The organism is Frateuria terrea (genome assembly GCF_900115705.1).
Lineage (GTDB): Bacteria > Pseudomonadota > Gammaproteobacteria > Xanthomonadales > Rhodanobacteraceae > Frateuria_A > Frateuria_A terrea.
This window is the reverse complement of sequence record NZ_FOXL01000003.1, coordinates 562,190-618,647: the sequence shown is the minus strand read 5'-3', so window position 1 is coordinate 618,647 and position 56,458 is coordinate 562,190. Positions and strand designations below refer to the sequence as shown.

At 69.5% G+C, this 56,458-nt stretch carries 47 protein-coding genes (2 of these 47 cut by a window edge); 26 read left to right on the top strand and 21 right to left on the bottom strand.

The annotated features are described in order from the left end of the window. Together dut and coaBC are read right to left on the bottom strand one after the other, a co-directional pair. Nucleotides 1–296 carry the 5' portion of a dUTP diphosphatase gene (gene dut / locus BMZ38_RS06605; RefSeq protein WP_091335575.1) on the bottom strand. The gene continues 160 nt to the left of window position 1, outside the view, so 296 of the gene's 456 nt are visible here — the first part of the coding sequence; it begins with the start codon at nucleotides 294–296; the stop codon falls past the left edge of the window. Further along, nucleotides 293–1,498 (bottom strand): bifunctional phosphopantothenoylcysteine decarboxylase/phosphopantothenate--cysteine ligase CoaBC, encoded by a 1,206-nt coding sequence (gene coaBC, locus BMZ38_RS06600; protein ID WP_091335572.1) that lies wholly within the window; start codon nucleotides 1,496–1,498, stop codon nucleotides 293–295. Before coaBC ends, dut begins: the two co-directional genes overlap by 4 nt. A 97-nt stretch (nucleotides 1,499–1,595) precedes the next feature. Here coaBC and radC point away from each other — a divergent pair, with 97 nt between their 5' ends. The 4 genes from radC (at nucleotide 1,596) to BMZ38_RS06580 (ending at nucleotide 5,888) form a co-directional block, all read left to right on the top strand. Beyond that, a complete protein-coding gene (gene radC / locus BMZ38_RS06595) occupies nucleotides 1,596–2,267 on the top strand; it encodes a RadC family protein (RefSeq protein WP_091335569.1) in 672 nt (223 codons plus the stop codon). Between the two features lie 486 nt (nucleotides 2,268–2,753). Continuing rightward, nucleotides 2,754–4,442, top strand: coding sequence for an arginine--tRNA ligase (argS, locus tag BMZ38_RS06590; RefSeq protein ID WP_091335565.1), 1,689 nt, complete (start codon nucleotides 2,754–2,756; stop codon nucleotides 4,440–4,442). Beyond that, complete coding sequence (locus BMZ38_RS06585) at nucleotides 4,442–5,134, top strand: SPOR domain-containing protein (RefSeq protein WP_091335562.1); 693 nt, start codon at nucleotides 4,442–4,444, stop codon at nucleotides 5,132–5,134. The genes argS and BMZ38_RS06585 overlap by 1 nt, the downstream gene beginning before the upstream one ends. Before the next feature lies 1 nt (nucleotide 5,135). Beyond that, complete coding sequence (locus BMZ38_RS06580; protein WP_091335559.1) at nucleotides 5,136–5,888, top strand: SDR family NAD(P)-dependent oxidoreductase; 753 nt, start codon at nucleotides 5,136–5,138, stop codon at nucleotides 5,886–5,888. A gap of 35 nt (nucleotides 5,889–5,923) precedes the next feature. Here BMZ38_RS06580 and BMZ38_RS06575 read toward each other — a convergent pair whose 3' ends face one another. Both BMZ38_RS06575 and speA read right to left on the bottom strand, forming a co-directional pair. Beyond that, entirely contained in the window at nucleotides 5,924–6,709 is a 786-nt protein-coding gene (locus tag BMZ38_RS06575; protein ID WP_091335556.1) for a 3-hydroxybutyrate dehydrogenase, read from the bottom strand. Between the two features lie 128 nt (nucleotides 6,710–6,837). Then, the gene (gene speA / locus BMZ38_RS06570; protein ID WP_091335553.1) at nucleotides 6,838–8,718 is read right to left on the bottom strand and encodes a biosynthetic arginine decarboxylase; all 1,881 of its coding nucleotides are present in this window, start codon (nucleotides 8,716–8,718) and stop codon (nucleotides 6,838–6,840) included. A 260-nt stretch (nucleotides 8,719–8,978) separates the two neighbouring features. Between speA and speE the strand changes: the two genes are divergently transcribed. Beyond that, on the top strand, nucleotides 8,979–9,830 hold the full coding sequence (speE, locus tag BMZ38_RS06565; RefSeq protein ID WP_091335550.1) for a polyamine aminopropyltransferase: 852 nt from the start codon (nucleotides 8,979–8,981) through the stop codon (nucleotides 9,828–9,830). Between the two features lie 39 nt (nucleotides 9,831–9,869). Here the strand turns inward: speE and BMZ38_RS06560 are convergent, their stop codons facing one another. After that, nucleotides 9,870–10,070, bottom strand: a complete 201-nt coding sequence (locus tag BMZ38_RS06560) for an antitermination protein NusB (RefSeq protein ID WP_091335547.1) — start codon at nucleotides 10,068–10,070, stop codon at nucleotides 9,870–9,872. Nucleotides 10,071–10,232: 162 nt separating this feature from the next. On the opposite strand from BMZ38_RS06560, the gene BMZ38_RS06555 reads away from it, so the two are divergent. The 5 genes from BMZ38_RS06555 (at nucleotide 10,233) to BMZ38_RS06535 (ending at nucleotide 14,984) form a co-directional block, all read left to right on the top strand. Then, a complete protein-coding gene (locus BMZ38_RS06555) occupies nucleotides 10,233–11,264 on the top strand; it encodes a hypothetical protein (protein WP_091335543.1) in 1,032 nt (343 codons plus the stop codon). A 91-nt stretch (nucleotides 11,265–11,355) separates the two neighbouring features. Beyond that, on the top strand, nucleotides 11,356–11,985 hold the full coding sequence (locus BMZ38_RS06550) for a ParA family protein (RefSeq protein WP_091335539.1): 630 nt from the start codon (nucleotides 11,356–11,358) through the stop codon (nucleotides 11,983–11,985). 14 nt (nucleotides 11,986–11,999) lie between these two features. Continuing rightward, nucleotides 12,000–12,473: a SixA phosphatase family protein gene (locus tag BMZ38_RS06545; protein WP_091335533.1), complete on the top strand. Its 474-nt coding sequence runs from the start codon at nucleotides 12,000–12,002 to the stop codon at nucleotides 12,471–12,473. Next, nucleotides 12,473–13,027, top strand: a complete 555-nt coding sequence (locus BMZ38_RS06540; RefSeq protein WP_091335525.1) for a YceI family protein — start codon at nucleotides 12,473–12,475, stop codon at nucleotides 13,025–13,027. Before BMZ38_RS06545 ends, BMZ38_RS06540 begins: the two co-directional genes overlap by 1 nt. Before the next feature lie 67 nt (nucleotides 13,028–13,094). Then, nucleotides 13,095–14,984 (top strand): phospholipase D-like domain-containing protein, encoded by a 1,890-nt coding sequence (locus BMZ38_RS06535; RefSeq protein WP_091335691.1) that lies wholly within the window; start codon nucleotides 13,095–13,097, stop codon nucleotides 14,982–14,984. Between the two features lie 147 nt (nucleotides 14,985–15,131). Here BMZ38_RS06535 and BMZ38_RS06530 read toward each other — a convergent pair whose 3' ends face one another. After that, nucleotides 15,132–15,641 (bottom strand): energy transducer TonB family protein, encoded by a 510-nt coding sequence (locus tag BMZ38_RS06530; protein WP_091335521.1) that lies wholly within the window; start codon nucleotides 15,639–15,641, stop codon nucleotides 15,132–15,134. Between the two features lie 14 nt (nucleotides 15,642–15,655). Next, entirely contained in the window at nucleotides 15,656–16,939 is a 1,284-nt protein-coding gene (locus BMZ38_RS06525; RefSeq protein WP_091335517.1) for an acetyl-CoA C-acetyltransferase, read from the bottom strand. 128 nt (nucleotides 16,940–17,067) lie between these two features. Here BMZ38_RS06525 and BMZ38_RS06520 point away from each other — a divergent pair, with 128 nt between their 5' ends. Beyond that, nucleotides 17,068–18,192, top strand: coding sequence for a hypothetical protein (locus BMZ38_RS06520; protein ID WP_091335512.1), 1,125 nt, complete (start codon nucleotides 17,068–17,070; stop codon nucleotides 18,190–18,192). Between the two features lie 115 nt (nucleotides 18,193–18,307). Further along, nucleotides 18,308–20,833, top strand: a complete 2,526-nt coding sequence (locus tag BMZ38_RS06515) for a sensor domain-containing protein (RefSeq protein ID WP_091335509.1) — start codon at nucleotides 18,308–18,310, stop codon at nucleotides 20,831–20,833. A gap of 6 nt (nucleotides 20,834–20,839) precedes the next feature. Here BMZ38_RS06515 and BMZ38_RS06510 read toward each other — a convergent pair whose 3' ends face one another. The 3 genes from BMZ38_RS06510 to BMZ38_RS06500 all read right to left on the bottom strand — a co-directional run bounded on the left by BMZ38_RS06510 (nucleotide 20,840) and on the right by BMZ38_RS06500 (nucleotide 24,019). Next, nucleotides 20,840–21,313 carry a GNAT family N-acetyltransferase gene (locus BMZ38_RS06510; RefSeq protein ID WP_091335506.1) on the bottom strand — a complete coding sequence of 158 codons (474 nt, stop codon included), beginning with the start codon at nucleotides 21,311–21,313 and terminating at the stop codon, nucleotides 20,840–20,842. 252 nt (nucleotides 21,314–21,565) lie between these two features. Beyond that, nucleotides 21,566–23,029 (bottom strand): nitrogen regulation protein NR(I), encoded by a 1,464-nt coding sequence (gene ntrC / locus BMZ38_RS06505; protein WP_091335502.1) that lies wholly within the window; start codon nucleotides 23,027–23,029, stop codon nucleotides 21,566–21,568. Continuing rightward, nucleotides 23,030–24,019: a two-component system sensor histidine kinase NtrB gene (locus tag BMZ38_RS06500; protein ID WP_091335500.1), complete on the bottom strand. Its 990-nt coding sequence runs from the start codon at nucleotides 24,017–24,019 to the stop codon at nucleotides 23,030–23,032. 129 nt (nucleotides 24,020–24,148) lie between these two features. On the opposite strand from BMZ38_RS06500, the gene BMZ38_RS06495 reads away from it, so the two are divergent. After that, nucleotides 24,149–25,660 carry a DUF2235 domain-containing protein gene (locus BMZ38_RS06495; protein WP_091335497.1) on the top strand — a complete coding sequence of 504 codons (1,512 nt, stop codon included), beginning with the start codon at nucleotides 24,149–24,151 and terminating at the stop codon, nucleotides 25,658–25,660. A gap of 6 nt (nucleotides 25,661–25,666) precedes the next feature. Here BMZ38_RS06495 and BMZ38_RS06490 read toward each other — a convergent pair whose 3' ends face one another. Continuing rightward, on the bottom strand, nucleotides 25,667–27,871 hold the full coding sequence (locus BMZ38_RS06490) for a carbohydrate binding family 9 domain-containing protein (RefSeq protein WP_175483692.1): 2,205 nt from the start codon (nucleotides 27,869–27,871) through the stop codon (nucleotides 25,667–25,669). Between the two features lie 136 nt (nucleotides 27,872–28,007). Between BMZ38_RS06490 and BMZ38_RS06485 the strand changes: the two genes are divergently transcribed. Together BMZ38_RS06485 and BMZ38_RS06480 are read left to right on the top strand one after the other, a co-directional pair. Next, nucleotides 28,008–29,045, top strand: coding sequence for a sensor histidine kinase (locus tag BMZ38_RS06485; protein WP_175483691.1), 1,038 nt, complete (start codon nucleotides 28,008–28,010; stop codon nucleotides 29,043–29,045). Continuing rightward, nucleotides 29,042–29,815 (top strand): LytR/AlgR family response regulator transcription factor, encoded by a 774-nt coding sequence (locus BMZ38_RS06480; protein WP_091335490.1) that lies wholly within the window; start codon nucleotides 29,042–29,044, stop codon nucleotides 29,813–29,815. The genes BMZ38_RS06485 and BMZ38_RS06480 overlap by 4 nt, the downstream gene beginning before the upstream one ends. Nucleotides 29,816–29,872: 57 nt before the next feature. Here the strand turns inward: BMZ38_RS06480 and BMZ38_RS06475 are convergent, their stop codons facing one another. From BMZ38_RS06475 to glnA, 3 genes are all read right to left on the bottom strand, one after another. Next, entirely contained in the window at nucleotides 29,873–32,263 is a 2,391-nt protein-coding gene (locus BMZ38_RS06475) for a GH92 family glycosyl hydrolase (protein ID WP_091335487.1), read from the bottom strand. Nucleotides 32,264–32,401: 138 nt separating this feature from the next. Further along, nucleotides 32,402–35,554, bottom strand: coding sequence for a TonB-dependent receptor (locus BMZ38_RS06470; RefSeq protein WP_091335483.1), 3,153 nt, complete (start codon nucleotides 35,552–35,554; stop codon nucleotides 32,402–32,404). A gap of 614 nt (nucleotides 35,555–36,168) precedes the next feature. Continuing rightward, on the bottom strand, nucleotides 36,169–37,578 hold the full coding sequence (gene glnA, locus BMZ38_RS06465; protein ID WP_091335480.1) for a type I glutamate--ammonia ligase: 1,410 nt from the start codon (nucleotides 37,576–37,578) through the stop codon (nucleotides 36,169–36,171). Between the two features lie 261 nt (nucleotides 37,579–37,839). On the opposite strand from glnA, the gene BMZ38_RS06460 reads away from it, so the two are divergent. Continuing rightward, nucleotides 37,840–38,637 (top strand): undecaprenyl-diphosphate phosphatase, encoded by a 798-nt coding sequence (locus BMZ38_RS06460; protein ID WP_217638729.1) that lies wholly within the window; start codon nucleotides 37,840–37,842, stop codon nucleotides 38,635–38,637. A gap of 16 nt (nucleotides 38,638–38,653) precedes the next feature. Here the strand turns inward: BMZ38_RS06460 and BMZ38_RS06455 are convergent, their stop codons facing one another. Further along, on the bottom strand, nucleotides 38,654–39,418 hold the full coding sequence (locus tag BMZ38_RS06455) for an energy transducer TonB (RefSeq protein ID WP_091335475.1): 765 nt from the start codon (nucleotides 39,416–39,418) through the stop codon (nucleotides 38,654–38,656). 80 nt (nucleotides 39,419–39,498) lie between these two features. Further along, entirely contained in the window at nucleotides 39,499–40,464 is a 966-nt protein-coding gene (locus BMZ38_RS06450) for a LysR family transcriptional regulator (protein ID WP_091335472.1), read from the bottom strand. A gap of 148 nt (nucleotides 40,465–40,612) precedes the next feature. On the opposite strand from BMZ38_RS06450, the gene BMZ38_RS06445 reads away from it, so the two are divergent. The 4 genes from BMZ38_RS06445 (at nucleotide 40,613) to BMZ38_RS06430 (ending at nucleotide 47,691) form a co-directional block, all read left to right on the top strand. Next, nucleotides 40,613–41,803: an efflux RND transporter periplasmic adaptor subunit gene (locus tag BMZ38_RS06445; RefSeq protein ID WP_139202392.1), complete on the top strand. Its 1,191-nt coding sequence runs from the start codon at nucleotides 40,613–40,615 to the stop codon at nucleotides 41,801–41,803. Between the two features lie 131 nt (nucleotides 41,804–41,934). Next, nucleotides 41,935–45,123, top strand: coding sequence for an efflux RND transporter permease subunit (locus BMZ38_RS06440; RefSeq protein WP_091335471.1), 3,189 nt, complete (start codon nucleotides 41,935–41,937; stop codon nucleotides 45,121–45,123). A gap of 73 nt (nucleotides 45,124–45,196) precedes the next feature. Beyond that, the gene (locus BMZ38_RS06435; RefSeq protein ID WP_245747200.1) at nucleotides 45,197–46,612 is read left to right on the top strand and encodes an efflux transporter outer membrane subunit; all 1,416 of its coding nucleotides are present in this window, start codon (nucleotides 45,197–45,199) and stop codon (nucleotides 46,610–46,612) included. A 44-nt stretch (nucleotides 46,613–46,656) separates the two neighbouring features. Beyond that, on the top strand, nucleotides 46,657–47,691 hold the full coding sequence (locus BMZ38_RS06430) for an NADP-dependent oxidoreductase (protein ID WP_091335465.1): 1,035 nt from the start codon (nucleotides 46,657–46,659) through the stop codon (nucleotides 47,689–47,691). Between the two features lie 10 nt (nucleotides 47,692–47,701). Here the strand turns inward: BMZ38_RS06430 and BMZ38_RS06425 are convergent, their stop codons facing one another. After that, nucleotides 47,702–48,208, bottom strand: a complete 507-nt coding sequence (locus BMZ38_RS06425; RefSeq protein ID WP_091335463.1) for a nuclear transport factor 2 family protein — start codon at nucleotides 48,206–48,208, stop codon at nucleotides 47,702–47,704. Nucleotides 48,209–48,475: 267 nt separating this feature from the next. On the opposite strand from BMZ38_RS06425, the gene BMZ38_RS06420 reads away from it, so the two are divergent. From BMZ38_RS06420 to BMZ38_RS06395, 6 genes are all read left to right on the top strand, one after another. Beyond that, nucleotides 48,476–49,375 (top strand): TolB family protein, encoded by a 900-nt coding sequence (locus BMZ38_RS06420; protein ID WP_091335460.1) that lies wholly within the window; start codon nucleotides 48,476–48,478, stop codon nucleotides 49,373–49,375. A 65-nt stretch (nucleotides 49,376–49,440) separates the two neighbouring features. Continuing rightward, nucleotides 49,441–50,553, top strand: a complete 1,113-nt coding sequence (locus BMZ38_RS06415) for a sensor histidine kinase (RefSeq protein ID WP_091335458.1) — start codon at nucleotides 49,441–49,443, stop codon at nucleotides 50,551–50,553. Further along, nucleotides 50,550–51,296, top strand: coding sequence for a LytR/AlgR family response regulator transcription factor (locus tag BMZ38_RS06410; protein WP_091335454.1), 747 nt, complete (start codon nucleotides 50,550–50,552; stop codon nucleotides 51,294–51,296). Before BMZ38_RS06415 ends, BMZ38_RS06410 begins: the two co-directional genes overlap by 4 nt. A 271-nt stretch (nucleotides 51,297–51,567) precedes the next feature. Beyond that, a complete protein-coding gene (locus BMZ38_RS06405; RefSeq protein WP_091335451.1) occupies nucleotides 51,568–52,560 on the top strand; it encodes a TolB-like translocation protein in 993 nt (330 codons plus the stop codon). A 14-nt stretch (nucleotides 52,561–52,574) separates the two neighbouring features. Then, on the top strand, nucleotides 52,575–53,360 hold the full coding sequence (locus BMZ38_RS06400) for a hypothetical protein (RefSeq protein WP_091335448.1): 786 nt from the start codon (nucleotides 52,575–52,577) through the stop codon (nucleotides 53,358–53,360). Beyond that, on the top strand, nucleotides 53,360–54,268 hold the full coding sequence (locus BMZ38_RS06395) for a TolB-like translocation protein (protein ID WP_091335446.1): 909 nt from the start codon (nucleotides 53,360–53,362) through the stop codon (nucleotides 54,266–54,268). Before BMZ38_RS06400 ends, BMZ38_RS06395 begins: the two co-directional genes overlap by 1 nt. Nucleotides 54,269–54,275: 7 nt before the next feature. Here BMZ38_RS06395 and BMZ38_RS06390 read toward each other — a convergent pair whose 3' ends face one another. The 4 genes in view from BMZ38_RS06390 to BMZ38_RS06375 are tightly spaced (at most 23 nt apart) and all read right to left on the bottom strand, a layout consistent with a single transcriptional unit that may run on beyond the window. Next, nucleotides 54,276–55,418: an AI-2E family transporter gene (locus tag BMZ38_RS06390; protein ID WP_091335443.1), complete on the bottom strand. Its 1,143-nt coding sequence runs from the start codon at nucleotides 55,416–55,418 to the stop codon at nucleotides 54,276–54,278. After that, on the bottom strand, nucleotides 55,415–55,711 hold the full coding sequence (locus BMZ38_RS06385; protein WP_091335440.1) for a hypothetical protein: 297 nt from the start codon (nucleotides 55,709–55,711) through the stop codon (nucleotides 55,415–55,417). Before BMZ38_RS06385 ends, BMZ38_RS06390 begins: the two co-directional genes overlap by 4 nt. After that, entirely contained in the window at nucleotides 55,708–56,157 is a 450-nt protein-coding gene (locus BMZ38_RS06380; protein WP_091335438.1) for a hypothetical protein, read from the bottom strand. Before BMZ38_RS06380 ends, BMZ38_RS06385 begins: the two co-directional genes overlap by 4 nt. Nucleotides 56,158–56,180: 23 nt before the next feature. Next, nucleotides 56,181–56,458, bottom strand: the 3' portion of a protein-coding gene (locus BMZ38_RS06375; RefSeq protein ID WP_425431862.1) for an ElaB/YgaM/YqjD family protein. The gene runs 181 nt beyond the window's last position; the window shows 278 of its 459 coding nt (coding positions 182–459); the start codon falls outside the window, past its right edge; it ends in the stop codon at nucleotides 56,181–56,183.

The window sequence follows — 56,458 nt, the reverse complement described above, 5'->3', positions numbered from 1 at the left end:
GAAATCATCAGCGGGCCCTGGTAATCGGCATCGATCACTCCGACGAGGTTGCCCATGACCAGCCCGTGCTTATGGCCCAGCCCGGAGCGCGGCACGATCAAGGCGCACCAGCCGGGATCGCCGATGTGGATGGCGATGCCACTGGGCACCAGCACACTCTCGCCGGGCGCCAGGGTGAGCGGCGCCTCGATCGCCGCACGCAGGTCCATGCCGGCGCTGCCGGCGGTGGCCGCTTCGGGCAGCGGAATGGAATCACCCAGGCGCGGATCGAGGACCTTGAGTTCGACGTCGATCATGAACGTGCCATCCGGTAGCGCTCAGCCACGCGCGCGATCAAGCGCGCCGCCAGCGCGCGCTTGGAGGCGCGCGGCAGCTCCTCGCCGCCGCCAGGCCAATACAGGCTCAGCGCATTGTCGTCGGCCTCGAAGCCGAGTCCCTCGCCGACACGGTTGGCAGCGATCATGTCCAGACCCTTGCGGGCGAGCTTGTCCTGCGCGTAGGCGGCCACGTCATGGGTCTCGGCGGCGAAGCCGACCAGGAACGCATGCGGCGACGCAGCAGCCAGGTCCTTCAGAATGTCCGGATTCTCCGCGAGGTCCAGCACCAGCGGCGCGCCGTCGCGCTTCTTGAGTTTGCGCGAGGCGACTTGGGCGGGGCGGTAGTCGCCCACTGCGGCGGCGCCGATGTAGATATCCGCCGACGCAGCCGCCCCCAGCACCGCCTCGCGCATCTGCGCGGCGCTGCGCACGTCCAGGCGCCGGGCGATACCGGCAGGGGATGGCAGGCTGACCGGGCCGGCGACCAGTGTCACCTGCGCGCCGGCCGAGGCGGCCGCCTCGGCCACGGCAAAACCCATGCGCCCGGAACTGCGGTTGCCGATGAAGCGCACCGGGTCGATGTCCTCGTAGGTGGGGCCTGCACTCACCAGCACGCGCAGCCCGGCCAGGGCACCATCGCCGAAGGAGCCGGCCAGCGCATCGCGCAGTTCGTGTGGCTCGAGCATGCGCCCGGAACCGACATCGCCGCAGGCCTGCTCGCCGGCAGCCGGGCCCAGCACGGTTACGCCGCGCGAGCGCAACGTAGCCAGGTTCGCCTGCACCGCGGGATGCGCCCACATCTGCTGGTTCATCGCCGGCGCCACATACAGCGGCGCGGCGCTGGCCAGACACAGGGTAGTCAGCAGATCGTCGGCGTGGCCCTGCGCAAGGCGGGCCAGGATGTCGGCGCTGGCCGGGGCGATGAGCACGCGCTCGGCCCACCGCGCCAGTTCGATGTGGCCCATCGCCGCCTCGGCACCCTCGTCCCACAGCGACACGCGCACCGGCTGGCCCGACAGCGCCTGGAACGTGGTCGCGCCGACGAAGTGCGTCGCGCCTTCGGTCATCGCCACACGCACCTCGGCCCCCTGCTCGCGCAGCCGGCGCACCAGTTCGCAGGACTTGTAGGCGGCGATACCCGCCGAGACGCCGAGCAGGATGCGACGTTGGGCAAGACTCATGTAGGACGGGCCTGACAACCGGGCGAAGCGCTAGCTTACCGGAATCGCCATGGCCCACTGCTGCCTCCGGTCGCACTCCCGCAGGCAGGATGGCCGGATGAGCATCCGTGAATGGCCCAGCGGTGAACGTCCCCGCGAGAAGCTGCTGCACCGCGGCAGCGCCACCCTGTCCGACGCCGAACTGCTGGCCGTGCTGCTGGGCAACGGCATGCCTGGCAAGGATGCCATCGCGTTGGGTCGCGAGCTGCTGCAGGAGGCCGGTGGCCTGGGTGCCCTGCTCGGCCGCGCGGACGGCCCCGCCCCCAAGCCCGGCCTGGGGCCGGCCAAGCGCGCGCGCATCGTCGCCGCGCTGGAGCTGGCCCGGCGCAGCCTGGCCGAGCAGCTGCAGGCCATGCCCAGCCTCGGCAGCCCGCGCGACAGTGGCGAATATCTCAGCGCCCGCCTGCGCCATCTGCCCTACGAGGTATTCGGCTGCCTCTACCTGGACAACCGCCACCGCGTGCTGGCCTTCGAGGAATTGTTCCGCGGCACCGTGGACGGCGCCAGCGTGCACCCGCGCGAGGTCGTGCGGGCGTGCCTTAAGCACAACGCCTGCGCGGTGATCCTGGCCCACAACCACCCCAGCGGCGTCGCCGAGCCCAGCGCTGCCGACCGCGCGATCACCCGCGAGCTGCGCGAGGCATTGCAGCTGGTCGGCGTGCGCGTGCTCGACCACCTGGTCATCGGCCACGGCGCGCCCGTGTCGATGGCCGAGCGCGGGCTGCTGTAGCGGCCGATTGCGCGAAGAAGAGGCGGCGCGCCGGGGATGGCGCGCCACCAGGGGAGCGCACCCGTCGGGGAGAAGCGGGCACCGGGCAAGCGTGCCACTGGCCTGTGGCAAGACCATGACAGCCTTGGGGCTTGACAGGCGGGAAAACTACCGCCGTGACTTATGCACAAGTCGGCCGAGCCGCGTTTGCGGGGCGGCAGTTGGCGGGGCGCGTAAAGCATCACTTGCAACCGTTTGTTTTAGAAAGCTTGTTTTCTTTACAAGCGGGTTTCCAGGTGCCGCTCCGCCGAACCCCGGTGCCACCTCGCAGCTTTCCCCACAGACTTATCCACAGGGATGTCCTCATCACGGCCATGGGCGGGGGCCGCTGCCATGCAGGCCCCGATGCGGAGCCAAAGCCTACGCTCTCTCCCCCTGCGCAGCGGAAGGATCGGTGGCGCGGCTCTGCTAGGATTGTCGGTTCCCGTCGAAGAACGATCCCACCCCGTGAAACAAGCGTTGCGCGACCTGCTGCTGCAGGCCATCCGGACCCTGCAGGATGCCGCCGCCCTGCCCGCCGACCTCGCCCTTCCCGCCTTCGTCGTGGAGCGCGCGCGCAGCCGCGAGCACGGCGACTTCGCCACCAACGCCGCCATGCTGCTGGCCAAGCCGGCCAGGGCAAAGCCGCGCGAGCTGGCCGAGAAACTGGTCGCCGCGCTGCCGGCGAGTCCGCTGCTGGAAAAAGTCGAGATCGCAGGTCCAGGCTTCATCAACTTTTTCCTGGGCGCGGGCGCCTATCACAGCGAGGTGCGGCGCATCTTCGCCGAGGGCGACGCCTACGGTCGGAGCACTACCGGCGCCGGCACTACCGCGGGCGTGGAGTTCGTTTCGGCCAACCCGACCGGTCCGTTGCACGTGGGCCACGGCCGCGCGGCGGCGATCGGCGACTGCCTGGCGCGTCTGCTCGAAGCCACCGGCTGGAACGTCAGGCGCGAGTTCTACTACAACGACGCCGGCGTGCAGATCCACAACCTGGCGATCTCCGTGCAGGCCCGCGCCCGCGGGCTGGCCCCGGGTGACCAGGGCTGGCCGGAGGACGGCTATCGCGGCGACTACATCGCCGACGTCGCGCGCGCCTACCTGGCGGGCGAGTCGGTAGTGGCCGATGGCCAGACCGTCACCGCCGCGAAGGATCCGGACGACCTGGAGGCGATCCGCCACTTCGCGGTCGCCAGCCTGCGCCGCGAGCAGGACCTGGACCTCAAGGCCTTCGGCGTCGGCTTCGACACCTATTTTCTGGAGTCGTCCCTGTACACCGACGGCAAGGTCGAGGAGACCGTGCGCGAGCTGATCGCCCACGGCCACACCTACGAGGAGGGCGGCGCGCTGTGGTTGCGCACCACCGACTACGGTGACGACAAGGACCGCGTGATGCGCAAGTCCGACGGCACCTACACCTATTTCGTGCCGGACGTGGCCTACCACCGCTCCAAGTGGCAGCGCGGCTACGTCCGCGCGATCACCGAGCTGGGCTCGGACCACCACGGCTCGCTGGCGCGCGTGAAGGCCGGCCTGCAGGCGCTCGACTGCGGCATTCCCAAGGGCTGGCCCGAGTACGTGCTGCATCAGATGGTCACCGTGATGCGCGGCGGCGAGGAGGTGAAGATTTCCAAGCGCGCCGGCAGCTACGTCACGCTGCGCGACCTCATCGACGAGGCCGGCCGCGACGCCACGCGCTACTTCCTGATCTCGCGCAAGGCCGATTCGCAGCTCGTGTTCGACATCGACCTGGCCCGTTCGCAGAGCAACGACAATCCGGTCTACTACATTCAGTACGCCCACGCGCGGGTCTGCTCGGTGTTGCGGCAGGCGGGCGAGAAGGGCTTGACCGTCGACCTCGAGCAGGGCCTGGCCGAGCTCGCCCGGTTGGACAACGAGCACGAGCAGATCCTGCTCACCGAACTGTCCAGATATCCCGAGATCGTCGACGCCGCCGCCGCCAACCTCGAGCCGCACCTGCTCGCCGGCTGGCTGCGGGAACTGGCCAATGCGTTCCACACCTACTACAACTCGTACCAGTTCCTGGTCGACGAAGCGGGCTTGCGCAATGCGCGCCTCGCGCTGGTGGTGGCGACCCGCCAGGTGTTGAGGAACGGTCTGGACCTGCTGGGCCTGAGCGCCCCGGAGAGCATGTAATGGCAGCACGCAAGTCCAAGGGCCGGCAGGCCGTACGCAACCGCAAGGGCGGTTTCCCGGGTTGGGGCTGGGCGGTGATCGGCATTGCCGTCGGCGTGGTGGCGATGATCGTGCTGACCCGCCATTCGATGCTGCCGATGGCACCCTCCGGCCCGCAGCCCAACCCGCAGGCGACCGTCCAGGGCGGCGGCGACAAGGGTCTCGCGCCCGCCGAGAGCGCGCCGAAGAAGCCGCAGTACGACTTCTACTCGGTGCTCTCGGAGAAGGAAGTGCGCATCCCCGACGAGCAGATCAGCGCGCAGGCGCGTGCCGAGCAGCAGCAGAAGCAGCAGGCCGCGCAGCAGGCGCAGGCCACGGCAGCACGGCAGCCACCGGCCGCCAATCCCAACGCCCCCGCGGCAGTCACCGAGAACATCCAGGCCGCGCCCGCCACTGCGGTGCCGTCGCCGGCCGCCGGCAGCGGCTACCTGCTGCAGGTCGGCGCTTTCCCCAACGCCGCCGATGCCGAGGCACTGAAGGCCAAGCTCGCGCTGCAGGGATTCGTCGCCAACGTGCAGACGGTGCAGGTCGGCAGCCAGACCTTCCACCGCGTGCGTCTGGGGCCGTATCGCTCCGCCACCGAGCTCGAGTCGGTGCAGAACCGCCTGGCCGGTGCCGGCTACAAGGCAATCGCGTTGAAGGAAGGCCGCTGAGATGAGCGGCAAGGTCGCCTGGATCACCGGTGCCACCGCCGGCTTCGGCGCTGCCACGGTCGAGCGTTTCGTCGCCGGTGGCTGGTGCGTGGTCGCCAGCGGCCGGCGTGCCGACCGGCTGCAGCAACTGGTCGACCGGCACGGCGCCGAGCGCGTGCATGCGCTCGCCTTCGACGTCCGCGACGAGGCGGCGATGCGCTCGGCGCAGGCCAGCCTGCCGGCCGAATTTGCCGCCATCGACCTGCTGGTCAACAACGCCGGCCTGGCGTTGGGCACCGCTCCGGCGCAGCAGGCCGACCTCTCGCAGTGGAAGCAGATGATCGACACCAACGTCACCGCGCTGGTGACGTTGACTCGCCTGCTGCTGCCCACGCTGATCGAGCGCCGCGGTGCGATCGTCAACGTCAGCTCCACCGCCAGCACCTACCCTTATCCCGGCGGCAACGTCTACGGCGGCACCAAGGCCTTCGTCTCGCAGTTTTCGCTGGGCCTGCGCTCGGACCTGCACGGCACCGGCGTGCGCGTCACCTCGGTCGAACCGGGCATGGCCGAGACCGAGTTCACCCTGGTGCGCACGGGTGGTGACCAGGCGGCATCGGACAGGCTCTATGCGGGCGCGCATCCGATCACCGCCGGCGACATCGCCCAAACGCTGTGGTGGATCGCCAACCTGCCGGCGCACCTCAACGTCAACCGCATCGAGCTGATGCCGACCAGCCAGTCGTTCGCCGGGTTCCAGGTGCACCGCGAGTGACCTGCCGGGCGGGCCGGGCCCGCCCGCGAAACCCGTTACTGCATGTGCCATCCGTGGCTGACCACCAAGCTCTGGCCGGTCAGCGCGGCGCTGGGGAGGGTCGCCAGGAACAACGCTGCCTGCGCCACGTCCTCCAGCGTAGTGAACACGCCATCGACGGTGTGCTTGAGCATCACGTTGCGGATCACCTCATCCTCGCTGATCCCCAGCTCCTTGGCCTGCTCGGGGATCTGCTTCTCCACCAGCGGCGTGCGCACGAAGCCCGGGCAGATCACATGCGAGCGTACGTGGTGCGGCGCGCCCTCCTTGGCCAGCGTGCGTGCGAGGCCAAGCAGGCCGTGCTTGGCGGTGACGTAGGGCGCCTTCAGCACCGAGGCCTCGTGCGAATGCACCGAGCCCATGTAGATCACGATGCCGCCGCGGTCGCCCTCGTACATGTACCGGAGCGCCGCGCGGGTAGTGAGAAAGGCGCCATCCAGGTGGATCGCCAGCATCTTCTTCCAGTCTGCGAAGGCGAAGCTTTCGATCGGGTTGACGATCTGCACGCCGGCGTTGGAAACCAGGATGTCCAGATGGCCGAACGCCTGCACCACCGCCTCAGTGCCGGCGTCGACCGCGTGCTCGTCGGTGACATCCATCGTCACGCCCATCGCGCGGCCGCCGGCCGCATTGATGGCGGCGGCCGTGGCATCCGCTGCCTGCGGGTTGATGTCGGCGATCGCCACGGCGGCGCCTTCGCGCGCGTAGCGTTCGGCGATCGCCCTGCCGATGCCGCTGGCCGCGCCGGTGATGAGGGCGACCTTGCCGTCGAGACTGGCCATGGCTTTTGCTCCGCAGAGGGGGCCTTTGATTGTAGGCCGCGCACCCGCGGGCGCCATCGGACCTAGGTGCAGGGCGCCGGTATGCGCAGGAGCGCCCATGGGCGCTCCCGCATCGGGGATGGCCGGGCTCAGTCGGCCAGGTAGGTGTAGGCCGTGAGTCCGGCGTCGAGATCGCGGTAGAGCGCTTCCGCCGGCTCGCCGGTGATCCCCGCTGCCGCGATGCGCTCGCGGTAGCTGCGCCGCAACGCTGCGACGTCGTAGCCGACGTAGTCGAGCATCACGTCGGTCGTGTCGCCGCGGCGTACATGGTCGAACAGGTAGCCTTCGCCATCGGCGCGCACGTTCACCGCGTCGGTATCGCCGAACAGGTTGTGGATGTCGCCCAGCGTTTCCTGGTAGGCCCCGACCATGAACAGCCCCAGGCAATAGTCCTGGCCCGGCTTGAGGCGGTGCAACGGCAGGCTGACGTCGACGCCCTCGGCATCGACGTAGTGATCGATGCGCCCGTCCGAGTCGCAGGTGAGGTCGACGATCACGCCCCGCCTGGTCGGTTCCTCGTCCAGTCGCGTGACCGGCACGATCGGGAAGATCTGGTCGATCGCCCAGATGTCCGGTACCGATTCGAATACCGAGAAATTGAGGAAGTACTTGTCCACCAGCTTCTCGTCCAGCTCGTCGAGCAACACACGGTGCGCGCGGTCGGCGGGCGACAGCCGCGCGCGCACCGCATTGGCGACCAGGTAGAACAGCTCGTCCAGCCGCGCGCGGTCGGCCAGGCTCAGCTGGCCCAGGGCATACAGCGACTGGCCCTCGGCCAGGTGGTGCTGGGCCTCGTGGTAGAGCTCCAGCGGCGGGCGTTCGCCCAGCGCGGCATGCACCTCGCGCAGGTGGCGCAGCACCGTCGGCTCGTCCGCGCGCGGCGGTGGCAACGCGCCGGCGGGCACTTCCTCGACCTCGGTGACGTCGGACACCAGCACGGCGTGATGTGCGGTCATCGCGCGGCCGGCCTCGGTGAGGATGTGCGGAGCAGCCAGGCCTTCGGCAGCCACCGCCTCGGCCAGCGACTGCACGATGGTCGCAGCGTACTGCTCCATCGAGTAGTTGATCGAATTGTGGCTGCGCGAGCGCGAGCCCTCATAGTCCACGCCCAGGCCACCGCCGACGTCGACGATCTCCAGAGGCACGCCCAGGCGCGAGAGTTCGACGAAATAGCGCGTGGCCTCGCGCATGCCGTTGGCGATGTCGCGCACGTTGGAGATCTGCGAGCCCATGTGGAAATGCTGCAGCTTCAGCGTGTGCTTCAGTCCCGCCTTGTCCAGCGCGGCCACCAGCTCGAGCACCTGCGCCGGCGACAGTCCGAACTTGCCCTTGTCGCCGCCGGTGTTCTGCCACTTGCCAGCACCGATGGAGGCCAGGCGCACGCGCACGCCGAGCAGCGGCTCGACATCCAGCACCTGGGCCTCGGCGATCACGTGCGCCAGTTCGGACAGCTTCTCGATCACGATGAACACGCGTAGGCCGAGCTTGCGGCCGATCAGCGCCAGACGGATGTACTCGCGGTCCTTGTAGCCGTTGCAGATCACGATCGAGCCGGCGCGCGCCAGCGCCAGCACGGCCATCAGCTCGGGCTTGGAGCCGGCCTCCAGGCCGAAGCCCCGGCTGCCGGCGGCGACCAGTTCCTGCACCACACCGCGTTGCTGGTTGACCTTGATCGGAAAGATCGCGGTGTAGCCGCCGGCGTAGCCGGTCTCCCCGATCGCGTGGGCGAACGCGCCCTGCATGCGCTTGAGACGATCGGCCAGGATGTCGGGAAAGCGCACCAGCAGCGGCAGCCGCAGCCCCTGCGCCTTCGCCTGCTCGACGATCTGCGGCAGCGACAGCGACGGGCCCTGCGCGCCGCGGGGGCGCATCACGATACCGCCTCGGGCATCGATGTCGACGTAACCGTCGCTCCAGTAGGGCACGGCATAGAGCAGGCGGGCGTCGTCGACGGTCCAGGACGTGGACATGGCAAGGGTCTCCTTCAAGGCAAACGGATCCATGCACGTCGCAGCGGCGAGCCTTGACGCCAAGCTCGAATGAGCGAAAGCCCGCCGGCCGGAAGCCTCGCACGCCGCGGGGCCGGATGGGCTCATGGGCGGCCGGTGGCCTGTCCCGGCGCGCATTGTAGCGGCGAGCGGCGGCAACAGGGGGTCAACGCGCACATTGCCTGCGCACGGTTGCCGCTACAATGCCGGCCCTTTCACGTCTCTCCATGCAGGACAGCACCATGTCGCAACTCAGCTGGTTCACCGAGGCCCACCAGACCTCCGGCTCTTCCATCGGCTTCCGGGTGGAAAAACTGCTGCATGCGGAGAAGACCCCGTTCCAGACCATCGAGATCTACCAGACCACCGACTGGGGCAACCTGATGGTGATCGACGGCTGCGTGATGCTGACCAGCCGCGACAACTTCCTCTACCACGAGATGATGACCCACCCGGCGCTGTTCACCCATGCGCGCGCCAAGCGCGTGGTGATCATCGGCGGCGGCGACTGCGGCACGCTGCGCGAGGTGCTCAAGCACGAGGAAGTCGAGCACGCCGCGCAGGTGGAGATCGACGAGCGCGTGACGCGCCTGGCCGAGCAGTATTTCCCCGAACTGTGCGAATCCAACGGCGACCCGCGCGCGGAGCTGCTGTTCATCGACGGCATCAAGTACATGGCCGAGGCGGAGCCGGACTCGCTCGACCTGATCATCGTCGACTCCACCGACCCGGTCGGTCCGGCCGAAGGCCTGTTCAACGCCGCCTTTTACGCCAGCTGCCACAAGGCCCTGCGCCATGGCGGCATCCTGGTGCAGCAGAGCGAATCGCCGCTGGCGCACATCGAGCTGATCAAATCGATGCGCTCGGCCATGCGCACCTCGGGCTTCGCCGCGGTCAAGACGCTGACCTTCCCGCAGCCGTGCTACCCGACGGGCTGGTGGAGCTGCACGATGGCGCGCAAGGGCGCGGACCTGTCCGGCTTCCGCGAGCGCGGAGCGATCAGCAAGGGCTTCCCGACCCGCTACTACAACGCCGACACGCATCGCGCCGCGCTGGCCCAGCCGGAATTCATGCGCGAAGCGCTGGGCGAGTAAGCGTCTCCGCCAGGGAGCGTTCCGTGTTGCACGGAACGCTCAGAACATCTTCTGTCGCACCTTCGGCAGCAGCACCACGATCAACGTGGCGATCGGCCCGAGCACCAGCGACAACAGGAACCACAGCGCGCCGCTGCGGTTCTTGCCCTGCGCCAGGCCGGCGTTGATCAGCGCCAACGTGCCCCAGCCAACGAACCACGGCGCGGCCTGGGCATCGGCCAAACTGGAAAACTGATTCACGGCATTTCTCCGGTCGTTCGCGGGTGCGCGCAGGCGCGCGTCGGGGAAGCGGCCATGCTAACCATCACCGCCAGTGTGCGCGCATGGCGCCGGTCGGCGGATCAGGCTGGCTTAATCCATGCCCGCTATGCTGCCCGCTTCGATTCGCCCAAGGAGAACGCGATGCCGGGACTGCGTCAACTCGCCCTTGCGCTGGTGTACGCGCTGGCTCTCTGCACGGCGCCGCTACCTGCATGGGCAAGCAAGGCCAAGCCCACTGCGCAGCAGGCGCGCACCGCTGCGCTGATCGCGTTCCAGCGCGACCTGGTCAGCGTGCTGGCACCGCGGGCGGACGCTTTGCCGTTGCTGGGCGCCGCGCTGCTGGCGCGCCCGCTGCCGAAGCAGCCGAAGGCGAACGACTTCCACAGCCTGATCGAACGCGCCGTGGCTGCGCCGGGCCATGGTCCGGCACAGCGCTGGGTGCAGCTGGCCGACTGCGACGCCAAGGCCGATGCCTGCCCCAATCCGGCAGCGCTGCAGGCGCTGGTCGCGGAGGCGCCGGACAACGCCGCCGTGTGGTTGCTCAAGCTCGGCCGGGACGTGCACGACGACAAACACGATGCCGCCCGCGCCGACCTGGCCCGTGCCGCCCAGGCCAAGTTCTACGACGACTACACGGGCACCACCCTGCAGGCCCTGGCCACCAGCATTGGGGTGCTGCCACCGCCTGAGCCCACGCTCGACCCGCGAGGCGGCGCCGGTGCGGCCGGCGTGCAGGCGATGATCGTGTTCGGCATCGCCGGCGCGCAACCGCAGTTGGGTCTGCGCGCCACCGCGCAGCTGTGCCAGACGGCCGGCGACGACCAGGCGCTCGCCGCCGATTGCCGCCAGCTCGGCAAGACGCTCGAGTGGGGTTCAAGCCCGCTGGCCCGCTCGCTGGGGCTGCACCTGCGCGAAGTGCTCGCCAGCGAGCCCGATGAGCAGACCGAACACGAGCGGCGCGACCTGGTCTGGCAGTTGCAGCAGTTCACCCGGCTGGCCGCCCGTGCGCAGACCGACAAGGCCCAGGCCCAGCACCTGCTGGCGCTGGCCCGCCGTGGCGGTACCGAAATGAGCCTGATGCTTGCCGCCCTGCGCGACGCCGGCGTGCCGACCACGGCGCCGGCCGACTGGGAGCCAAACCAGACGGAGAATGCCGGGCACACCGGCTCGTAACGAGCTTCCGGCTGGGCGGAGCGGACCCATACTCGCGGTTCCCCTGCCCACCAGCTACGCTTGCCCCCACCTTTGGCGAACAGGCGATCCGATGCTGACGGTGCTGGTGGCATGCAGCAAAGGCGGGTGCGGCAAGAGCACGCTGGTCACCCAGCTGGCATCGCACTGGGCGCAGGAAGGCAAGCGCACGGCGATCGTCGACACCGACCGCCAGGGCTCCAGCTACCACTGGGCCATGCTGCGGCCCGAAGGCACACCCGGCGTGCTCGGACTGGAAGGCCGGCGCGGCCTGCAGAAGCTGCCGCCGGATACCGAGCGGCTGCTGATCGACACGCCCGCGGGCAGCAGCGAGCGCGAACTGGAGCCGCTGCTCGAAGCGGCCAGCGCGGTATTGGTCCCGGTCCTGCCCTCCTCGTTCGACCTGCATGCCACGCTGGGTTTTCTCGACCAGCTTGCGCTGGTACCGCGGATCAGGCGCGGCAAGCTGCCGGTGGCGCTGGTCGGCAACCGCCTCAAGCCCTGGACCCATGCCAGCCAGGACGCGCTGGCGCAACTGGCCGAGGCCTCGGCCTTCCCGGTAGTCGCCGAACTGCGCGACAGCCAGGCCTACGTGCTGCTCACCGCACTGGGCAAGGGCATCTTCGACTACCACTCCGAACAGGTGCGCAGCCAGCAACAGGATTGGCTGCCGCTGCTGCGCTGGCTCAAGCGCCAGCATTGAATGCGAGGAACGCCATGCAGGAACTGATCTTGTTGCGACACGCCGAGGCGCTGCCCGCGGCCACCGGCGGCGACGACCGCAGCCGCACGCTGAGCCCGCGCGGCGAACAGGAGGCACTGGCCGCCGGCCGCTGGCTGGCCTCCCACGGTGCGCGCCCCGACCGCGTGCTGTGCTCGCCCGCCGAGCGCGCCCGCCACACCGCCGACCTGGCGATGCGCGCGATGACGCCGGACGCCTCGATCGGTTTGTCCGAGGACGTGTACGAGGCGACGCCGGGCGAGCTGCTGGCGCTGCTCGACCAGCATGCCGATGCCCGCTGCGTGCTGCTGGTCGGGCACAATCCGGGCATCGAGCGGCTGGTGGCGCTGTTGGTCGAAGGCCGCTCGGACGAATTCCGCGGCATGCCGCCGGCGGGGCTGGCGGTGCTGCACCTGCACGACGCGCTGGAGCCGGGCAACGCGCGGCTGGATGCGTTCTGGTCGCCCTGATGCGAACGGCCACCGCGGTCGCGCTGCTGGGCCTGGCGCTCGCCACCCACGCGGCACCGGCCCGCATGTGGCACATTCAGAGCCCGCCTTCGCACGCCGACTTCGGCATCCGCCTGCTGTGGCTGCACACGGTCCACGGCCGCTTCGAGCGCATCGTCGGGACGGTTCGGCCGCAGGTCGACGAGCAAGTCGTGGTGGATGCCCGCGTGGCGGTGGACAGCCTGGCCATGGACTCGCAGCGCCTGCGCCGCTGGGTACTCGATGAGGAGTTCTTCGATGCGGCGCATTACCCGGCCCTGCATTTCGTTTCCGCGCCGGTGGCGCGTGGCGCGCTCGAGGAAGGTGGCCCGCTGGATGGCCAGCTCACCTTGCGCGGGGTCACCCGCCCGGTGCGCTTCGAACTGCTGCCCGCCCGCTGCACCGCCGACGCCTGCTTGATCGAGGCTCACGGCGAACTGCGTCGCAGCGAATTCGGCATGGGCGGCCACCACGCCCTGCTGTCCGACCACGTGGAGCTTGCACTTTCCATCGCGATCGCCCGCGCGCCCGACTGAACCGCCTGGCTACGCCGGCGCGGGCGCCTTGCTTCGATGCTCGGGCAACGCCCGTATCATGCGTGGCATGTCTTTGCGTCGCCTCGCCCTGTTCGCCCTGCTCGCCGCTGCCGCACTGCTCGATGGGTGCACGCTGTCGCGCGCGCAGATCCGCCGTGCCGACGCCATGGTCGCCGCCACCACGCCGGCGGCTTCTTCCTGCGATCGTGCCGACCACTGCGCGCAACCTTCGCCGCTGCTCGATGCCGCGCGACAGGCGCTGGCCGCGTCGACACCGACCCACCCGCAACACCGGGTGGCGCTGCTGGATGAGAGCGAGCCGGCGCTGGTGGCGCGGCTCAGCCTGATCCGCGCGGCACGACGCACGATCGACGTGCAGACCTACATCTGGGACCAGGACGACGTCGGCCAACTGGTGCTGGACGAACTGGTGAAGGCCGCGCGCCGCGGCGTGCAGGTGCGTATCCTCGCCGACCAGCTGTTTTCCTTCGGCAATGTGGCTGTGCTCGATCGCCTCGCGCGCGCCAGCCCCAACCTGAAGGTGCGCCTGTACAACCCGACCTTCCACGAGGCGAGCACGTCGCCGCTGGAATGGGCCGCCGGCATCGCCTGCTGTTTTTTCCGCTTCAACCAGCGCATGCACAACAAGGTGCTGGTGGTCGACGGCACGGCCGGCATCACCGGCGGGCGCAACTACCAGGATCGCTACTTCGACTGGGACGACGACTTCGACTACGTCGACCGCGACGTGCTGGTCGGCGGTCCGGCCGCGCAGTCGATGGGCAGGAGCTTCGCGCTGTTCTGGCGGCACAGGCGCTCGGTGCCGCTGACCCACCTGCGCGACGTCAACCACTACATCCTCAACCACCCGGACGCGCCGGACTGGCCAGCGCCGACATACGAACATCCGCAGCGGGTCTTCCGCGTCGAGCAGGAAGCCAGTGATGCAGCATGGCTGCAGGCCCACGTGCTGGCCGACAGCGTGCAGACCGGCGAAGTGGAGTTCTTCAGCGACCTGCCAGCCAAGACCGAGCAGCCGCTCAAGCGCCAGGCGCGCCAGTTCACCGCCCACGTGATGCAGATGGTCGGCGCGGCACGCCACGAGGTGGTGCTGCAGACGCCCTACCTGGTGATGAGCCGGCGCGCGCGGCGGATCTTCGAACGCCTGCACAAGGAAAGCCCGCCGCCGCACATCGTGGTGTCGACCAATTCGCTGGCCTCCACCGACGCCTTCGCCGTGTACGCGGTGTCCTACAAGCACCGCAAGCGCTACCTGAAGCGATACGGCTTCGAGATCTACGAGCTCAAACCGCACGCCACCGACGCGGCCGCAGCGAACGCACGCGCCAGCCTCGAGTGGATCGGCGACGACGGGCATGCCAACGGCGATCGCGCGCACGACGTCTCGCACCGCTACGTCGGCACCGAGACCCACGGCCTGCTCGGCAGCCACGGCAGCAGCCAGCGCCCGGCGCCGCTGGTCAGCGAGGGCCGCCGCTTCGCCCTGCACGCGAAGTCGATCGTGGTGGACGACCGCTTCGCCATGGTCGGCTCGCATAATTTCGATCCGCGTTCGGACCACTACAACACCGAGGCCGGCGTGATCGTCTACGACCCGCGCTTCGCCGAGCAGCTGCGCCAGGCGATCCTGCGCGACACCCAGCCGCAGAACGCCTGGGTGATCGCGCCGCGGCGGCCGGTGGTGCCGTTCCTGACCAAGCTCAACCAGGCCATCGGTGACCTTTCCGAGAGCCTGCCGCTGTTCGACTTCTGGCCCTACCGCTTCGCCACCAGCTACCAGCTGAAGGCAGGTTGCACGCCGATGCGGCCGAGCGACCCGGGGTTCTTCAGCTGTTACGAGCCGGTGGGCGATTTCCCGGACGTGGCGTTGTCGCCCAAGCTGATCTACACGCGGCTGATCACGGCGTTCGGGTCGAGCGCGAGCGGGATCCTGTAGCGGTGGCACTTAGCGGTGGCACTTGCTCCTTCCCCCTCCGGGTAGAAGGCCGGATGAGGGCCCGGGGCTCGCAGGAGCGCCGCGTGGGAGCCCGACGGGGTCGCCAAGCTCGCCGAGAGTGACCCTCTCCGCGGGGGAGAGGGCGGCTCAAGGTGGCGTCGAAGGCGCGCGGCTGTCGAAGCGCATGGGCAGTTCGCCCTGCACGCCGGCAGCACCGGCGGGCACGGCGAAGCGCCAGCGCTGGACCGTGGCCACGGCGTGCGCGTCGAGTACCGGGTCGCCGCTGGACCTGGCAACGCGAGCGGCGGTGACCTGGCCGGTGCCATCGGTGGCGACATCGAGCACCACGCGGCCGTCCAGATGGCCACGCAGCTGCACCCAGGAGGACGGACCCGGCGGCGTGTCCAGCGGCACCAGCGCCGGTGATGCCACCGGCACGGGGTGCGGAGCAGCTTCCGGTTGCGCGCCGACCACGCGTGGCGCGGCATGCGCGCGATGGCGCACCGGTGCACGATGCGCGCGCGCCGCGGCCTGCGCAGCCGGTCTTGGCGGCGGCCCGATCCAGTCGTCGGTGAAGCCGCTCAGCCAGTCGGTGCCCCAGATGCCGATGAGCAAGGCCAGCACACTCAGGGCAGCGGTGATGCGCAGGCGCGGCATGGCGACGGCGCGGTTCAGCGCTCCAGGATCGCCACCACGCCCATGCCGCCGGCGGTGCAGATCGAAATCAGGCCGCGGCCGCTGCCCTTCTGCGCCAGCTCCTTGGCCAGCGTGGCGACCAGCCGCGCACCGGTGGCGGCGAACGGGTGGCCGACGGCCAGGCTGGAGCCGTGCACGTTGAGCCTGGCCGGGTCGATGCTGCCCAGCGGCGCGGAAAGGCCCAGCCGGTTGCGGCAGTAATCGGCGCTTTCCCACGCACGCAAGGTGCACAGCACCTGCGCGGCGAACGCTTCATGGATCTCGTAGAAGTCGAAGTCCTGCAGGGTGAGCCCGTTGCGTGCGAGCAGCCGCGCCACGGCGACGGTCGGGGCCATCAGCAGGCCCTCGCCGTGCACGAAGTCGACCGCAGCCACCTCGGCATCGCGCACCCAGGCCTGCACGGGCAGCCCGCGTTGCGCGGCCCAGTCCTCGCCCGCCAGCAGCACCGCGGCGGCGCCGTCGGACAGCGCCGTCGAATTGCCGGCGGTAAGCGTGCCGTGGCCGGAGGTGCGATCGAAGGCCGGCTTGAGCGTCGCCAGCTTCTCCATGCTGGTATCCGGCCGCAGGATGTTGTCGCGCTTGACGCCGCGAAAGGGCACGACCAGGTCGTCCATGAAGCCGGACTCGTAGGCCGCGGCCAGCTTCTTGTGGCTTGCCAGCGCCAGGGCGTCCTGCGACGGGCGGTCGATGTGCCACTCGCGCGCCATCTTCTCGCAGTGGTCGCCCATCGACATGCCGGTGCGCGGCTCGGCCACGCCGGGAAACGAAGGTTTCAGTTCCGCTATCGAGAAGCCGCGCGTGGCAGCGGCGAGCTTGTCCTGCCAGCCCTTGGCGCGGTTGATGGCCAGCAGCCGCTTGCGCAGGCGTTCGCCGTAGACGATCGGCACGTCGCTGGTGGTGTCCGAACCGGCGGCGATGCCGGCTTCGATCTGCCCCACCGCGATCTTGTTGGCCACGATGATGGCGTTGTCCAGCGAGGTGCCGCAGGCGCGTGCCGTGGTGATGCCCGGGGTGGTCGGCGCCAGGCCGGAACTCAGCAGCGCCTCGCGCGCGAGGTTCCAGTCGGCGGCGTGCTTGATCACTGCGCCCAGCGCCACTTCACCCAGTTCCACGCCGTGCAGGCCGTAGCGCTCCACCAGCGCGCCGAGCACCTTGACCGACATGCCGAAGTTGCCGACGTCGGCGTAGGCGGTGTTGTTGCGGCAGAACGGGATGCGCACACCGCCGATCACACCGACGCGCTTCCTGGTTTTTTCCATGTCCGGGGCGGTCCTGAAGCCGTGAGCCCCCAAGGCTAACCCGCAGGCCCATGCGTAGGAAGCCCAAAAGCGTGAACGACGGTCGCGGCCTATAATCGTCGGTTCCCCGCCGTTCGGACGTCCCGCTGATGGATGCGCAACCGCTGATCGCCCTGCCCGCGGTGCTCGCGCTGGAACTGCCACCGGGCCAGTCGCCTGCCACCGCCACGCTGAGCCGCGACGAGGCCGCAGCGCTGGCCGCGCTGGTCGCCGACGACCTGCATGCGCTGCTTCCGCGCATCGGCGAAGCGCGACTGGCCCTGGCCGGCGCGCTGTTCGATCCGGTCGAGCTGCTGCGCCCGGGCTTCCCCGTGTGGGCCACGCTGGACGAACTGGCGCGCCGGGTGCCGCGCGGCCACCTGGAGAACGTAGTCGCCTTCGGCAGCCACGACGGCCACATGCCGGCGCAGACGCTGGAGCCGGAATCCGGACACGCCGGTGGCGCGCTCCGCCTGCTGCCGCTGTCGGTGCTCGCGCCCGAGGCGCTGGCCGATGCGCTGGCGCAGGAGATGGAAGTGCAACTGGTCGGCCGCGGCGAGGCCGGCGCGCGCACCGCCGATTGGCTGATGCGCTCGCTCGGCGTGCGGCTCGAGCACGCCCGCTACCTGAGCCGCAACGACCTGCTCGCGCTCACCTGCGTGCAGTACGAACACGTCAACCTGGCACCGCTGTGGAGCCTGCTGGAAGCGGCACTGCTTACGCCCTACCAGCCCGAAGCCGCGCTCACCGCACGCGGCCTGCCGCTGCGCTACGCCGACGGCCGGGTGTACGCCGGCTCACCCGCGGCCTGGCTGGCGGCCCAGCCGGGCGACGCGGCCGAACGCGCGCACGCCTTCGCCGGACTGGTATTCGAGTTGCGCCAGTACGCCGCACTGCTCGGTGCCCACCGCCTGCCGCTTGAGCTGGCCGACGGCGAGGGCGCCGAGGGCTGGCTACTCGAGACCCTGGCCGCGCCGGATCCAGCACTGGCGCCCCCCCTCCTCGTCGCGCACGAGGCCCCCGGTCTGGGCGTGGTGGCGATCACCGCCGCGCAGGCCGGGGCCAGCGGCCAGCCGCGCCTGCTCGCCCATGGCTACCCGCTGGCTGCGCAGGCGCTGGGGCCGCTGGTCGCGGTGCTCGCTGCCCGCTTCGGCAGCGAGCCGGCACTGCACGCGCAGGGCCGCGTGGTGGTGGGCGGGACCGGGCTCACCGCACCAGGCGCCGCGCGTCACTGAAAGCGGCACGGTCGGTCAGATCTCCCTAGAAGCGACTTCCGCCGGTTGTGGCATCCGCCCAACGGCAGGCGCATGATGGATGGCAGAGCAGGGGTGTGCGCTCGGGGGGAGTGCCATGAACCAACCCCTTTCACCGGACGGGTCGCGGTCCGATCCGTCCGAAGATGCCGGCCATTCCGCCCGGAACTGGCCTGAGCACGTGCTGCGTGGCGTACCCGCATTGATCGCCTACCTCGATCCGGAGCTGTGCGTGCGCTTCGCCAACCAGCCACCGCGGCGCTGGCTGGGGCGGCCGGCCGAAGGCCTGGCTGGCCGCCAACTGGATGAACTGCTGGACGAGGCCAGCGCGCCGCGGGTCATCGAAGCCCTGCAGGCAGCTCTGGGCGGACGCCCGAGCACGGTCGAGGGCGTGCTGTTCGCCGGTCGCGCGCACCGCTACATGCACGCCAGCTTCCAGCCCGACGCCGACCCGCAGGGCCGCGTGCACGGCGCGTTCGCGGTGTTCATCGACATCACTGAGCGGCACGCGCTGGAGCTCAAGCTGCGCGAGAGCGAGCAGCGCTTCTTCGGCGCCTTCCAGCACGCCGCCATCGGCATGGCGCTGGTGCGCCCGGATGGCCGCTTCCTGCGGGTCAACGAAGCGGTATGCCGGATGCTTGGCTATTCGGAGGAAGAATTCCTCACCCTCAGCATCGCCGACATCACCCATCCGGACGACTACGCCGACGATGCAGCGCAACTGCAACAGATGCTCGCCGGCGACAGCGACGCCTACCAGATGGAGAAGCGCAACCTGCACAAGGACGGCCACGTCGTGCATTTCCAGCTCAGCGTCTCGCTGGTGCGCGACGAACACGGCAAGCCACTGTATTTCGTCTCGCAGGTGGAAGACATCAGCCAGCGCAAGCAGTACGAGGAGGCGCTGTTCCGCGAGCGCGAGCTGGCCGAGGTAACGCTCAACTCGATCGGCGATGCGGTGATCGCGGCCGACCTCGAACTGCGCATCACCTTGCTCAATCCGATCGCCGAAGGCCTGACCGGCTGGAGCGCCACCGAAGCGCGCGGCCGGTCGATGGACGAGGTGTTCCGCCTGCGCGACGCGCGCACCGGCGCGTCGTTGGCAAACCCCCTGCGCACGGCGATGGAACGCAACGCGATCGTGGACCTGGAAGGCAAGGCCGTGCTGCTGCACCGCAATGGATTCGAGACACCGATCGAGGATTCATCCGCACCCATCCACGACCACGCCGGCCACGCGATCGGCGGCGTGCTGGTGTTCCGCGACGTCAGCGAGACGCGCGCGCTGGCGCTGAAGATGATCCACCTCACTCAGCTCGACACGCTCACCGGACTGCCCAACCGAAGCCAGATGCAGGGGCAGATCGAACAGGTCGTGGCTACCGCGCGGCGGCGCCAGCAGCGTTGCGCGCTGCTGCACATCGACATCGACCATTTCAAGCGCATCAACGAACAGCACGGTCCGTCCAATGGCGACCGCGTGCTGCGCGCGTTCGCCGCGCGGCTGCGCCAGGCGCTGAAGGATGACGATTTGCTGTGCCGCCACCACGGCGACGAGTTCGTTGTGGTGCTGCCGCAGGTCGAGGCACCCGGCCAGGCGGCCAGCGTGGCGCAGCGGCTGATCGCTTACGGCGAACGCACGGCGGTGGCCGGCCTGCCGGAGCTGACCCTGCGCCTGTCGGTTGGCATCAGCGTGTTCCCCGACGACGCGCCCGATGCCGACAGCTTGCTGCGCAATGCCGACAGCGCGATGTACGAGGTCAAGGTCGGCGGCCGCCAGAGCTACCGCTTCTTCACCCCCTCGATGAACGAGCGCGCCGCGGCGCGGCGGCGCATCGAGGCGGAGCTGCGCCAGGCGATGGCGCGCAACCAGCTGTCGCTTTTCTACCAGCCGAAGGTGGACGCCACCGACGGGCGCATCGTCGGCGCCGAGGTGCTGCTGCGCTGGTACGGGCCCGACGGCACCGAACGCTACCCGCCCGAGCAGTTCATCGCGGTAGCCGAAGACGTCGGCCTGATCGTGCCGGTCGGCGCCTGGGTGCTGCGCGAGGCCTGCCGCCAGGGCGACGTCTGGCACCAGCAGGAGATGGGCGTGCCGATCGCGGTCAACGTGTCACCGCTGCAGTTCCAGCACGCCAGCTTCCTGGCCGAGCTCGAAGCGGTGCTGGCCGACTGCTCGCTCGACCCCGCGCTGCTGGAGCTGGAGCTGACCGAACGCACGGTGATGGCCGGCGGCGACGCCACCATCGCGCTGCTGCAGCGGATCAAGCGTTGCGGCGTGCGGCTCTCGCTGGACGACTTCGGCACCGGCTACTGCAGCCTGTCGTACCTCAAGCACTTCCCGGTCGACGCGCTGAAGATCGACCGCGCCTTCGTGCGCGACGTGGAAACCGACGCCAACACCGCCGCGATCACCCAGGCGATCATCGCGATGGCGCGCAGCCTGGGCAAGACGGTCGTCGCCGAGGGCGTGGAGAACGAGGCCCAGGCCGAATACCTGCGCGCGGCCGGCTGCGAGCAGCTGCAGGGCTTCCTGTACGGCGCACCGATGGATGCGAACGCTTTCGGCAAGCTGCTCACCGAACAGCACCTGCTGCGCTGGGCCTCCGAAGGCGGCACGTAGAGGGCGTCAGGCGCCCTGCGCGCTCGGTAACGCTTCCTCGTACATCAGATAATGGCACGGTGCCATGCCGAGCTCGGCATAGGTGCGCTGGGCGCGGTGGTTTTCGGTTTCCACGTACAGCCGCAGCCCTACCGCGCCAGCGGCGCGCGCCTGCTCGCGCGCCTCCGCGTACAGCGCGCGGAACACGCCACCGCGGCGAGCATCCGGAACGACATAGACGCTCTGGATCCACCAGAAATCGCCGCAGCGCCAGTCGCTCCATTCGAACGTCACCAGCAGGCAGCCGACCGCAACGCCGGCGCGCTCGGCGACAAGGTAGAAGCCGCGGCGTGGATCATCGAACACCCCGGTAACGCCGCGCGCGAGGACGGCGCGATCCAGCGACTTGGCTTCGGTTTCCCGGGCCATGGCGGCGTTCCAGTCGACCAGGTGGGACACGTCGGAGCGGGTGGCGGGACGGATAGTGAGCGATTCGGGCATCGGGGCATCCTCCTGGCGAGCCGGGGATTATCGCCGCAAGCACGACATCGAAGGCTTTGCCGCAAGCCCCGCTCCTCACCGTGTTCTCTTCCCGCAGGGAAGCAGTCCCAAGCTCGCGCATCCGTGCAAGCTTGTGGCGACGCGCTCCTCTCCCGCGGAATTTGAAGTGCGCCTCCACAAGCCGGCCTCGGCCTACGCCCTCGCCCCTGCGGCGAGAGGGCTGGGATGAAGGCCGCACTTGTGACAGGCCGCCTACCTGCTGCGCTTGCGCGATGCCCCAAGCTTGCGCGTCAGCGTGTTCCGCCCCACGCCCAGCGCCGCCGCCGCATGCTGCCGATGCCCGCCGTACGCGGCGAGCGCCGCCTCCAGCAAAGTGCGATCGAGCGCCTCGCGGGCACGCGCATGGATGTCCGCCTCGCCACGCGACAGCGCCTGGCTGGCCCAGTCGTGCAACGCGCTCGTCCAGTCGCCGCGCACGCCTTGCGCGGAGGCCGTACCCAGCTCCGCCGCCTCGATCTCCGCCCCCGGCGCGATCACCGCCAGCCGCCGGCACAGGTTCTCCAGTTCACGCACGTTGCCGGGGAAGTCGCGCTGCTCCAGCGCCTTGAGCGCCGCCCGCGAGAAGCGCTTGGGCGGCAGTTTCAGTTCCTGCGCCGCCGCGGAAAGGAAGTGCCGGGCCAGCAGCGGGATATCCGCGCGCCGCGCGCGCAGCGGCGGCAGCTCGATGCGCACCACGTCCAGGCGGTGCTTGAGGTCCGCGCGGAACTGCCCCGCCGCCACACGCGCGTCGAGATCCTGGTGGGTGGCAGCGACGATGCGCACGTTGCCGCGGATGAGCTCGCGCCCGCCCACCCGATAGAACTCGCCACCGGCGAGCACGCGCAGCAGGCGCGTCTGCAGCGCCAGCGGCATGTCGCCGATCTCGTCGAGGAACAGTGTGCCGCCCTCGGCCTGCTCGAAGCGGCCGGCGACGCGGCGCGACGCGCCGGTGAAGGCGCCGGCCTCGTGGCCGAACAGTTCGCTCTCCAGCAGTTCGCTGGGAATGGCCGCGGTGTTGAGCGCGACGAACGGCTTGCCACGTCGCGCGCTTTCCTCGTGCAGGGCCCGTGCGACCAGTTCCTTGCCGGTACCGGTCTCGCCGGTGACCAGCACGTTGAGATCGCTGGCCGCCACGCGGCCGATCAGGCGGAACACCTCGCGCATCGGCGCGCTTTCGCCCCACAGCGCGTGCGTGGGCGGCGCGCCCGTCGAAGCTGGCCCGGCCGGCTGTTCGGCCAGCGCGCGGCGCACGACATCCACTGCATGGTCGAGGTCGAACGGCTTGGCCAGGTAGTCGGCCGCACCGGCGCGATAGGCCGCCGCCGTGGTGGCGACGTCGGTGTACGCGCTCATCACGATGACCGGCCCGATACCTTGCGCGTGGAGTTCGGCGAGCAAGGCCAGGCCGTCCTCGCCGGGCATGCGCACGTCGGTCAACAGCAACGCCGGACGCGCCTCGCGCAGCGCCGCGCGCACCGTCGCGGCGTCACCGAATTCGCGCACGCCCAGGGCCACCTCGCGCAGGGCCGCGGCCAGCACATAGCGAACGCTGCGGTCGTCGTCGACGATCCAGACCTCCGCCGTGGGCGCCCGGGAACCGGCAGGCCCGTCCGGCAACGGGGCCGGGCGCGATACACGCCTGGCGCTGGCTTGTCCCGGTTGCCGGTGCGTGGCCATTCAGTGCTCCAGCGGCAGCAGCAGGGTGAAGGTGGTGGCACCCGGCGCACCGCCGTAGCGCAACTCGCCACCGTGCTCGTGCGCAATCTCGCGCGCCAGTGCCAGGCCCAGGCCGGTGCCGTCCGCGCGGCCCGACACCAGCGGTTCGAACAGCGTGTCGCGCAGGGCCGCCGGTACGCCGGCACCATCGTCGGTCACGTCCAGCCGCAACGCCGTGCGCAGCACCCGCTCGCCTACCCGCACGCCATGCTCTACGCGCGTGCGCAGGGCCAGCGAGCGGGCACCGGCCTCGCGTGCGTTGCGCGCGAGGTTGAGCAGCAACTGCTGCAGGCGATCGGCATCGCCGCGCAGGTCCGGCAGGCTCGGGTCGTAGTCCTGGCGCACCTGCAGCGGCGCGGGCTCGGCTTCGACCAGCGCGACGACCCGCTCCAGCACCGCATGGATATTGAGCGGCTCGCGCGCGGGTGGCCCGCCCCGGCGCAACAGGCGGTCGGCGAGCATCGCCAGCCGGTCGGCCTCGGCGATCACCATGCCGGCGAGCGTCTTCAGTTCCGCTTCGCCCACGCGCCGCTGCAACAACTGCGCGGCGCCACGCAGGCCGGCCAGCGGGTTCTTCACCTCGTGCGCGAAGCCGCGCAGGCTCGCCGACACCGGCGAGTCGGCCGCCGGCGCCTCGGCAAGCACGTGCACTTCGAGCAGCATCGTGTCGGCGGCTAGCGGCTGCAGCGCGGCATCGACGCGGCGGCCATCGGCAAGGGGCAGGCCACGCCACTGCACCGTGTGCTGCCCCTCGCGGGCGCGCGCGGCCTGCGCCTCGATCGCCGGATCGCCCAGCAATGCCGCCAGTGGCCGGCCCACCGCACGTCGCGGTCCCAGCGCCAGCGCCTCGGCCAATGCGGGATTGAGCCATGCCAGACAAAGCCGGTCGTCGACCAGGCCCAGCCCGGTGGTCGCCTGCTCCGCCCATGTGCGCCAGTTGGCCTCGCTCATTGCACCATGATGGGCTTTGCGCGGTATTGGTGCAACGAGCTCTGTGACGAGCGCGGCTTCCCTGCTCCAGGCCGCAGCGTACGATCGGCCTGGGGAATCCAGCGACCGGCCAGCGCGAGGAACGCCGCCATGACCCAACTGATCGTCTGCTGCGACGGCACCTGGAACACCCTCGAACAGACCGACCGCGGCCTGCCCGCGCCGACCAACGTGGCCAGGCTCAGCAACGCCGTGGTGAAGGACGAGCAGCAGCTGGCCTACTACCACCCGGGCGTGGGCACCAACGGCGGCTGGCTCGACCGCATGGTTGCCGGCGGCACCGGTGCGGGACTGGAGCGCAACATCATGAGCGCCTACCAGTGGCTGGGCACGCACTACGGCGACGGCGACCGGATCTTTTTGTTCGGCTTCAGCCGTGGCGCCTATACCGTGCGCAGCCTCGGCGGGTTGCTCGCGCACAGCGGTTTGCTCGACCTGTCCGATCCCGCGCTGGCACCGGCCCAGGTGTGGACGCGCGTGCAGGAGGTCTTCGAGGCTTACCGCTCGGGACAACCCTTCGACAACGCCAGCGGCTACGCCTTCTTCGGCGCGTCCCCAGGGCAGCCCACCGCGGGCACCATCACCGTGCACTTCATGGGCGTGTGGGACACCGTCGGCGCGCTCGGCATCCCGCTGGAGCTGTCGGTGTTGCGCTTCATCGGCGACCCGCGCCGCTACCAGTTCCACGACACCCGGATCAGCCCGATGATCGCCAACGCCCGCCACGCGCTGGCGATGGACGAACGCCGCGCGGACTTCATGCCCACGCTGTGGACCCAAATCAAGCGTCCCGACCGGGTTCGGCAGGTCTGGTTCCCCGGCGTGCATGGCGACATCGGCGGCGGCTACGCACAGGCGGGGTTGTCCGATATCGCACTGGCCTGGATGTTCGACGAGGCCGCCGCGTGCGGGTTGCGCCTGCGCGACCAAGCGCGCGCCCAGCTGCGTCCCGATCCGCAGGGCGTGCTGCACGATTCCCGGCGGGGCCTGTTCAAGCTCGGGCGCAACCAGCCGCGCGCGGTGGCGCGGGTGGCCCAGGCCAGCATCGAGGCGGGCCTGTTGCATCCGGGCGCGCTCGCGCGGCAGGCGGACCCACCGCTGGCGCAGGGCGACTACTGGCCCACCCGCGTGCTCGCACCGGGCGCGCAGGCACCCATGGACGTGTTCGCCTCACCGCACTGGAACGCCACCGGGCTGTACCTGGAAGCGGGCGTCACCTACCGCTTCACCGCCTCGGGCGAGTGGCTGGACGCCGGCGCCAAGTTCTCGCCGGCCGGCGGCGAGGTCGACGGCCACCATGCGTCCGACATCGCGCGCCTCGCCGCCTCGGCGCTCGGCACGGCCGAGCACCTGTTCAACAGCGCCACTCACAACGGCAGCGACTTCTGGTTTACCCGCCGCGTGGAGTCGGCGCCGTGGTTCACGCTGGTCGGCTTCGTCGCCAATGGCGAGGGCGAGGCGCGCGGGGAGACCTTCGTCATCGGCGATGGCTGCAGCTTCACCCCCACCGCCAGCGGCTACCTGTACGCCTACGCCAACGACGCCTGGCAGGCATACGCCAACAACCATGGCAGCGTGCTGCTGACGGTCGCGCGCGCCTGAGAGTGCCTAGCGGCGCAGGCTGTAGCTGGCCTTGAGGTAAACCTCGCGGCCGCGTCCGTAGGCGGCCGGATCCTCGCCGCGCGCGCTGCCGTAGCGCAGGCCCCAGTAGAGCGCGAGGTCGCGCGACACGTCCCAGTTGAATTGCAGGCTGGCGTTGTCGTGGTGCTCGCGCTGCGTGGCCGGCACGTCGCGCGCGCTGGTGTAGCGCTGCCAGGTGAGCAGCGCATACATGCGCGCGGTGAAATGCCAGGTGCCGAACCACTGCAGGGCATCCTCGCTCAGGTGGCGCCGCTGGCCGGCCAGGCCGTCGAGGGTATCGCGATCGTAGCGGGCCTCCAGTTCCAGCCGGTCGAGCGGGCGCGCGAGCACGCGCCAACCGATCGTGCGGCCCGGCACCACCTCGCCGGTGGCGTAGTCGACGAGGCGCCCGCGCTGTCCGGTGAAGGCGACCAGCGGCAGGCGCGGGCCGGGGCTGGCGCTCAGCTGCCAGGCGACGAAGTCGGTGTGCCGCTCGTGCCCGCCGCCGTCGAGCACCATCGCGCGCGAGTGCCACGAAAGGTCCGCACTGAAACTCTTGTAGCCGGACAGCACCAGGCCGAATGCCGGATCGGACTCGTGCCCGCGGTTGCCGCCGATGCCATCGAGCCGGTCCATCGACACGTACGGCTCGATCGTGTTGAGCCACTTGGCCGTCGAGTAGAACGGCCGGTAGTACTGGCCGTGCAACAACTGGTAGCCCACCCGCGGCACGTAGCCCAGCCAGCTGCGGAAGCCTGGCCCGTAGCGCTCGTAGCGCAGCGACCACAGGCTGGCGGTGCTGTGGTCCCACTCCAACAGTGTGGCCGCGCCGTGCAGCGACTGCCCGCGCCAGTCCGGCAGCAGGTCGGGCCGGCGCGGATTGCGCGTGCCGGCATCCAGCCATTGCCCCATCACGCGGTCGCTGCCGCTGGACCAGCTCGCGTCCACGCCGGCGACGCTGTTGCGGCTGCCGTCGCCGTTGCGCTTGAGCGCCATCAGCGCGCCGACGTCGCCATGCCCCAGGGTGTCGCGCAGGCGGCCGAAGCCGACGTCCGAATCGAAGTCGGGCAAGCCGAGCGACGACCCCAGGAAACCCGGCTCGACGATCGCCGGGCGGCCGCCATCGTGGGCAACGAAGCCAGTGCCCTCCAGTCCCGCCGAGCGGTGCGTGTAGCGCAGGCCGTAGTCGGGCGCGGCGATGCTGCGCGTGTAGACGGCGGGTATCGCGGTGGCGACGAGGTCGGCGCCCTCGCGGAAGAACGGCCGCTTTTCCGGCAGGTCGAGCGCGAAGCGCTGGTTGGCGGTCAGCAGGGCGACGTCGGCTTCGACCTGCGAGAAGTCGGGGTTGACCGTCAGGTCGAGCGCATCGCCGTCGCTGGGCAGCCACTTGGCGTCCAGGCTCGGCTCGGTGTCCAGACCGCGCCGGCGGCCGAAGCTGCCGTCGTCACGCCGCTGCGTCAGGGTCAGCCCGGGCGTGGCGATGAGATGTTCCGATCGCGGCGACAGGTCGGCGAAGCTCACCGTGCCGGCGTAGCAGAGGAAGCAGTTCGAATCGTGCGGGAACGGTGCGCTGGCCATCTGCGTGTTCTGCTCGCGCGGCACGCCGCGGGTCACCACCACCGTCCAGCGCTGCGGGCCGCTGCGCGCGATGCGCAGGGTCGACAGCGGGATGCGCATCTCCGCCGACCAGCCGTGCGCGTCGATGTGCGAGACCACGTCCCAGTCGTAGTCCGGATCCAGCGTCTCGGTTTCCTGCGCCTCGTCCTGGTAGCCGTCGGTGCGCGTGCCGCGCGCGTTGACGCGGAACAGGTAGGAGCCGCGCCGCGAGCCCTGCGGATCGAGGTAGATCTGCACGTAGTCGTGGGTGTAGTTGACCTGGTCCCGGCGCACGAACGGCTTGCGCAGCCGCGAAGGATCTTCCAGCCACAGGTGCAGGCCGACGTAGAGGTTGTCGTCGTCATACAGCAGCCGCACCTCGGTGCGCTCCTGAGCCGGCGCCAGGTAGCCGGGATAGGTTTCGTAGAAGCGGTCGATGGGCCGCGCGTGCGACCACGCTGGCTCGTCCAGTCGCCCGTCGAGCACGATCGGTGCCGCGGTGCGCACTGCCGCCACCGACTGGGCGTGTTCGGCCGCTGCCGCCCGGCAGACCGGCATCAGTACCAGCAGACATCCGCAAAGCCAACGCAGGCGCATCCCCGTCTCCGTGAAAGGAAGGAGACGTCCAAATCGCAGGCCGCGACCGGCCGGGTCAACGCGTTTTCGCCCGGCGGTAGCGGATGCTCGCCGAACGGCCTTGCCGGTGGTGTCGTCGCGGCGCACTCTGGTCCGCATGAGCGAACGCCGATCCCGCACCCTGCTGCTGGCCACCCTGCTGCTGTGGGCGGTGGCTTTCGCCGCGTGGACGGCCGACACGCTGCAGGTGCCCTTCTGGCTCGACCGTGCGCTGCGCCGGCTGCCGCTGTGCGGTGGGGGCGTCCTGCTGTGCCTCGGGCTGGGCTGGTTGATCGAACGCGTGCGCGGCCGGCACGCATGGCGCACCGGCGCATGGACGGCCGCGGGCGTGGTGCTCGCCAGCCTGCTTTACGCGCTGGCCAACGAGCTGGCGCTGTACGTGATCCGCCCGCACTGGGGTCCGCCGACCTGGGCGGACATTCCCAGTACGGCGCTGATGGTGCTGTGGGTGTTCACCGCCTGGGTGCTGCTCTATCTAGCGCTCGACGCCGATGCGCAGCGACGCGATCGCGAGGTGCGGCTCGCACAGGCAAATGCGGCGGCGCTCGATGCACAGCACCGGCTGCTGCTGCAGCAGCTCAACCCGCATTTCCTGTTCAACGCGCTCAACACCGTCTACGCGCTGGTGCTGGAGGGCGACGAGGCCGGCGCGCGGCGCAGCCTGCTCGCACTTTCGGACTTCCTGCGTAGTTCGCTCGAATCCGATCCGCCGGCGCAGGTACCGCTTGCGCATGAGCTGGCCTCGGTGCGCCATTACCTGACCATCGAGCTGCAACGCTTCAGTGGCCGACTGCAGCTGGTGGAGGCGATGCCGCCGGAGATGCTCCAGCGCAGGCTGCCGCCGATGGTGCTGCAGCCGCTGGTGGAAAATTGTATCAAGCATGGCCTTGCCGGCGCCGACGGCACCATGACCATCCGCCTGTCCGCCGCCGCCGCGGATGAGGGCTGGGTGCTGCGGGTGGCGGACGACGGCCGTGCCTGCGCCGCGCCGCGCGGGGGACGCGCCGGCGTGGGCCTGTCCAACATCGCACGCCGCCTGCAGCTGCTCTACGGTGCGGCCGCGCGCCTGGAGGCGCATGCACTGACCGAAGGCGGCTTCGTCGCGCACGTCCACCTGCCGGCGACGCCCCCATGACCTCGCCACTGCGCGTGCTGGTGGTGGACGACGAGGCGCCCGCGCGCCGCGTGCTCGCACGCATGCTGCAGGAGTCGCCAGGCATCGAGGTCGCCGGCTTCGCCTGCAACGGCATGGAGGCCCTGGACGTGCTCGCGCGCGAGCGCGTCGACGTGCTGCTGCTGGACATCGAGATGCCACAGCTGGCCGGCATCGAGCTGGCGGCGCGGCTGTCGCCGGCGGTCGCGCCGGCCGTGGTGTTCGTCACCGCCTGGCCACAGTACGCGGTGCGCGCCTTCGAAATGCAGGTGGCCGACTACCTGCTCAAGCCGGTGCGGCCCGAACGGCTCGCGCAGGCACTGGAGCACGCCCGCGCGCAGCTGCATGCGCACAACGCCACCCAGCGTGTCGCCGCACTGGAAGCCTCGCTGCGAACGCTACGCGAACGGGTTCCCGCCGAGGATGGCGGCGAGGTCTGGGTCGAATGGGGAACGGGCCGCCTGCGCCTCTCACTGGACGACATCGAGTGGTTTGCCGCTGATGGCGACTACGTCCAGGCGCATACGGCCGAACGCGGCTACCTGATGCGCGACGCGCTCAACCGGCTGGCGTCGGCATTGCCGGCGACGCGTTTCGTGCGCGTGCACCGCTCCACGCTGGTCAACCTGGCGGCGGTCGTCCGGGTAGCTACGGCCGCCAACGGCCAGCTCCTGCTGACCACCCGCTCCGGCGCCACGCTGGCGGTCGGGCGCCGCGTAAAGGCGCGGGTACGCGGCGCGCTGGGTGCCTGAGGCGCGCAACCTCGAATGATCCCCCGCCCGGAACCTCGAGTGGCGCCGGGGAGGCAATCACGGACCGCGCGGCGACATCGAAGGCGGCGCATCGCCCGGCTCGGCACCCCACGCCTTGTTCGGCTGCGGCCCCATGGTGAGCACCAGCGTGCCGCCGCCGGCGATGTCCGCCTGGCTGAACCAGGGCCTGGTCCAGGGCTTGCCGTTGAGCGTGGCGGACTGGATGTACCTGTTTTGGTCCGAGTTGTTGCGCGCGACGATTTCGAACACCTTGCCGTTGCCCATGCGCAGGCGCACCCGGTCGAAGATCGGGCTGCCCAGGACATAGTCGGGCGTGGACGGATCGACCGGGTAGAAGCCCATCGCGCTCAGCACATACCAGGACGAGGTCGAGCCCTGGTCGTCCATGCCGGGGAAGCCGAAGCCGCTGGCGTCGCTGCCGTAGAGCGTGCCGAGGATGCGCCGCACCAGCGCCTGTGTCTTCCACGGCTGGCCGCTCCAGGCGTACAGGTAGGCCGCCTGCTGGTCCGGCTGGTTGCCCTGCACGTACTGCCCGATCAGGCCGGTGCAGTCGCGGCAGATCCCCTTCGGATGGTAGGGCGTGGCAAAAAACGCATCGAGCTTGGCGTTGAACGCGGCGCGCCCGCCGAGCAGGTCGATAAGCCCCTGCACGTCGTGCGGCACCAGCCACAGCGTGGACCATCCCGATGCCTCTTTCATCATGAAGTTGTAGTACGGCTCGCCCGGGTCGAACGGCGATATCCACTGCCCATCCGCCGTCCTGCCACGCATGAAGCCGACGGAGGGGTCGAATACGTTGCGGTAGTTGGCCGCGCGGTGCAGGAACATCCGTGCGTCGTCGGTCTTGCCGAGACGGCGGGCGACGTCGGCCAGCGCATGGTCGTCCCAGGCGTATTCGAGCGTGGTGGCGACGCCCGCCTTGCCACCGGCGTAGGGCGGGCTGGGATTGCCGGGCGGGACGACGTCGGCGATCCAGCCGTTCTTCGCGTACTCGTCCAGGTAATGGCGCGGGCCCTCGGGATCGGTCGCATTCTTGCGCAGGTATTCGTAGGCGGCGGCGTAGTCGAACGGGATACCGCGCTGCCATGCGCCGTCGTAGAGCAGCACTGCATGGTCGCCGTGGAACGAGGTGTTCATGTGGCCGCTTTCGCGCGCCATGTCGAGCTCGGAGCGCATGATGTCCTGCACCACCCCGGGCTCGAGCAGCATCAGCAGCACGATCTGGTTGCGGCCGGTGTCCCAGAATGGCACCGGTCCGTAGCGGTCGTGCTCGGCCACGCGCGTTTGGCCGTTGCCGTCGGTGAACCGTTCGCCCTTGCGCGCGACCAGCCGCGGGCTGGCGAAAGAGTGGTAGAGCGTGGAGTAGAACAGCATGCGTTGCTTCGGCGTGCCGCCGCTCACCTGGACGCGATCGAACAGCTTCGCCCAGGCTGCGCGCGCCTGCGCGTGCACCTGCTCGAAGTCGCCGTCGGGATCCTCCGCGCGCAGCTTCGCTTCCGCCTCGGCGGCGCTGTGGCCGTGGGCGATCCGCACCAGCACCTGCTCGCCGGCCTTGGTGTCGAAGGTGACGTAGGCGCCGGCATAGCTGCCGGACACCGTGCGCCGTTCCTGTTGCACGTCCGCATCACCGATGCCGTAGCCCTCATGGCTGCGGTCCGCACGGAAGGTGCCGAAGCCGGCGAACGGCCGTGAGAACTCGGCGACGAACCAGGGTCCGTTCGGGTCGCGTTCCGGTTGCCTGCCCGTGGCGACGCCACGGATGGTGCGGTCGCCGACGACTTCCACCTCGCCGCCAGGACGGCGCAGGTTGACGACCACGTTCGAGCGATGGCTCGCCGGGAACGTAAAGCGCATCAGGCTGGTCTGCCGCGTCGCAGTGAGCTCGACGCGGGTGTGGAACGTGGCGAGGTCGACCGCGTAGTAGCCGGGCGAGGCCTTCTCGCCGGCCTTGTCGTAGTACGACTGCGCGTAGTCCGGCGGCACGGTCCAGTCACCCACGACCGGCATGACCATGGGCGAAGCACCACCGCCGTAGCTGGAGCCGCCCCCGGTGAAACCGATCATCGTCGGCTTCGGGTAGTAGTACGACATGCCGACGCCGGCGGGATAGCTGAGGTCGACATTGAGGTTGACCGGTGTCGCCTCGGTCGAACCGTGCGGCAGGCTCGCACCCGGCGACGTCATGCCCGAATACAGCGGCTCGCCCGGCGGTGGTGCGTTGCCGATCAGCGCCTGCCGATCCAGCGGCGCCGTGCCGACGCGCGGGTCGGCTTCGTCGAGGGCCTGCGCCGTCGACGGTGGCACGTTGCCGTCGCGGGCGCGGGCCGCGTCCATGTGGCCCAACGCAAGCATCGCCCATGCGATCGCCAGGATCGCGGAGCGGTTCGATGGCGCGCGACGACGAAAGCGCGCGGCATGGCTGTCCATGGTGTTTTCCCCGATGCTGTGGCGTGTCCGCCGCGCGGGCCTTCTCCGCGCGGCGATCGAACGGCGGCAGGACGCGCGGGCGGATCCCCCGGACCCACCCGCCGCGGGGCCGGCAAGCGCCTGGCCCCGCGCATCCGCCTAGTCGGCGCCGCCGAACTTGTACGTCAGTCCCAGGTAGTACTGGCGCCCGGCGTACTCGAGCTGGTTCAACCGCGCCGCCGTGTCGTCGCCGAGGTACGAACGCGGCATGGAACGTGTGAGATTGATGATCGACGCGGTCAGCATCAGGTGTTTGTTGAATTCGTAATCGCCGTTCAGATCGATCTGGTGGTAGGGCCGCGTGTAGATGGGCAGGCCCGCCGCGAGCCCCTCCATGGTGCGCCCGATCCAGTTGCTGGTGGCACGCAGCAGCAGCCCGTTCTTCTCGTAGAACAGCGACACGTTCGCCGCGTACTTGGCGCTGCCGATCAGCTCCGACTTGCCGACCTGGGTGTCGCCGAGCGAGACGGGCGTTTCATTGGTCTTGTTGAGCGTGTAGTTGGCGATGTAGCCGAAGCCGGACTTGAAGCTGTGCTGGGTATAAAGCTCCACGCCCTTGGAGGTGCCCGAGCGGCCATTGGCGTTGGTGCTGTACTGCTGGAAGGTCTGTTCGGAGTCGCCGACGTTCACCGCGATGTTGTTGACGGTGACCGGCACGACGAAGTTCTTCACCTTCTTCTGGAACAGGTCCAGGCCGACCACGGACTCGGGCGCGTAGTACCACTCGCCGGCCAGGTCGAACTGGGTCGCGGTGAAGGGCTTGAGGTCCGGGTTGGCGCCGCTGCCGTACCAGCCCGGCGGGGGTGCGCCGAATTGCTTGCGGTCGTTGTAATAGGCCTGGGTGTCATTGGTGAGGCTGCCCAGCTGGGCCAGATCGGTGTAGTTGGCGCGGGCCATCGCCTGCGAGCCGGCGGCGCGCAGCACGAAGTCGTCGGCGATGGTCCAGGCGATGTTGAAGCTGGGCAGCAGCTTGTTGTAGCGCTTGCTGGTCGAGGCGCTGGTGGAGCTCTCGACCACCGACTGCTCGCGCGGCAGGTACTGGAAGTCGCCCGGTGCGCACGGCCCGCCGCCGGCGTTCACGCCGCTGGCCGGGCAGATCAGGATGTTGCCCGCCGCATCGTGGTAGTACACCGCGTTGTTGGTGGTGATCTGGTTGGCGACGGTGATGTCCTGCTGCGTGCTGACGAAGCGCAGGCCCACGTTGCCGCGCACGCTGCCGGTGTCGAAGTTGGCCTGCACGTAGGCCGCGGAGATCTTCTCGTCGATGGAAGAGGTGTCCTGCGGGCGGTTGTAGATCGCCCGGTCGTAGGTCGCGTTGAGGTAGTTGTAGTAGGCGGGGTAGTTGATCGCCGGGAAGATGCTGTCGTTGTAGGCCTCGTTGCTGCCGTCGAGCATGTTCGGCAGCAGGAAGCCTGCGGGCAGCTGGCCGGCCGTCGGGTCGCAGGTCTGGAACTGCAGCGTGGTGCCGCGGCAGTACCAGCGCACTTCGTTGCTCTGCTGCTCGGCGTGGTTCTTGCGGTATTTCACGCCGAACTGCAGCGACTGCATCCAGCCGTCGTCGAAGGCCCAGGTGAAATCGGCCTGGGCGAAGTTCTGCGAGGTGTCAGTGTTGACCATGTTGGAGCCGGTCGAACCGAGGTCGACCTGGCCGGCGCCGGCGAGCATGTTCGCAAGCACGTCGGGCGCGGCGGTGATGGTCGGCCGGCCATTGATCGTCCAGGCAGCGCCGTTGCTGCCGTCCACCCACTGGCCGTTGACGAAGTTGCGCGGCTTGGCAGCCATGCCCAGCTCGATCGACGGGCCACCGGTCGCCCAGGTGCGGCCGACGTTGAACGAGCCGCTGAGGTGGCCGCCATTGTCCCACTCGCCCTGCAGGTTCGCGGTCTGCGAGGTGGCCTTCTCGACCGAGTAGTTGCCGTTGAGCCAAGGGATCTCGGTGGAGCACACGTCCACCGCCTGGCGCTGTTCGCCGGTGCTGGGATTGGTCGTCGCATTGCAGCCCTGGCCCGCGGGCGGGAGCACGTAGTTGGCGCCGGTGACGACGGTGCCGGACGGGTCGAACGTCAGGCCGTTGGGCGCGAGCAGCCGGCCCTGCTGGTCGGCGAAGTTGCTGTTGCCGGGAAGGCCCCACTCGGGGATCTCCAGCGTATTGGTGATCTGCGACTGCTCCCGCTGGAAGCGGAAGTAATTGCCCGTCAGCAGCAGGTGATCGATGGGCTTGAACTGCACGGTGGCCTGGGCGCCCTTGGTCTTCAGGTCCAGCTGGTTGCGGCTGGTGGAGAACTGCTGCGGCATCCAGTAGCCCGAATAGCCATTGCCGGCCTGGTCGACCACGCCGTTGCCCCACAGGTCGATGTTCGAAGCGACGCTGCTGTCGTACGGCTGCCCGTGCACGTTGACCGGGGGCTGGGCACAGGTCGCATAGTCGGAGCAGTTGTCCGCCCACCAGTGCCAGCTCGAGGCGTTGGCCGTGTAGTCGACGTCCCGGCGCTTCTGGTAGGTACCCGCGAGCAGGATGCCGAAGGTCTCGTCCTTGTTCTTCCAGGACCACAGTGCCGCGGCCTGTGGCGTGATCCTGCTGCTGTTGTCCGAGCCCGCACCGGTCAGCGTCACGAAGCCCTCGTTCGCCTTCATCTCCAGCGGGCGGCGGGTGCGCAGGTCCACGTTGCCGCCGATGCCGCCTTCGTCCAGGCGCGCCTCCAGGCTCTTGTAGAGCTTGATGTCGGAGAACAGGTTGGCCGGCATCAGCGTGTAGTTGAACGAGCGCGTCAGGCCGGCCGAGGTATCGGCCGAGGCCACGTAGTTGCCGTTCAGCTCGGTCAGCGTCAGCTCGGGAGCAAGGCCGCGGATGCTGACCGTCTTGCCTTCGCCCGATTCACGGGTGATGACCACGCCGGGCACGTGCGCCAGCGCGTCGGCGATGTTCTTGGCGGGGAACTGCGCGATGTTCTGCGCGTTGATCACCTCGACGATGGCATTCGAATCGCGCTTGTCCTGGATGTTCTGGTTGATCGACTGGCGATAGCCGCTGACGATGACGGCCTGCAGGTTGGTCGCCGCCTGCTTGTCCGTCTTCTTCGCCTCGGCGCTGCCGGTCGCCTGTGGTGGCGGCGTGGTCGTCGCGGCGGTCGCCGGCGCGTCCTGGGCGGTGGCCGTCGTGGGCAGGCCCAGACAGGCGCCGAAGGGCAGGCTTGCCGCGACGAGCGCGGCATACAACGGCTTGCGGGTAAAGACGTGTGGCCGATGAGTCATTGCGTGATCCCCATTTGGTGTGCGTCCTTCCGGCGGCCTGGATGCCGCTCGTTCGCGTTGGCGGAAATCGGAAGACGGCTGGCCGCGTTTCCTGCCCTCGCCGGTGGCGTTGCCCGATGCGGGCAGGAAGTGCGCGGTGATCCCCTCGCTGATCGTGTGCGTTTGCGCGGCTGTCGCCTCCTGGAAGATTGGATCGATCCAAATTTGAAGTGCAGATAGATGTTCGAATGCCGTGATGTCTTCCGGGGTGCCTCCGGCGAAGGAGCTGAAGCCACGGACCGCCTGTCCGCGTGACCTGCGCCGGAGCGTCCGACTAAAAGGCGGCCGACGTGAAGGCAAGGTGATAGGTAACGAGGCCGGTGGCGGGTGTGTGACCGCCGTCCTATAAACAGGGCCTGCCCGCGAGGCCCCGCAGGTGTGCTGATCGGGCTGGACGGGAGTCGGCCAGCGTAGCCGTTGGGTGAACGCCGGACCGGGGGCGACGCGCGCGAGCGAAGAACCCTCGGGGGAACCGCAGGCCCGCTCTCGCCAAAGAAAAAGCCCTGCTGGTTTCGCCCTGTCGACCAGGGTTCCAGCAGGGCTTCCCGGTTAGCCGGGGAAGGCGGTTCGGGTGCTCAGATCGCGTAGTACATCTGGAACTCCAGCGGATGCGTGCTGGCACGGTAGGCGGTGACCTCCTTCATCTTCAGCTCGATGTAGGCATCGATGAAGTCGTCGGTGAACACGCCGCCGGCCTTGAGGAACTCGCGATCCTTGTCCAGCGCGTTGAGCGCCTCGTCCAGGCTCGCGCATACCTGCGGGATGTTCTTCTCTTCTTCCGGCGGCAGGTCGTAGAGGTCCTTGTCGGCCGGCGCACCCGGGTCGATCTTGTTGATGATGCCGTCCAGGCCGGCCATCATCAGCGCGGTGAAGACCAGGTAGCCGGAGTTCATCGGATCGGGGAAGCGCACCTCGATGCGGCGGCCCTTCGGGCTGGACACGTACGGGATGCGGCAGCTCGCCGAGCGGTTGCGCGCCGAGTAGGCCAGCATCACCGGCGCCTCGAAGCCCGGCACCAGGCGCTTGTAGCTGTTGGTGGTGGAATTGGCGAAGGCGTTGATCGCCTTGGCGTGCTTGAAGATGCCGCCGATGTACCACAGCGCAATCTGCGACAGGCCGCCATAGAGCTCACCGGCGAACAGGTTCTGCCCGTCCTTGGCCAGCGACTGGTGCACGTGCATGCCCGAGCCGTTGTCGCCGACGATCGGCTTGGGCATGAAGGTCACGGTCTTGCCGTTCTGGTGCGCCACGTTCTTGATGACGTACTTCATCGTCATCAGCTCGTCGGCCTTCTTCACCAGCGTGTTGAACTTGACGCCGATCTCGCACTGGCCCGCGTTGGCCACCTCGTGGTGATGCACCTCGACCACCTGGCCGAGCGACTCGAGCACCTTGCACATGTCCGCGCGCAGGTCGCCCAGCGAGTCGACCGGCGAAACCGGGAAATAGCCGCCCTTCACGCCCGGGCGGTGGCCGGTGTTGTCGCCGTCGTACTTGTAGCGCGAGGACCAGGCCGCCTCGTCAGAGCCGATCTCGTAGAACACCCGGCCCATGTCGTTCTGCCAGCGCACCGAGTCGAAGATGAAGAACTCCGGCTCCGGTCCGAAGAAGGCGGTATCGGCGATGCCGGTGGACTTCAGGAACGCCTCGCCGCGCTTGGCGATCGAGCGCGGGTCGCGGCCGTAGGCCTGCATGGTCGAGGGCTCGAGCACGTCGCAGTGCAGGATCAGCTGCTTGTGCTGCGAGAACGGATCCAGGTGTGCGGTGTCCGGATCGGGCAACAGCACCATGTCCGACTCGTTGATGCCCTTCCAGCCCGGGATCGAGGAGCCGTCGAACATCTTGCCGTCCTCGAACGTGCCCTCGTCGATGGCGTGCGCGGGGAAGGTGACGTGGTGGTGTTTGCCGAGCATGTCGGCGAAGCGCAGGTCGACGAATTCGACGTCGTGTTCGGCGATCAGGTCGAGCACTTTCTGGGCGGTCATGGGCGAGGCCTCGAAGCGATGAAAGGGATGCGGGCGTTGTTGCAATGCGCGTGCCAGCAGCCTCCTGACCCGCAGCGTCCGCGTGCGCGACCGCCAGAACGCGGCAGAGCGCGGTTGGGGCGGTCTTGAACGCTTTCCGCGAGCGGCCGTTTGCACCAATTTCGTTCAGCCGTGCACCATTTCGGCGCAATGCATGCTCACGCCGCCCTGCCCGCTTCCCCGTAAGCTATGCCGCTTTTACGCATAGCCGGAGAGCCCTTCGTGAGCGACCTGATCCGCGTCATCCTGCTCGGCATCATTGAGGGCATCACCGAGTTTCTGCCGATCTCCTCGACCGGCCATCTGCTGATCGCCGAGAAGCTGGGCCTGGGTATGCGCTCGGATCTGTTCAACGTCGGCATCCAGGCTGGCGCGATCCTGGCCGTGACGCTGATCTACTGGCGGCGCCTGTGGCAGCTGCTGACGCAGTGGCGCGACCAGGCCAACCGCGACTACCTGGCCAAGCTGGCGGTGGCGTTCCTGATCACGGCGGTGCTCGGCTTCATCGCGGTAAAGCTCAACTTCAAGCTGCCCGACACGGTGACGCCGATCGCCTGGGCGCTGGTCATCGGCGGTTTCTGGATGCTCGGCGCCGAGGCGGTGGCCGCACGCCAGCCCGATCGCCGCGAGGTGACCTGGACGGTGGCCGTGCTGGTCGGCATCGCGCAGATGCTTGCCGGCATCTTCCCGGGCACCTCGCGCTCGGCCGCCACCATCTTCGCCGCGTTGCTGGCCGGCACCAGCAACCGCGCCGCGGCTACCGAGTTCGCCTTCCTGGTCGGCATCCCGACCATGTACGCAGCGACCGGCTATGAACTGCTCAAGGTCCTCAAGAACGGCGGTGCGGCGCACGAGGACTGGAGCGCGCTGATCGTGGGCTTCGTCGTTTCGGCGGTCGTCGCCTTCGCCGCGGTCAAGTGGCTGCTCGGCTACATACGCACGCACCGCTTCACATCCTTTGCGATCTATCGCATCGCACTGGGCATTGCCTTGCTGCTCTGGTTGCCAACCGGCGGTTGAGATTCGGCCGGCAAGCCTACCCTTGGGGATCCCTGATCAACCGGACCGGGCTGTCCAGGGCGACGACCTCGCCGATAGGGCGGGAGCCGGAATCGATCCCGGGAGTGGTCTCCTTCGACACTTGCCTGGAGAGCGCTTCGCCGCGGGTGATGCTTTGCAGCGCCCACACGAACGCTACCTGGATGCGTGTCGCCACGGGTTTACCGTCGACCAGCTCCGGCTGCGCGTGGGCGTATCGCATGACCGTCTCGGCGGATGTGCGGAACGCCCCCGGGTCCGGATGGTTGAAGCGGTAGCTGGCCATGTGGACGTCGGTCAGCGTGCCATCCGGTTGCACGGTCGCTTCCATTACCAGCCTACCTTGCCCCCGCTGGCGGATTTCGTTACGGGGATAGTCGGGCCGCCGTGCGAAGGTCAGTCCGGGACCGTTCGAACCGTAGACTGCACGCAAGCCATAGTTGCCATCGGACTGCCGCAGTAGCTGCAGCCTGACCTGCGCCCAGGTGCGCGCCGTGACCGCGTGACCGCCACGCACCGGTGGTTCGAAGCGCCAGTGGCCGATCGCCTCACGTGCCGGCCCGGCGAGCACCGGCGGAAGGTCCGCGGGCAGCTGCACGGCCGTCACCTGTCCGTGCGCATCGATATCCAGCGCGACTTCGGCGTGGTACTCGCGCGCTACCTGCTGGCCGCCTGCCGGCGGCGCGGCTGCCCGCGCAGCGCTCCATCCGGATACCGCCAGCGCGGCACCCGCAATACCCACCATGGCTACCCAAGCCTTCATCCTTACGCCCTCCCGGGGACTCGTGCCGGCAGCAGGCTACACGGGGACACGGCGGTCTATCAGGGCGGCGACGGCCTGGCTCAGGTCACCGCCGCGGACGCGCCGGCCGCGGTCTTGGCTGGCATCGCCCGCGCGGGCATCCGGAACTGCGGCTCGTTGGTCCGCTCGAACAGCTCGCGCACCCATTCGATGAAGGCCTGCACGCGTGCCGAGAGGTGCTTCTTCTGCGGGTAGACGATCCACACCGGCTTGCCGGTGGAGCGGGTGTCGGTCATGACCAGCTCGAGTTTGCCCAGGTCGAGCATGCAGGCGACCATCATGTGCGGCGCCTGGGTGATGCCCAGGCCCGCGGCGACGGCCTGGATCACCGACTCGGCGTCATTGATCAGCAGGTGGCCTTCGACGTCCACGGCGATGGGGCCGTTGGCCCCGTCGAACATCCATTGCCGCGGGCGGCCGTTGGGATAGACGTAGTTGATGCAGCGGTGCTGCCTGAGGTCCTCGATCGTCCGTGGCGCGCCGTGGCGGGCGAGGTACTCGGGCGAGGCGCACACCACGTTGCGCAGGTAGCCGATCTTGCGCGCGATCAGGCTGGAGTCCTCCAGCTCGCCCACGCGGATCGCGCAATCGATGCCTTCGCCGTTCAAGTCCGTCGGTACGTCGCTCATCGACAATTCCAGCCGGATGTCGGGATAGCGCTGCTCGAATTCGCTCAGCCGCGGGATCACCGCGGCGCGCCCCACGGCCAGCGAAAGGCCCACGCGCAGCCTGCCAATCGGCTTGCGGTTGGCGTAGCCCAGCGCCTCGGTGGCTTCGGCCAGATCGGCCAGGATGTCCTTGCAGCGGGCATGGAAGACCGCGCCGTCATCGGTCAGTCGCAATGACCGGGTGGAACGGAACAGCAGACGCGCGCCGAGGCGCTCCTCCAGCCGTGACACGGCGCGGCTCACACCCGACGGGGTCATGTTCAGTTGCGCGGCCGCGGCGGCGAAGCTCTTGGCCTCGACCACGCGGACGAAGGCTGAAATTGCTGCGAAGTCTTCCATCGAGCCCACTCCAGGGTGATTCGTGACCCGGTGTCACTATTGCATTGCACCAAATCGCGGTTTTCTATACCGGCAAGTGTACCTATTCTCCCGGGCCTTCGCCGGTTCTGTACCGACCGGTGCACTAATTTAAACCCGGGAGCGCAGCATGAAAAAGCGATGGATCCTCTTGAGCCTGACCGCGGCGGTGGCGCTCGGCAGCTGGGCGGTGCTCGGCAGCCACGGCGAAAGCCACGCCCAGGAAGCCGCCGCGCCGCCGCCTGCGGTCACCGTCGCGCAAACGCTGGTGCGCCCGGTCAGCGATACCGATGCCTTTACCGGCCGCCTGCAGGCCGTGGACACCGTCGAAGTCCATCCGCGCGTGAGCGGCTACGTCACCGCGGTGCATTTCAAGGAAGGCACGCGGGTGCGCAAGGGCGAGCTCCTGTTCACCATCGATCCGCGGCCCTACCAGGCCGAGGTCGACCGTCTCGCCGCCACGCTCAACCAGGCGCGTGCCGAGCAGAAGCTGGCCGAGTCGAACGCCGAACGCGCGAAGAAGCTTCTGGCGCAGCACGCGATCTCCACCCAGGAGGCCGACCGCCTCGCCACGGCGGCCGCCAGCGCCAAGGCACAGGCGGCCGCCACCGGCGCGGCGCTGACCGCGGCGCAGCTCGATCGCGGCTTCACCGAGGTACGCGCGCCGATCGACGGCCGCGTCAGCAACGCACGGATCACCGCCGGCAACCTGGTCACGCCCGCCGACGTGCTGACCAGCGTGGTCAGCGTCGATCCGGTGTATGCCTACTTCACCATCGACGAGCATGCCTACCTCAAGCTGGACAAGCTGCGCCGCGAGCACGGCACCGCGCCGCAGGTGGCCATGGGCCTGGTCGACGAGGACGGCTACCCGCACGCCGGCCGCATCGACTTCGTCGACAACCAGCTGGACGCCGACAGCGGCACGATGCGCCTGCGCGCGGTATTCGACAACGCCGATGGCCGCTACACGCCGGGCCTGTACGTGCGCCTCGAGCTGCGCACGCCCAGCCGCCAGCCGCGCGCGCTGATCGACGAGCGCGCGGTCGGCACGGACCTGGGCAACAAGTTCGTCTACGTGCTCGAGCCGGACCACAAGGTCGCGTACCGCAAGGTGACCCTGGGACCGCTGGTCGACGGGCTGCGCGTGGTCACCGACGGCCTCACCGCCAAGGACGTGGTGGTGGTCAACGGCCTGCAGCACGTGCGCCCCGGCATGGAAGTGAGCCCCACGCGCGTAGCGATGGAAAGCCGCAGCCTGGATGCCGACCGTCGCTTGGTGCAGGCGAACGGCGGCGCCACCCGGGTCGCCCGCAACTGACCGACACCCGCGGCCGCTGAACGGGCCGCCACAGGGGAAAACACGGTTCCCCCTCCCGCCCGCGGGAGAGGGCCGGCAGCCCTCGTCCCGCCAAGGGCCCGGGGCCACAAGACGTATCAGGGATTACCCGCATGAAACTCGCCCAATATTTCGTTGAACGACCGATCCTCGCCGGCGTGCTGTCGGTGCTGATCGTGATCGCCGGCGCCATCTCGCTGTTCAGGCTGCCGATCGGCGAATACCCCGAGGTAGTGCCGCCGACCGTGGTCGTGCGCGCGAACTACCCCGGCGCCAACCCGAAGGTGATCGCCGCCACCGTCGCCACGCCGCTGGAAGAACAGATCAACGGCGTCGAGGGGATGCTCTATACCTCCTCGCAGGCGACCAGCGACGGCGCCATGACGCTGACGGTGACCTTCGCGCTCGGCACCGACCTGGACAACGCCCAGGTGCAGGTGCAGAACCGCGTGGCGCAGGCGCTGCCCCGGTTGCCCGAGGAAGTGCAGCGGCTGGGCGTGACCACGCAGAAGAGTTCGCCGGACCTGACCATGGTCGTGCACCTGATCTCGCCTGACCAGCGCTACGACATGCTGTACCTGTCCAACTACGCGCGCCTGCACATCAAGGACCAGCTCGCGCGCCTGGATGGCGTCGGCGACGTGCAGCTGTTCGGTGCCGGCGAGTACTCGATGCGCGTGTGGCTGGACCCGGAGAAGCTCGCGATGCGCGGGCTCACCACCGGCGACGTGGTCAACGCGATCCGCGAGCAGAACGTGGACGTGGCGGCCGGCTCGCTCAATGCGCCGCCGGCGCCCAACGGCGCGGCCTTCCAGCTCAACATCAACACCCGCGGCCGCCTGGTCACCGAGGACGATTTCGCCAACATCGTGCTGCGCACGACCAAGGACGGCGCGGTCACCCACCTGCGCGACGTGGCCCGCGTGGAACTGGGCTCGAACAACTACGCGCTGCGCAGCCTGCTGAACAACAAGCCGGCGGTGGCGCTGCCGATCTTCGCGCGGCCGGGCTCCAACGCGATCCAGATCTCCGACGAAGTGCGCGCCACCATGGCGCAGCTGAAGGCCGACTTCCCGCAGGGCGTGGACTACAAGATCGTCTACGACCCGACCGTGTTCGTGCGCGGCTCGATCGAGGCGGTGGTGCACACGCTGTTCGAGGCAATCGCGCTGGTCGTGCTGGTGGTGATCCTGTTCCTGCAGACCTGGCGCGCCTCGATCATCCCGCTGGTCGCGGTGCCGGTCTCGCTGGTGGGCACCTTCGCGGTGATGTATCTGGCCGGCTTCTCGCTCAACGCCTTGAGCCTGTTCGGCCTGGTGCTGGCGATCGGCATCGTGGTGGACGACGCGATCGTGGTGGTGGAGAACGTCGAGCGCCACATCGAACACGGATTGAAACCGAAGGAAGCTACCCGTCGTGCGATGACCGAGGTGACCGGCCCGATCGTCGCCACCGCGCTGGTGCTGTGCGCGGTGTTCATCCCGGCGGCCTTCATCAGCGGCCTGACCGGCGAGTTCTATCGCCAGTTTGCGCTCACCATCGCGATCTCCACGGTGATCTCGGCGTTCAACTCGCTGACCCTGAGCCCGGCGCTCGCCGCGTTGCTCTTGAAGGAGCACGGCGCGCCGAAGGACCGCTTCAGCATCCTGCTCGACCGCGGCTTCGGCTGGCTGTTCCGGCCGTTCAACCGATTGTTCGTGCGTGGCGCCGACCGCTACGTCGGCGGCGTGCGCCGCGTGCTGGGCAGGGGCGCGCCGGCGCTGGTGATCTACGGTGCGCTGGTGGCGCTGGGCGTGTTCGGCTTCATCCACGTGCCGACCGGCTTCGTGCCCTCGCAGGACAAGCAGTACCTGGTGTCCTTTGCGCAGCTGCCCGACGCCGCCTCGCTCGACCGCTCCGAGGATGTGATCCGCCGCATGAGCGAGATCGCGCTCAAGCAGCCGGGCGTGGAAAGCGCGGTGGCGTTCCCGGGCCTGTCGATCAACGGCTTCACCAATTCGCCCAACAGCGGCATCGTGTTCGTCACGCTGAAGCCGTTCGAGGAACGCACCGATTCGGCGCTCTCCGCTGGTGCCATCGCCGGGGCGCTCAACCAGAAGTACGCCGCGATCCAGGACGCCTACATCGCGGTGTTCCCACCGCCACCGGTGATGGGCCTGGGCACGATCGGCGGCTTCCGCATCCAGATCGAGGACCGCTCCGACCAGGGCTTCGAGGAGCTGTTCAAGCAGACCCAGAACCTGATCGCGCAGAGCCAGAAGACGCCGGCGCTGGCCGGGCTGTTCTCCAGCTACCAGGTCAGCGTGCCGCAGATCGACGCGGAGGTGGACCGTGAAAAGGCCAAGGCCGAGGGCGTGAACCTGGCCGACGTCTACCAGACGATGCAGGCCTACATGGGCTCGCTGTATGTCAACGACTTCAACCGCTTCGGACGCACCTACCAGGTCAACGTGTCGGCCGAGCCGGGCTTCCGTCGCGAGCCGGAGGACATCCTGCGCCTGAAGACGCGCAATGCCGCCGGCGAGGCGGTGCCGCTGGGTTCGTTCGTCAGCGTGCACCAGGGCGTGGGTCCCGACCGCGTGCAGCACTACAACGGCTACCCGACCGCCGAGATCAACGGCGGCCCGGCGCCGGGCTACAGCTCGGGCCAGGCGCAGGCGGCGATGGAGAAGCTGGCCAAGGCCAACCTGCCCAACGGCATGAGCTACGAGTGGACCGAGCTCACCTACCAGCAGATCCTGGCCGGCAACACCGCGGTGCTGGTATTCCCGCTGTGCGTGCTGCTGGTGTTCCTGGTGCTGGCCTCGCTGTACGAGAGCCTGACCCTGCCGCTGGCGGTGATCCTGATCGTGCCGATGGTGCTGCTGTCGGCGATCGCCGGCGTGTGGCTCTCGGGCGGCGACAACAACATCTTCACCCAGATCGGTTTGATCGTCCTCGTGGGCCTGGCCTGCAAGAACGCGATCCTGATCGTGGAGTTCGCGCGCGAGGCGCAGATCCACGAAGGACTGGACCGCCGGCAGGCGGTGCTGGAAGCGGCGCGGCTGCGACTGCGTCCGATCCTGATGACCAGCTTCGCTTTCATCATGGGCGTGGTGCCGCTGGTGACCTCGCACGGCGCCGGTGCGGAGATGCGCCATGCGATGGGCGTGGCGGTGTTCTCCGGCATGCTGGGCGTGACCTTCTTCGGCTTGCTGTTTACCCCCCTGTTCTACGTGATCGTGCGCGGCTGGAGCGAGCGTGCGGCGGCAAGGCGTGCCGCGCACCACCCGGCCCTGCCGACGGCGATCGAGGAGCGTTGAGATGTCCCAGGCTACGAAAACCAGGCGCCCTTTCCCCTCCGGGGAGAGGGCCAGGAGAGAGGGAGCCAAGCTCGTGCTTGCGTCCGCCCTTGCGCTCCTTCTCGCCGGCTGCATCAACGTTGGCCCGGACTACCACCCCCCGGCGGAGAAGCCCGTCGCGCTGCAGGGCGTCGACACCTCGCGCCAGACGAGCGCCGATTTCCAGGCCGACTGGTGGAAGCAGTTCAACGATCCGACGCTCGACACCCTCATCACCCGCGCCGCGAAGAACGCCCCGGACCTGAAGATCGCGCTGGCCCACCTCGACGAAGCACGCGCCCAGCTCGGCACCGCGCATTCTGAGCAGTGGCCCGACATCGAAACCGGCGCCAGCTACACGCGCAGCCGCGGCCAGACGCCGGGCGTGAGCGAACAGCGAACGACCACTACCGCCTACCAGGCCGGCTTCGACGCCAGCTGGGAGCTGGACCTGTTCGGCGGCGTGCGCCGCTCCGTGCAGGCCGCCCGTGCGGACAGCGAGGCGGCCGCCGCCTCGCTGCAGGACGCGCAGGTCACCCTGTTCGCCGAGGTCGCGCGCAACTACTTCGACCTGCGCGGCACGCAGCTGCGCATCGAAGTCGCCCAGCGCGACATCGCCAACCAGCGCGAGGCGCTGGAGCTGATCCAGAGCCGCGCCGCGCTCGGTACCGGCTCGGAGCAGGACGTCGCCAGCGCCCGTGCACGCCTGGCTGGTGTCGAGGCCACGCTGCCGGTGCTTGCCACGCAGTCGCAGGCCGACAGCTTCCGTCTCGCGGTGCTGCTGGGCGAGCGCCCGGGTGCGCTGGACATCGATCTCTCCCGCGCGCGCTTCACGCCGATCGACGCCACCCTGCCGATCGGCAACGCCGGGGACGTGCTCAAGCGTCGACCGGACATCCGCATTGCCGAACGCGAACTGGCCGCCGCCACCGCGCGCATCGGCGTGGCCAAGGCCGACTGGTTTCCACACGTGCAGCTGGGCGGCTTTCTCGGCTTCCTGGCCGGGCGCAGCAACGACTTCGGCAGCCCGGCCACGCGCGCCTGGTCGATCGCACCCAGCATCAGCTGGTCCGGCCTGAACGTGCAGCGCGTGCGCTCGGGCGTGAAGGCCAGCGAGGCGCGCACGGATGCCGCGCTCGCAAGCTACCAGCGCACCGTATTGCGCGCGCTGGAAGAGGTCGACAACGCGCTGGTCGGCTACAACCAGCAGCGCGTGCGCGTGCAGCACCTGCTCGACCAGGCCCGGCAGAGCGAACATGCAGCCCAGCTGGCGAAGATCCGTTATGACGCCGGCGCCATCGACTACCTCGAACTGCTCGACGCCCAGCGCACGCAGCTGAGCGCGGAAGACCAGCTGGCCGAGGCCGAAGCCGGTATCAACCTGCGCGCCATCGCCCTGTACAAGGCGCTGGGCGGCGGCTGGCAGGCCTGCGGCGACGAGCGCTGCAGCACGCTGGCACGCGCGCCCTGAGCGGGCACCGGCCCGCGCCGCCACCCACGACCGGAGCAACCCGCATGCCGCAGCGCCCCGACATCAACCGACGCATCCTGCTCGCTGCCCGGCCCCTGGGCGAGCCGACCGTGCAGGACTTCTGCCTCGACGAAGCGGCCGTACCCGTGCCGGCCGAAGGACAGGTGCTGCTGCGCACGCTGTATCTCTCGCTCGATCCCTACATGCGCAACCTGATGGACGAAGCGGGTACCCGCTACGCGCCGGCCGTGCCGCTGAAGCAGCCGATGGTGGGCGCCACGGTCAGCCGCGTGGTCGCATCGCGCCATCCCGGGTTCGGCGTCGGCGAGGTTGTGCTGGCCAGCGCCGGCTGGCAGGACTACGCGCTCTCCGACGGCGCCGGCCTGACCCCGCTCGGTGGCATGACGCAACCTTCGCTGGCGCTGGGCGGGCTGGGCATGACCGCGTTCACGGCCTATGTCGGCCTGCTCGACATCGGCCAGCCGCGGCTGGGCGAAACCGTGGTGGTGGCCGCGGCGACCGGCGCGGTGGGTTCGGTGGTCGGGCAGATCGCCAGGCTCCAGGGTGCGCGCGTGGTCGGCATCGCCGGCGGCGCGCAGAAGTGCCGGCATGCGGTCGGGCAGCTCGGCTTCGATACTTGCCTCGACCATCGCGCGCCGGCGCTGGACGAACGCCTGGCCGCCGCCTGCCCCGACGGCATCGACGTGTATTTCGAAAACGTCGGCGGTGCGGTGTTCGATGCGGTGCTGCCGTTGCTCAACGACGGTGCGCGCGTGCCGGTGTGCGGCGTTATCGCACACTACAACGATGCGACGCCGCCGCCCGGACCGGACCGGCTGCCACGGATGATGTCCACGCTATTGCAGCGGCGCATCCGCATGCAGGGCTTCATCATCCTCGACCACTACGCCGATCGCTTCGAGGCGTTCCATCGGGACATGGCCCGATGGCTTGCCGAAGGCCGTATCGTGCTGCGCGAGGACCGCATCGACGGTCTGGAGCACGCGCCGGCGGCCTTCGTCGGCCTGCTGCAGGGACGCAACTTCGGCAAACTGGTGGTGCGCGTGGCCGACGACTGAACGTGGTGCGTCAGTTGCCGGCGACACCGCTGTGCTGCGAGTACAGCGCATGCCAGCGGCCGCCTTCGTAGACGAAGATGTCGGACGAGCGCACGCCCTTTTGCGGGCCGAGCTTCGCGTCGTAGAAGGTGAGGATCGCGGTGTCGCCGCGCAGTACCACGCTCTGCTTGGAGGGATGCGCGGCCAGCCACGCCTCGACCATCTTCTTCTCCTTGTCCGAGCCGCGGTTCTTCGCCGCGTGGGCCACGATGTCCGCCTTGGGCGTCGCCACGCCCTTGTTGTTCACCGAGCGGTACTCGGGCAGCAGCATCTGCTCCAGCCAGGCGGTATCACCGTCGATCTCGGCTTCCAGCCAGTGCTGGTCCACCGCCATCACGGCGGCGGCGGTCTTGCCGGTTTCGTCCACCGTGCCATCGTGCGCGGCCACCGCCGCGTGCGCTGCGACCGCGGCGGCGGCAAACCACAGGCCGGCGCCGACCAGGCGTACCGGATTCAGGCGGAAGGGGCGATGCGTCATGTCGGTTCCTCGTCGATGGGGCGGCAGCATCGCCGCGACCGCAGGCTGCCTCGCGCGAGGCGCGGGCGCCGCCGGAACGGGGCGAGCGATGCCGCTGCAGTGACCGGCGGTCGCCGGATGCGTACTAGCGGCGCCCTTCCATCTGCCGACGCACACCGCTGGAGGCGACCGACGCACCGCCCGTCACATGCCGCACGACAACGCCCGCGCGGTGGCGGCAGCCTGCCGCACGCCGGCTGCGGTGTTCGGCTACCCAAGGAGCCTTCGATGTCCAGCAGATCCCTGATCGCCTTGCTCGCCCTCAGCCTGGCATTGGGGGGCGCTTTCGCGCCGCTGGCACGTGCCGCCGCCAGTGCAGACGCCGATGCGCCCGTGGCCGGGCCCTGGACGCTGGAGCACGATGCCTCGCCTGCCTTTTCGCCTGACGGTTGCACCGTGGTATTCGCACGCGGCCACGGCATCACGCGCCGCTTGTTGATCGCCAGCCGCGAAGGTAGCGGCTGGTCTGCGCCGCAGCCGGCGCCGTTCTCGGCCGGCGCCTGGATGGATTTGGAACCGGCGATGTCGCCGGGCGGCTCGTTCCTGATCTTCGTTTCCAACCGTCCGGTCAGCGCGCAGGGCAAGCCGCTCGACGGCAACTACGAGGGCCAGTTCCAGCCGGGCCGGGGCGGCAACCTGTGGCGGGTGGATCGCACCTCGAAGGGTTGGGGTACGCCGCGGCGGCTGCCCGACACGGTCAACGCGGGCACCTCGGTGTACGCGCCGGCGGTGGCGGCAGATGGCAGCGTGTATTTCATGCAGCCGGACCCGCAGACCGGCCACTTCCGGCTCTATCTCAGCCACTTCGCCGGCGGCCGCTACCAAACCCCGCGCGCGCTGCCCTTCAGCAACGGACGGCTGGCCGACTACGATCCGGCGGTCGCGCCGGACCAGTCCTTCATCGTGTTCAGCTCGGACCGGCTGCCTTCGACCGACACCGCCAGCGCGATCTTCATCGCCTTCGCCCGCGCCGGCGCCGGCTGGAGCACGCCGGTGCCGCTGGGGCCGTCGGGCACCGAATCGCGGCTGAGCCCGGACCGGGCCACGCTGTACTACAGCAGCACGGACCGTCGCATCCATCGCTTCGCGCTTGCCGACTGGCGCGGTCGCCACCCCGACAGGCCATGAGACACCTTCCGCGGGCCCGCGGCAGGCGGCACACTCGCATGCCTGGTCCTGGCGGGAGCGCCGCGATGGGAGTCGTCCGTGAACACGCTGGGCCTGCCGCCGCCTTTGATGCAGGCTGGCAGCGTCATGCGCTGGCCCTCGCCGGCTGGACGCTGCTGGCGCTGTCCTACGCGCTGAGCGGCGGCCTGTCCTCGATCAGCGAGGGCTACCCGCCGGCGTGGGGGCGTGCGCTGGTGTGGAACCTTGCCAACTTCTGGCTGTGGATGGCGCTGGTGCCGCTGGTGGGTTGGCTGGGCCGGCGCACCGCCGGCGCCAGCTGGCGGCGCTTCATCGCCGTGCACGTGCCGGCCAGCCTGGGCCTGGCGCTGGGACAGCTGCTGGTGCATCTGCTGATCTTCTGGTTCCTGTGCGGACCCGGCCGCATGCCGGTGCACACGCTGGGCCAGTACGTGCGCATGGAGTTCGCCTACAGCTACCACCTGGCGGTGCTCACCTACTGGATCGTGCTGGTCGTGCTGCTCGGGATGGATTCGCGCCGCCGCCTGCGCGACGAGCGCCTGCGCAGTGCCCAGTTGGAAGGCCAGCTTGCGCAGTCGCAGCTGCAGGCGCTGCGCATGCAGCTGCAACCCCATTTCCTGTTCAACACCTTGAATGCGATCTCCGCGCTGGCGCTGGCCAACCCGATCCAGGCGCGGCTGATGATCGCGCGGCTGAGCGACCTGCTGCGCCTGACGCTGGAGGAGTACCACGCGGTGGAGGTGCCGCTGTCGCGCGAGATCGAATTCCTGCGCTGCTACCTGGCGATCCAGGAGGTGCGCTTCCAGGATCGCCTGAGCACGCAGCTGGACGTCGACGCCGACACCCTGCACGCCGCAGTGCCCAGCATGATCCTCCAGCCGCTGGTGGAGAACGCGCTGCGCCACGGCCTGCTGGCCAAGGCCGAACCCGGTCGCCTGCACGTGGCCAGCCGCCGCGACGGCGACGCGCTGCACCTGCGCGTCGACGACGACGGCCTGGGCCTGCCGCCGGACGGCCCGGCCGAGGGGGTGGGCCTGGGCAACACGCGTGCGCGTCTGCGCGTGCTGTTCGGCCCGGCGGCCAGCCTCGCGCTGGAGCGCAAGGCTGGCGGCGGCACGCGGGTGGAACTGCGCCTGCCCTTTCGCGAGCACCTGGCATGAACGGCGCGCCGATCCGCACGCTACTGGTGGACGACGAGGTGCTGGCACGGCTGGCGCTGCGGCAGGCGCTGGCGGCGCATGCCGATGTCGAGGTCGTCGGCGAATGCGGCAACGCGGCCGAGGCGATCCAGGCGATCGGCGCACTGGCGCCGGACCTGCTGTTCCTGGACATCCGCATGCCCGGCATGGACGGCTTCAAGTTGCTGCACCAGCTCCAGCCGGACACCCTGCCCATGGTCGTGTTCGCCACCGCCTATGGCCAACACGCGCTGCGTGCGTTCGACGCCCATGCGCTGGACTACATCCTGAAGCCGATCGACCAGGCCCGGTTTGACCAGGCACTGGCGCGGGTGCGCCAGCACTGGCACGGACTGCAGGCGCGGGCCCCGCTGCCGCAGAGCGTCGCCGGGCCGCTGCAGCGGATCAGCGTGCGGGTGGACGAGCACATCCGCGTGATCGCCACCGACACCATCGACTGGATCGAGGCCGACGGCAACTACGTGCGCATCCACGTCGGCAAGCAGGCCTACCTGCACCGCGAGACGCTGGCACACCTGCTCGCCGCGCTCGATCCGGCGCGCTTCCTGCGCATCCACCGCGGCACGCTGGTGAACGTCGAGCGCATCCGCGAGGTGCATCCGCTGTTCAAGGGCAGCGCCGAGGTCGTGCTGCACGACGGCACCCGGCTGGATCTGAGCCGGCGCTTCCGCGCGCATGCGTGGCGGGCGCTGGGGATGAGCTGAAGGACGCCCTCTGTTCCCGGTGGGGGGATAAGGCCATGCCGCTGTGGCCCTGCCGCCCGACCCGCGGTCGCGACCGCTCGTCACAAATTCGCGGCCAATGCACGCACCGGCGCACGACGCTGGCAGCCTTCCCCCAGGGGCGGCCGCCATGACCCTGCACCGCATCGCTCTCGCCCTGAACTCCGCAGTCACCGGCACCGCCGCCCCAGCGGCGGCGCCGGAGCCGGAGATCTTCGCGCCCGGCACGATCCGATCCCTGCAAGGAGCAAGCATGTCCCCTCACCGCCTCATCGCCCTCGCCGCCTGCGCCGCGGCCTTCGCCACGCTGCCGCTGGCCGCATGCGCGGCATCCGCCGCCGAACTGCTCGGCCCGGGCGTGATCTCCACCGGCCTGCAGGAAACCTCCGCGGCGTTCTCGCTCGATGGCGAGACGGTTTACTTCCTGCGCTCGGATTTTTCCGAAAAGGACGACACGATCGTCTTCTCGCAGCGCCAGGAAGGCCACTGGTCCACGCCGCAGGTTGCCGCCTTCTCCGGCCGGTGGCACGACTCCGAGCCGACCTTCTCGCCGGACGGCCAGCGGCTGTACTTCGTGTCCAACCGTCCGCTGCAGCCTGGCGGCGCGCCGCTGGTGACGGAGATGGCCGGCCACCGGTTCAGCGGCACCAACCTGTGGTACGTCGAGCGCCAGGCGAACGGCCACTGGGGTACACCGGTGCACGTCGACGGCGCGCTCAACGACGGCGCGCAGATCTACAACCCGTCGGTAGCCGCCAACGGTGACATCTACTTCTCCGCGCATCGTCCGGACTCGGGCAAGGCCTACCAGATCTATGTGGCGCGACGTACCGCGCACGGCCATGGCCTGCCCGAGCGGGTCGACCTGGGCGACCTTGCGCACAGCCGCATGGACCCGGCGATCGACCCGCAGCAACGGTTCCTGCTGTTTGCCGGCGACGAGGGCGACGCGCTGGGGCGCGCCGACATCTACATCGCCTTCCGCCAGCCCGACGGCAGCTGGGGCAAGCCCGAACATCTGGGCGGCGACGTCAACAGCCAGGCGCTGGAAAACGCGCCGGCGCTGGGTCGCCGATTCGGCGAACTGTACGTATCGAGCAACCGCCAGCCGGAGGTGCGTTTTCCGAAGGCGCGCGATGACGCCCGCTCGCTGCAGCAGCGCCTGTCCGGACCGCTCAACGGCTCGCGCAACCTCTGGCGCGTGGACATTTCCGAGGTGCTGCGCACGCACGGCATCGCGCCTTGATCGCCGGAGCTCCCATGACCCACACCCGATTCCTTCCCGCGCTGCTGGCCCTGCTGTCGCTGCCCGCCACCGGCGGCGCCAGGCCTTCGGCCACCGCCCCTGCATTGACGCCATCGCTGCATGCGGGCGACAGCTTCGGCAACGTCTTCTCGCGCACCGTCGCCCTCCAGGCGCCGGGTTTCGACGATGCCGTGCGCCGCGTCAGCGGCACCGCCACCTATCGCGTGGTCGATGCCGCCGCCAGGCCACCGCGGCTGCGCATCGACTACCACTATGACGGCCGGCCCGCCGGCGAGGGCACCGTGGCATGGCCCGAGGGCGGCGCCACCAACTGCTACGACGGCAGGTGCATGCCCAACACCGATGCCAGCGGACTGGCCTACAACCCGCTTTTGTGGGGCCGGGCGCCGGCCACGCTGCGAGTGGGCCAGCGCTGGACGGTGGACATCGGGGTGCCGTGGGAGCTGGGCCCGGCCGGACGGCAGACGGTGACCGTGGTCGCGTTCGACCCAGCCAGCCATACCGTGTCCGTGGAGCGCGAAGGCAGCGGCAACGGCGTCTGGCTGGGCGATGCGCCGCAAGTCACGCTGACCCGCGGCGGCCACTCGTACCCGATGACCCGGGTGCCCGGCCGCGCGCACTGGCATGGGCGCACGACCTTCCGCGACGGCATCGTACTCAGCGACGAATTGATGAGCGTGCGGCCAGTCACGCTGACGTCCGCACAGCTCGGCCGCGTCGAAGGCATCGAGCGTCAGTACATCCTGCTCAATGCCACGCCCAGCGAGGCCGGACCCTGATGCGCGCCACGATCCGTACCCGCCGCTTCTGCCTGGCGGCCGCGCTGCTTCTAGGCGCCGTGACCGCGCGGGCCGGTGAGCCGGTTGGCGCCGCGCCACAGCCGGTCACGCTGGAGGGCATCCTCCATGCCGACAGCGATGACACGCTGGCCTTCACGCCCGATGGCGGCACCGTGTTCTTCGATCGCAGCGAGGGCACGCACAAGACCATCATGCTGTCGCACCGGATCGGCGGCCACTGGACGCCGCCGCAGGTCGCGGGCTTTTCCGGCCGCTGGTTCGACCAGGATCCACTGGTGGCACCGGACGGCAGCTACCTGCTGTTCAATTCCGACCGCCCGGTGCGGCCGGGCGGGCAGCCGCTGGTGCAGGACTACTTCGTCGGCGGCCGCGCGCCCGGATCCAACCTGTGGCGGGTCGACCGCGAAGGCAACGGCTGGGGCAAGCCGGTGTGGCTCGGGCCGGTGATCAACGGCGACGTATTCATCGATTTCGCCAGCGTCACCGCCGACGGCACGCTGTACTTCATGCGTTTCGATCCCAAGGCCCGGGTCATGCATACCTGGCGGTCGCGCTACCGCGATGGCAAGTACCTCGCGCCCGAGCGCGCCGGGCTCGGCGACCCGGACGTGTCCACGCACGACCCCGCGGTGGCGCCGGACGAGTCCTTCATCGTGTTCGACTACGGCAAGGTGAAGGGCGGCCTCGGGCGCCTGTGCGTCGCCTTCCGCGAAGGTGACCGCTGGAGTCGACCGGTCGACCTGGGCGATGCGATCAACCGGGACCTGCCCTGGGGCGCCCATCTCGCACCGGACGGGCACACCGTGTACGTCACGGGCCAATCGGGTATCGCGCAGTTCTCGCTGGAGCCATGGCTGCGCCGGCACGCCGGAGCGAAGCCGCGTTGATGCGGCTTCAGCGCTGCACCATCACCGCGAACCAGCCCCAGCCGCGCACGCGCTCGGTGATCAGCTTGGCGCTGGTGAGCATCGGCACCGCCAGCAGCGCGCCGGGGATGCCCCACAGCCACCCCCACACCAGCAACCAGATCAGGATGGCGATCGGCGACAGGCGCATGCGATGTCCCTGGATCATCGGCGTGATCAGGTTGCCCTCGATGCCGGTCATGCCGGCGAAGGTGAGCGCCGGCAGCAGCGCGTTGCCCAGGTCGTGCGAGTGGATCATGCCGACCAGCGCCAGCACGATGGTGGTGGTGATCGCGCCGACGTAGGGAATGAAGTTGGCGGTCATCGCCACCACGCCCCACAGCAGCGGGTCGGGCATGTGGTAGAGCCACAGCATCAGCGTGGTCAGCGCACCCAGGGTCGCGTTGATCGCCAACGCGGTGAGCAGGTAGCGCGAGACCTCGACCTGGATGCTGCGCACGATCTCCACCGCGTGCCGCTTGTAGGCGAAGCCGGGCGAGATTTCGACCAGCCGTCGCAGCAGCGAGTCGCCGTAGATCAGGAAGAAGAACACCAGCAGCACCACGGTCAGCACCGCGGCGAGCACCTTCGGCGCGGTGGACACCACGTCCCAGGCGGAGATCGCCACCGCGGTCGGATGCGGCGGCTGCGCACGCACCGGGCCGCCGACCAGGCTCTGGGTCGCGCGGTTGGCCGCCTCCAGCGGCTTGGTGACGCTGCGCAACTTCGGTACGAAGCTCTTGATCGCCGCCGGGGCACCGTGGAACCAGCCCAACGCCGGCTGCGCCAGCGCACCGACGCCGGCGCCCAGACCGGCCAGCAGCGCGACCACCAGCACGCTGGCGGTAAGCCAGCGCGGCACGCGGTGGCGCGCGCCCGTCGCCACGAGGGGGTTGAGCGCAAGCCCGATGAACGCGGCCAGCACCAGTGGGATCAGCAGCACGCGCGCGATGGTGACGGTGTAGAGCAACGCCAGCACCAGCAATGCGTTGAGTACCACGCGCACGGCGAGCAGGTGCCGGCGGAGGTTGCGCGCGAGCCGCAGCTGCTGCGAGCCGGCGACCCGCGGCGGCACGGTCGCCGGCGCCACGTCGACCGCGGCCGGCGTGGCGTCGGGGTCGGGTCGGTTCATGCGTCCTCGACGGCCGAAGGGTTGGCCGCGTGCGCGGCCAGGAAGCTGGCGCCGATGGTGGTCGCCTCGCTCACCAGCGCCCCGACCAGGCTGCCCATGCCGGGCAACCTCAGCGGATGCATCTTCGTGCGTCCCATCACGAAGCCGGCGCCGGCGGCCACGCCCAGGATCACCCAAGGATGACGTTCGCCCCGCGCGAGCAGGGCCGAAGCGGGTATCGCCACCGCCCTGCGGGCGTCATGCATCCGCTGTTGCGCGGCGCGGACCCGCGCGTGCTCGCCGAACATGCTCATGCCGCATTCTCCCCTTCCGCCCGCCGCCGGGCTCGCGCCTTGGTGTCGCGCATCATCGCACCCCACTCGTTGCGCGTGGCGGGCAGGCTCATCCAGTGCATGCAGCGGCGGAAGAACACGATGGCGGCCAGCATGAACAGCAGCTGCAGCACGGCCAGCGCGACCAGCGCCCACACCCAGGAGGCGAACCACTTGGCCAGCAGCACGCCCACCAGCGCCAGCAGGGTCAGGCCAAGGCCGACGCCGGCCACGGTGGCGGCCAGGCCCGCCAGCAGCATCCACGAGAGCGCGCTGCGCGCCAGGCCCACTTCGGCGGAGAGCAGCTCCAGCTGCGCGCCGAACAGGTCCTTGACGCCATGGCCGAGCCGGCCGAGCTCATCGAGCACGCCCGGGGACGGCGCTGCGTCGGCGGTGCCGTCGGTACTGACTTGGTCGGCCTCAGGCATCCCTGGCACTCGTCGATGAAGGGTCAGCGGCGAAGGATACGGCCCAGCAACCAGCCGGCGCCCGCCGCGATGGCGATCGACTGCATCGGCTTCTCGCGCACGTATTCGCGCGCCTGCGCCATCCAGGCTTCGGCCTTGTCCATCGTCTCGTCGCGCAGTTCGCGGCTGCGGTCGGCCAGCTCCGCCGCCTTGTCGTTCGCGCGATGCGCGACGTCGGCGGTGCGTTCGGTGGCACGGTACACGCCCGCCTCGACCTTGTCGGCCGTGCTGTTGACCGCCTGCTTGGTGCGCGCCACCGCAT

Excerpts from the sequence above, each read along its gene's own strand:
- BMZ38_RS06510 (WP_091335506.1), bottom strand. The coding sequence starts at position 21,313 with ATGCCCGAATCGCTCACTATCCGTCCCGCCACCCGCTCCGACGTGTCC.
- BMZ38_RS06515 (WP_091335509.1), top strand. The coding sequence starts at position 18,308 with ATGAACCAACCCCTTTCACCGGACGGGTCGCGGTCCGATCCGTCCGAA.
- BMZ38_RS06545 (WP_091335533.1), top strand. The coding sequence starts at position 12,000 with ATGCAGGAACTGATCTTGTTGCGACACGCCGAGGCGCTGCCCGCGGCC.
- BMZ38_RS06490 (WP_175483692.1), bottom strand. The coding sequence starts at position 27,871 with ATGCGCCTGCGTTGGCTTTGCGGATGTCTGCTGGTACTGATGCCGGTC.
- BMZ38_RS06455 (WP_091335475.1), bottom strand. The coding sequence starts at position 39,418 with ATGAAGGCTTGGGTAGCCATGGTGGGTATTGCGGGTGCCGCGCTGGCG.
- BMZ38_RS06495 (WP_091335497.1), top strand. The coding sequence starts at position 24,149 with ATGACCCAACTGATCGTCTGCTGCGACGGCACCTGGAACACCCTCGAA.
- ntrC (WP_091335502.1), bottom strand. The coding sequence starts at position 23,029 with ATGGCCACGCACCGGCAACCGGGACAAGCCAGCGCCAGGCGTGTATCG.
- BMZ38_RS06405 (WP_091335451.1), top strand. The coding sequence starts at position 51,568 with ATGTCCCCTCACCGCCTCATCGCCCTCGCCGCCTGCGCCGCGGCCTTC.
- BMZ38_RS06450 (WP_091335472.1), bottom strand. The coding sequence starts at position 40,464 with ATGGAAGACTTCGCAGCAATTTCAGCCTTCGTCCGCGTGGTCGAGGCC.
- BMZ38_RS06475 (WP_091335487.1), bottom strand. The coding sequence starts at position 32,263 with ATGGACAGCCATGCCGCGCGCTTTCGTCGTCGCGCGCCATCGAACCGC.
- BMZ38_RS06380 (WP_091335438.1), bottom strand. The coding sequence starts at position 56,157 with ATGCCTGAGGCCGACCAAGTCAGTACCGACGGCACCGCCGACGCAGCG.
- BMZ38_RS06550 (WP_091335539.1), top strand. The coding sequence starts at position 11,356 with ATGCTGACGGTGCTGGTGGCATGCAGCAAAGGCGGGTGCGGCAAGAGC.
- BMZ38_RS06585 (WP_091335562.1), top strand. The coding sequence starts at position 4,442 with ATGGCAGCACGCAAGTCCAAGGGCCGGCAGGCCGTACGCAACCGCAAG.
- BMZ38_RS06395 (WP_091335446.1), top strand. The coding sequence starts at position 53,360 with ATGCGCGCCACGATCCGTACCCGCCGCTTCTGCCTGGCGGCCGCGCTG.
- speA (WP_091335553.1), bottom strand. The coding sequence starts at position 8,718 with ATGTCCACGTCCTGGACCGTCGACGACGCCCGCCTGCTCTATGCCGTG.
- BMZ38_RS06430 (WP_091335465.1), top strand. The coding sequence starts at position 46,657 with ATGCCGCAGCGCCCCGACATCAACCGACGCATCCTGCTCGCTGCCCGG.
- BMZ38_RS06540 (WP_091335525.1), top strand. The coding sequence starts at position 12,473 with ATGCGAACGGCCACCGCGGTCGCGCTGCTGGGCCTGGCGCTCGCCACC.
- radC (WP_091335569.1), top strand. The coding sequence starts at position 1,596 with ATGAGCATCCGTGAATGGCCCAGCGGTGAACGTCCCCGCGAGAAGCTG.
- BMZ38_RS06480 (WP_091335490.1), top strand. The coding sequence starts at position 29,042 with ATGACCTCGCCACTGCGCGTGCTGGTGGTGGACGACGAGGCGCCCGCG.
- BMZ38_RS06500 (WP_091335500.1), bottom strand. The coding sequence starts at position 24,019 with ATGAGCGAGGCCAACTGGCGCACATGGGCGGAGCAGGCGACCACCGGG.
- BMZ38_RS06555 (WP_091335543.1), top strand. The coding sequence starts at position 10,233 with ATGCCGGGACTGCGTCAACTCGCCCTTGCGCTGGTGTACGCGCTGGCT.
- speE (WP_091335550.1), top strand. The coding sequence starts at position 8,979 with ATGTCGCAACTCAGCTGGTTCACCGAGGCCCACCAGACCTCCGGCTCT.
- BMZ38_RS06425 (WP_091335463.1), bottom strand. The coding sequence starts at position 48,208 with ATGACGCATCGCCCCTTCCGCCTGAATCCGGTACGCCTGGTCGGCGCC.
- BMZ38_RS06385 (WP_091335440.1), bottom strand. The coding sequence starts at position 55,711 with ATGAGCATGTTCGGCGAGCACGCGCGGGTCCGCGCCGCGCAACAGCGG.
- BMZ38_RS06520 (WP_091335512.1), top strand. The coding sequence starts at position 17,068 with ATGGATGCGCAACCGCTGATCGCCCTGCCCGCGGTGCTCGCGCTGGAA.
- BMZ38_RS06525 (WP_091335517.1), bottom strand. The coding sequence starts at position 16,939 with ATGGAAAAAACCAGGAAGCGCGTCGGTGTGATCGGCGGTGTGCGCATC.
- BMZ38_RS06580 (WP_091335559.1), top strand. The coding sequence starts at position 5,136 with ATGAGCGGCAAGGTCGCCTGGATCACCGGTGCCACCGCCGGCTTCGGC.
- BMZ38_RS06440 (WP_091335471.1), top strand. The coding sequence starts at position 41,935 with ATGAAACTCGCCCAATATTTCGTTGAACGACCGATCCTCGCCGGCGTG.
- glnA (WP_091335480.1), bottom strand. The coding sequence starts at position 37,578 with ATGACCGCCCAGAAAGTGCTCGACCTGATCGCCGAACACGACGTCGAA.
- BMZ38_RS06575 (WP_091335556.1), bottom strand. The coding sequence starts at position 6,709 with ATGGCCAGTCTCGACGGCAAGGTCGCCCTCATCACCGGCGCGGCCAGC.
- BMZ38_RS06530 (WP_091335521.1), bottom strand. The coding sequence starts at position 15,641 with ATGCCGCGCCTGCGCATCACCGCTGCCCTGAGTGTGCTGGCCTTGCTC.
- BMZ38_RS06390 (WP_091335443.1), bottom strand. The coding sequence starts at position 55,418 with ATGAACCGACCCGACCCCGACGCCACGCCGGCCGCGGTCGACGTGGCG.
- BMZ38_RS06415 (WP_091335458.1), top strand. The coding sequence starts at position 49,441 with ATGGGAGTCGTCCGTGAACACGCTGGGCCTGCCGCCGCCTTTGATGCA.
- coaBC (WP_091335572.1), bottom strand. The coding sequence starts at position 1,498 with ATGAGTCTTGCCCAACGTCGCATCCTGCTCGGCGTCTCGGCGGGTATC.
- BMZ38_RS06400 (WP_091335448.1), top strand. The coding sequence starts at position 52,575 with ATGACCCACACCCGATTCCTTCCCGCGCTGCTGGCCCTGCTGTCGCTG.
- BMZ38_RS06535 (WP_091335691.1), top strand. The coding sequence starts at position 13,095 with ATGTCTTTGCGTCGCCTCGCCCTGTTCGCCCTGCTCGCCGCTGCCGCA.
- BMZ38_RS06410 (WP_091335454.1), top strand. The coding sequence starts at position 50,550 with ATGAACGGCGCGCCGATCCGCACGCTACTGGTGGACGACGAGGTGCTG.
- BMZ38_RS06470 (WP_091335483.1), bottom strand. The coding sequence starts at position 35,554 with ATGACTCATCGGCCACACGTCTTTACCCGCAAGCCGTTGTATGCCGCG.
- BMZ38_RS06445 (WP_139202392.1), top strand. The coding sequence starts at position 40,613 with ATGAAAAAGCGATGGATCCTCTTGAGCCTGACCGCGGCGGTGGCGCTC.
- BMZ38_RS06485 (WP_175483691.1), top strand. The coding sequence starts at position 28,008 with ATGAGCGAACGCCGATCCCGCACCCTGCTGCTGGCCACCCTGCTGCTG.
- BMZ38_RS06420 (WP_091335460.1), top strand. The coding sequence starts at position 48,476 with ATGTCCAGCAGATCCCTGATCGCCTTGCTCGCCCTCAGCCTGGCATTG.